Origin of the sequence: Kitasatospora cystarginea (assembly GCF_039533515.1) — a bacterium.
GTDB classification, from domain to species: domain Bacteria; phylum Actinomycetota; class Actinomycetes; order Streptomycetales; family Streptomycetaceae; genus Kitasatospora; species Kitasatospora cystarginea.
Genome location: NZ_BAAATR010000015.1, coordinates 1 through 56,634, shown reverse-complemented (window position 1 = coordinate 56,634; position 56,634 = coordinate 1). Strand labels below are relative to the sequence as shown.

The 56,634-nt window shown below is 73.1% G+C and carries 51 protein-coding genes (1 of these 51 only partly in view); 32 read left to right on the top strand and 19 right to left on the bottom strand.

The genetic code is table 11. From position 1 onward, the window contains the following. On the bottom strand, positions 1 to 21 hold the beginning of the coding sequence (locus tag ABD369_RS18290; RefSeq protein ID WP_344637497.1) for a plasmid stabilization protein. The gene continues 303 nt to the left of window position 1, outside the view; only the first 21 of its 324 coding nucleotides appear in the window; the start codon lies at positions 19 to 21; its stop codon lies off the left edge, out of view. A 192-nt stretch (positions 22 to 213) separates the two neighbouring features. Further along, positions 214 to 1,101, bottom strand: a complete 888-nt coding sequence (locus tag ABD369_RS18285) for an alpha/beta hydrolase (RefSeq protein ID WP_344637588.1) — start codon at positions 1,099 to 1,101, stop codon at positions 214 to 216. Between the two features lie 122 nt (positions 1,102 to 1,223). Here ABD369_RS18285 and ABD369_RS18280 point away from each other — a divergent pair, with 122 nt between their 5' ends. Then, entirely contained in the window at positions 1,224 to 1,937 is a 714-nt protein-coding gene (locus ABD369_RS18280; RefSeq protein ID WP_344637496.1) for a TetR/AcrR family transcriptional regulator, read from the top strand. 91 nt (positions 1,938 to 2,028) lie between these two features. On the opposite strand, the gene ABD369_RS18275 is transcribed toward ABD369_RS18280, so the two are convergent. Continuing rightward, the gene (locus ABD369_RS18275; protein ID WP_344637495.1) at positions 2,029 to 4,464 is read right to left on the bottom strand and encodes a SpoIIE family protein phosphatase; all 2,436 of its coding nucleotides are present in this window, start codon (positions 4,462 to 4,464) and stop codon (positions 2,029 to 2,031) included. A gap of 279 nt (positions 4,465 to 4,743) precedes the next feature. Between ABD369_RS18275 and ABD369_RS18270 the strand changes: the two genes are divergently transcribed. Together ABD369_RS18270 and ABD369_RS18265 are read left to right on the top strand one after the other, a co-directional pair. After that, positions 4,744 to 5,019 (top strand): isoamylase early set domain-containing protein, encoded by a 276-nt coding sequence (locus ABD369_RS18270; RefSeq protein ID WP_344637494.1) that lies wholly within the window; start codon positions 4,744 to 4,746, stop codon positions 5,017 to 5,019. A gap of 256 nt (positions 5,020 to 5,275) precedes the next feature. Continuing rightward, positions 5,276 to 5,860 (top strand): TetR/AcrR family transcriptional regulator, encoded by a 585-nt coding sequence (locus ABD369_RS18265; RefSeq protein ID WP_344637493.1) that lies wholly within the window; start codon positions 5,276 to 5,278, stop codon positions 5,858 to 5,860. A gap of 263 nt (positions 5,861 to 6,123) precedes the next feature. Here ABD369_RS18265 and moaA read toward each other — a convergent pair whose 3' ends face one another. Next, positions 6,124 to 7,131 carry a GTP 3',8-cyclase MoaA gene (gene moaA / locus ABD369_RS18260; RefSeq protein WP_344637492.1) on the bottom strand — a complete coding sequence of 336 codons (1,008 nt, stop codon included), beginning with the start codon at positions 7,129 to 7,131 and terminating at the stop codon, positions 6,124 to 6,126. A gap of 78 nt (positions 7,132 to 7,209) precedes the next feature. Next, positions 7,210 to 8,277, bottom strand: coding sequence for a YeiH family protein (locus tag ABD369_RS18255; protein ID WP_344637491.1), 1,068 nt, complete (start codon positions 8,275 to 8,277; stop codon positions 7,210 to 7,212). Positions 8,278 to 8,646: 369 nt separating this feature from the next. Here ABD369_RS18255 and ABD369_RS18250 point away from each other — a divergent pair, with 369 nt between their 5' ends. Beyond that, entirely contained in the window at positions 8,647 to 8,955 is a 309-nt protein-coding gene (locus ABD369_RS18250; protein ID WP_344637490.1) for a hypothetical protein, read from the top strand. A 270-nt stretch (positions 8,956 to 9,225) separates the two neighbouring features. Here ABD369_RS18250 and ABD369_RS18245 read toward each other — a convergent pair whose 3' ends face one another. Continuing rightward, the gene (locus ABD369_RS18245) at positions 9,226 to 9,684 is read right to left on the bottom strand and encodes an SRPBCC family protein (protein WP_344637489.1); all 459 of its coding nucleotides are present in this window, start codon (positions 9,682 to 9,684) and stop codon (positions 9,226 to 9,228) included. Positions 9,685 to 9,858: 174 nt separating this feature from the next. On the opposite strand from ABD369_RS18245, the gene ABD369_RS18240 reads away from it, so the two are divergent. The 8 genes from ABD369_RS18240 (at position 9,859) to ABD369_RS18205 (ending at position 21,875) form a co-directional block, all read left to right on the top strand. Further along, positions 9,859 to 10,017: a hydrophobic protein gene (locus ABD369_RS18240; protein ID WP_344637488.1), complete on the top strand. Its 159-nt coding sequence runs from the start codon at positions 9,859 to 9,861 to the stop codon at positions 10,015 to 10,017. 438 nt (positions 10,018 to 10,455) lie between these two features. Then, positions 10,456 to 11,409 (top strand): SigB/SigF/SigG family RNA polymerase sigma factor, encoded by a 954-nt coding sequence (locus ABD369_RS18235; RefSeq protein WP_425557655.1) that lies wholly within the window; start codon positions 10,456 to 10,458, stop codon positions 11,407 to 11,409. A gap of 73 nt (positions 11,410 to 11,482) precedes the next feature. Then, the gene (locus ABD369_RS18230; protein ID WP_344637486.1) at positions 11,483 to 11,875 is read left to right on the top strand and encodes an ATP-binding protein; all 393 of its coding nucleotides are present in this window, start codon (positions 11,483 to 11,485) and stop codon (positions 11,873 to 11,875) included. Positions 11,876 to 12,010: 135 nt separating this feature from the next. Then, the gene (locus ABD369_RS18225) at positions 12,011 to 14,422 is read left to right on the top strand and encodes a SpoIIE family protein phosphatase (RefSeq protein WP_344637485.1); all 2,412 of its coding nucleotides are present in this window, start codon (positions 12,011 to 12,013) and stop codon (positions 14,420 to 14,422) included. A gap of 89 nt (positions 14,423 to 14,511) precedes the next feature. Next, positions 14,512 to 14,883 (top strand): STAS domain-containing protein, encoded by a 372-nt coding sequence (locus tag ABD369_RS18220; protein WP_344637484.1) that lies wholly within the window; start codon positions 14,512 to 14,514, stop codon positions 14,881 to 14,883. A 13-nt stretch (positions 14,884 to 14,896) separates the two neighbouring features. Beyond that, positions 14,897 to 15,343 (top strand): ATP-binding protein, encoded by a 447-nt coding sequence (locus ABD369_RS18215; protein WP_344637483.1) that lies wholly within the window; start codon positions 14,897 to 14,899, stop codon positions 15,341 to 15,343. 127 nt (positions 15,344 to 15,470) lie between these two features. Continuing rightward, the gene (locus ABD369_RS18210; RefSeq protein WP_344637482.1) at positions 15,471 to 19,409 is read left to right on the top strand and encodes a HAMP domain-containing protein; all 3,939 of its coding nucleotides are present in this window, start codon (positions 15,471 to 15,473) and stop codon (positions 19,407 to 19,409) included. A 9-nt stretch (positions 19,410 to 19,418) separates the two neighbouring features. After that, positions 19,419 to 21,875, top strand: a complete 2,457-nt coding sequence (locus ABD369_RS18205) for a SpoIIE family protein phosphatase (protein ID WP_344637481.1) — start codon at positions 19,419 to 19,421, stop codon at positions 21,873 to 21,875. Positions 21,876 to 21,997: 122 nt separating this feature from the next. On the opposite strand, the gene ABD369_RS18200 is transcribed toward ABD369_RS18205, so the two are convergent. Then, positions 21,998 to 22,927 (bottom strand): NAD(P)H-binding protein, encoded by a 930-nt coding sequence (locus ABD369_RS18200; protein ID WP_344637480.1) that lies wholly within the window; start codon positions 22,925 to 22,927, stop codon positions 21,998 to 22,000. A gap of 610 nt (positions 22,928 to 23,537) precedes the next feature. On the opposite strand from ABD369_RS18200, the gene ABD369_RS18195 reads away from it, so the two are divergent. From ABD369_RS18195 to ABD369_RS18180, 4 genes are read left to right on the top strand one after another with little or no spacing between them, the layout of a single operon-like run. Further along, positions 23,538 to 25,043, top strand: coding sequence for a type I 3-dehydroquinate dehydratase (locus ABD369_RS18195; RefSeq protein ID WP_344637479.1), 1,506 nt, complete (start codon positions 23,538 to 23,540; stop codon positions 25,041 to 25,043). Between the two features lie 14 nt (positions 25,044 to 25,057). Next, a complete protein-coding gene (locus tag ABD369_RS18190; RefSeq protein ID WP_344637478.1) occupies positions 25,058 to 25,945 on the top strand; it encodes a hypothetical protein in 888 nt (295 codons plus the stop codon). Further along, positions 25,942 to 27,135 carry an acyl-CoA dehydrogenase family protein gene (locus ABD369_RS18185; protein WP_344637477.1) on the top strand — a complete coding sequence of 398 codons (1,194 nt, stop codon included), beginning with the start codon at positions 25,942 to 25,944 and terminating at the stop codon, positions 27,133 to 27,135. The genes ABD369_RS18190 and ABD369_RS18185 overlap by 4 nt, the downstream gene beginning before the upstream one ends. A gap of 12 nt (positions 27,136 to 27,147) precedes the next feature. Next, entirely contained in the window at positions 27,148 to 28,335 is a 1,188-nt protein-coding gene (locus ABD369_RS18180; protein WP_344637476.1) for a cytochrome P450, read from the top strand. Between the two features lie 99 nt (positions 28,336 to 28,434). On the opposite strand, the gene ABD369_RS18175 is transcribed toward ABD369_RS18180, so the two are convergent. Both ABD369_RS18175 and ABD369_RS18170 read right to left on the bottom strand, forming a co-directional pair. After that, positions 28,435 to 28,908, bottom strand: a complete 474-nt coding sequence (locus ABD369_RS18175; RefSeq protein ID WP_344637475.1) for a hypothetical protein — start codon at positions 28,906 to 28,908, stop codon at positions 28,435 to 28,437. After that, entirely contained in the window at positions 28,905 to 29,348 is a 444-nt protein-coding gene (locus tag ABD369_RS18170; RefSeq protein ID WP_344637474.1) for a MarR family winged helix-turn-helix transcriptional regulator, read from the bottom strand. Before ABD369_RS18170 ends, ABD369_RS18175 begins: the two co-directional genes overlap by 4 nt. A gap of 202 nt (positions 29,349 to 29,550) precedes the next feature. Between ABD369_RS18170 and ABD369_RS18165 the strand changes: the two genes are divergently transcribed. Further along, a complete protein-coding gene (locus ABD369_RS18165; RefSeq protein ID WP_425557654.1) occupies positions 29,551 to 30,093 on the top strand; it encodes a hypothetical protein in 543 nt (180 codons plus the stop codon). A gap of 703 nt (positions 30,094 to 30,796) precedes the next feature. Here ABD369_RS18165 and ABD369_RS18160 read toward each other — a convergent pair. Continuing rightward, a complete protein-coding gene (locus ABD369_RS18160) occupies positions 30,797 to 31,696 on the bottom strand; it encodes a universal stress protein (RefSeq protein WP_344637473.1) in 900 nt (299 codons plus the stop codon). 346 nt (positions 31,697 to 32,042) lie between these two features. On the opposite strand from ABD369_RS18160, the gene ABD369_RS18155 reads away from it, so the two are divergent. From ABD369_RS18155 to ABD369_RS18140, 4 genes are all read left to right on the top strand, one after another. Then, positions 32,043 to 32,570, top strand: coding sequence for a hydrogenase maturation protease (locus tag ABD369_RS18155; RefSeq protein WP_344637472.1), 528 nt, complete (start codon positions 32,043 to 32,045; stop codon positions 32,568 to 32,570). 141 nt (positions 32,571 to 32,711) lie between these two features. Then, a complete protein-coding gene (locus ABD369_RS18150; RefSeq protein WP_344637471.1) occupies positions 32,712 to 33,014 on the top strand; it encodes an SHOCT domain-containing protein in 303 nt (100 codons plus the stop codon). Between the two features lie 23 nt (positions 33,015 to 33,037). Continuing rightward, positions 33,038 to 34,024 (top strand): Acg family FMN-binding oxidoreductase, encoded by a 987-nt coding sequence (locus ABD369_RS18145; RefSeq protein WP_344637470.1) that lies wholly within the window; start codon positions 33,038 to 33,040, stop codon positions 34,022 to 34,024. 174 nt (positions 34,025 to 34,198) lie between these two features. Next, positions 34,199 to 34,879, top strand: a complete 681-nt coding sequence (locus ABD369_RS18140) for a pyridoxamine 5'-phosphate oxidase family protein (protein ID WP_344637469.1) — start codon at positions 34,199 to 34,201, stop codon at positions 34,877 to 34,879. 77 nt (positions 34,880 to 34,956) lie between these two features. On the opposite strand, the gene ABD369_RS18135 is transcribed toward ABD369_RS18140, so the two are convergent. After that, on the bottom strand, positions 34,957 to 35,595 hold the full coding sequence (locus ABD369_RS18135; RefSeq protein WP_344637468.1) for a TetR/AcrR family transcriptional regulator: 639 nt from the start codon (positions 35,593 to 35,595) through the stop codon (positions 34,957 to 34,959). Positions 35,596 to 35,724: 129 nt separating this feature from the next. Here ABD369_RS18135 and ABD369_RS18130 point away from each other — a divergent pair, with 129 nt between their 5' ends. Both ABD369_RS18130 and ABD369_RS18125 read left to right on the top strand, forming a co-directional pair. Further along, positions 35,725 to 37,983 (top strand): MMPL family transporter, encoded by a 2,259-nt coding sequence (locus tag ABD369_RS18130; protein ID WP_344637467.1) that lies wholly within the window; start codon positions 35,725 to 35,727, stop codon positions 37,981 to 37,983. A gap of 131 nt (positions 37,984 to 38,114) precedes the next feature. Next, the gene (locus ABD369_RS18125) at positions 38,115 to 39,392 is read left to right on the top strand and encodes a PP2C family protein-serine/threonine phosphatase (protein ID WP_425557653.1); all 1,278 of its coding nucleotides are present in this window, start codon (positions 38,115 to 38,117) and stop codon (positions 39,390 to 39,392) included. Positions 39,393 to 39,584: 192 nt separating this feature from the next. Here the strand turns inward: ABD369_RS18125 and ABD369_RS18120 are convergent, their stop codons facing one another. The 4 genes from ABD369_RS18120 to ABD369_RS18105 all read right to left on the bottom strand — a co-directional run bounded on the left by ABD369_RS18120 (position 39,585) and on the right by ABD369_RS18105 (position 43,318). Then, positions 39,585 to 41,927: an FdhF/YdeP family oxidoreductase gene (locus ABD369_RS18120; RefSeq protein ID WP_344637465.1), complete on the bottom strand. Its 2,343-nt coding sequence runs from the start codon at positions 41,925 to 41,927 to the stop codon at positions 39,585 to 39,587. 134 nt (positions 41,928 to 42,061) lie between these two features. Next, a complete protein-coding gene (locus tag ABD369_RS18115) occupies positions 42,062 to 42,886 on the bottom strand; it encodes an SGNH/GDSL hydrolase family protein (protein WP_344637464.1) in 825 nt (274 codons plus the stop codon). Then, entirely contained in the window at positions 42,858 to 43,106 is a 249-nt protein-coding gene (locus ABD369_RS18110) for a hypothetical protein (protein ID WP_425557651.1), read from the bottom strand. The genes ABD369_RS18115 and ABD369_RS18110 overlap by 29 nt, the downstream gene beginning before the upstream one ends. Then, on the bottom strand, positions 43,103 to 43,318 hold the full coding sequence (locus ABD369_RS18105; protein WP_344637463.1) for a hypothetical protein: 216 nt from the start codon (positions 43,316 to 43,318) through the stop codon (positions 43,103 to 43,105). The genes ABD369_RS18110 and ABD369_RS18105 overlap by 4 nt, the downstream gene beginning before the upstream one ends. A gap of 642 nt (positions 43,319 to 43,960) precedes the next feature. Here ABD369_RS18105 and ABD369_RS18100 point away from each other — a divergent pair. The 3 genes from ABD369_RS18100 to ABD369_RS18090 all read left to right on the top strand — a co-directional run bounded on the left by ABD369_RS18100 (position 43,961) and on the right by ABD369_RS18090 (position 46,588). Continuing rightward, on the top strand, positions 43,961 to 45,604 hold the full coding sequence (locus tag ABD369_RS18100; RefSeq protein WP_344637462.1) for a helix-turn-helix domain-containing protein: 1,644 nt from the start codon (positions 43,961 to 43,963) through the stop codon (positions 45,602 to 45,604). A 225-nt stretch (positions 45,605 to 45,829) separates the two neighbouring features. Next, a complete protein-coding gene (locus ABD369_RS18095; protein ID WP_344637461.1) occupies positions 45,830 to 46,210 on the top strand; it encodes a peptidase M23 in 381 nt (126 codons plus the stop codon). Positions 46,211 to 46,222: 12 nt separating this feature from the next. Continuing rightward, a complete protein-coding gene (locus ABD369_RS18090; protein WP_344637460.1) occupies positions 46,223 to 46,588 on the top strand; it encodes a peptidoglycan-binding domain-containing protein in 366 nt (121 codons plus the stop codon). Positions 46,589 to 46,802: 214 nt separating this feature from the next. On the opposite strand, the gene ABD369_RS18085 is transcribed toward ABD369_RS18090, so the two are convergent. Then, positions 46,803 to 48,446 carry an MFS transporter gene (locus ABD369_RS18085; protein WP_344637459.1) on the bottom strand — a complete coding sequence of 548 codons (1,644 nt, stop codon included), beginning with the start codon at positions 48,444 to 48,446 and terminating at the stop codon, positions 46,803 to 46,805. Between ABD369_RS18085 and ABD369_RS18080 the strand changes: the two genes are divergently transcribed. After that, entirely contained in the window at positions 48,376 to 49,467 is a 1,092-nt protein-coding gene (locus ABD369_RS18080; protein WP_344637458.1) for a PP2C family protein-serine/threonine phosphatase, read from the top strand. The two genes, ABD369_RS18085 and ABD369_RS18080, sit on opposite strands and share 71 nt — an antisense overlap. 147 nt (positions 49,468 to 49,614) lie before the next feature. Here the strand turns inward: ABD369_RS18080 and ABD369_RS18075 are convergent, their stop codons facing one another. Beyond that, on the bottom strand, positions 49,615 to 50,115 hold the full coding sequence (locus ABD369_RS18075; RefSeq protein ID WP_344637457.1) for a DUF6328 family protein: 501 nt from the start codon (positions 50,113 to 50,115) through the stop codon (positions 49,615 to 49,617). 292 nt (positions 50,116 to 50,407) lie between these two features. Between ABD369_RS18075 and ABD369_RS18070 the strand changes: the two genes are divergently transcribed. Together ABD369_RS18070 and ABD369_RS18065 are read left to right on the top strand one after the other, a co-directional pair. Then, complete coding sequence (locus ABD369_RS18070) at positions 50,408 to 51,088, top strand: hypothetical protein (protein ID WP_344637456.1); 681 nt, start codon at positions 50,408 to 50,410, stop codon at positions 51,086 to 51,088. Positions 51,089 to 51,483: 395 nt separating this feature from the next. Next, positions 51,484 to 51,942: a DUF5709 domain-containing protein gene (locus ABD369_RS18065; protein WP_344637455.1), complete on the top strand. Its 459-nt coding sequence runs from the start codon at positions 51,484 to 51,486 to the stop codon at positions 51,940 to 51,942. 77 nt (positions 51,943 to 52,019) lie between these two features. On the opposite strand, the gene ABD369_RS18060 is transcribed toward ABD369_RS18065, so the two are convergent. Both ABD369_RS18060 and ABD369_RS18055 read right to left on the bottom strand, forming a co-directional pair. Then, positions 52,020 to 52,244 (bottom strand): DUF397 domain-containing protein, encoded by a 225-nt coding sequence (locus tag ABD369_RS18060; protein WP_344637454.1) that lies wholly within the window; start codon positions 52,242 to 52,244, stop codon positions 52,020 to 52,022. Then, positions 52,241 to 53,065 carry a helix-turn-helix domain-containing protein gene (locus ABD369_RS18055; RefSeq protein WP_344637453.1) on the bottom strand — a complete coding sequence of 275 codons (825 nt, stop codon included), beginning with the start codon at positions 53,063 to 53,065 and terminating at the stop codon, positions 52,241 to 52,243. The genes ABD369_RS18060 and ABD369_RS18055 overlap by 4 nt, the downstream gene beginning before the upstream one ends. Before the next feature lie 195 nt (positions 53,066 to 53,260). Here ABD369_RS18055 and ABD369_RS18050 point away from each other — a divergent pair, with 195 nt between their 5' ends. The 3 genes from ABD369_RS18050 to ABD369_RS18040 all read left to right on the top strand — a co-directional run bounded on the left by ABD369_RS18050 (position 53,261) and on the right by ABD369_RS18040 (position 56,455). Then, positions 53,261 to 53,794 (top strand): ATP-binding protein, encoded by a 534-nt coding sequence (locus ABD369_RS18050; RefSeq protein WP_344637452.1) that lies wholly within the window; start codon positions 53,261 to 53,263, stop codon positions 53,792 to 53,794. After that, positions 53,791 to 54,105 carry a hypothetical protein gene (locus tag ABD369_RS18045; RefSeq protein WP_344637451.1) on the top strand — a complete coding sequence of 105 codons (315 nt, stop codon included), beginning with the start codon at positions 53,791 to 53,793 and terminating at the stop codon, positions 54,103 to 54,105. The genes ABD369_RS18050 and ABD369_RS18045 overlap by 4 nt, the downstream gene beginning before the upstream one ends. Before the next feature lie 214 nt (positions 54,106 to 54,319). Continuing rightward, positions 54,320 to 56,455 carry a GAF domain-containing SpoIIE family protein phosphatase gene (locus ABD369_RS18040; RefSeq protein ID WP_344637450.1) on the top strand — a complete coding sequence of 712 codons (2,136 nt, stop codon included), beginning with the start codon at positions 54,320 to 54,322 and terminating at the stop codon, positions 56,453 to 56,455. The last annotated feature ends 179 nt before the right edge of the window (positions 56,456 to 56,634 follow it).

The window sequence follows — 56,634 nt, the reverse complement described above, 5'->3', positions numbered from 1 at the left end:
GGGGCTTGATCCTCGGGGCATGTCTCACGCTCCTCTCCTGCTGCCGCACGGCGCGCCTACCCCGCATTCCCGCTCGCAATCCGCCAGGCCCCACCGCCCGTTCCCGCCGCCCGTTCCCCCACCGCTGGGGAAGGTCATCAGGCGGGCCCCGGCGACAGCGCGGGCGGTGGCGACGCGCAAGAGTGGCAACAGCCCGTCGTCGGAGGGGGGTTGTCACTCCGACGCGGCCAGATCGCCCACCTCGCGGGCGACGGCCCGCCAGAGGGCCGCGGGCAGGTCGTGACCGACGCCGGGGAAGGTCACCAGACGGGCCCCGGCGATGGCGCGGGCGGTGGCGCGGGCCGCGGCGACCCGCAGGAGCGGATCCTGTTCCCCGTGCAGGACGAGGGTGGGCCGGCGCAGCTCGCGCAGCGGCGGACCGTGCCACTGCGCGCCGATCTGGCGGCTCTGTGCCCTGGTGTCGCGCGGGCCGCTGTCCACCTGGGCCTCGACCCAGGCCCGGGCGGCCGCCTCGTCGAAGGGGTAGCCGGGGGAGGCGATACCGCGCCAGACCGCCAGGGACGCTTCGATGTCGCCCTCGCGCCCCTCGGGGAACCTGGCGCGCGCGAGCCTGGCGGGCAGGCCGAACCGCAGGTAGCGCAGCACCCTCAAACCGGAGACGTCGCTGGGTAGCGCCGCCGAGGACGTCACGCTGAGCACCCGGTCGGGGTGGCGAAGGGCGAGTCGCTGGGCGATCACTCCGCCCAGGGAGTGGCCGAAGACGTGCGCCCGGTCCCAGCCGAGCGCATCCAGCACCGCGACGGCGTCGTCGGTCATGTCCTCGGAGGTGTAGGCGTCGCCGCGCCTGCCGAACAGCGCCTTGAACGGGTTGGCGGTGGCGGTGTCGGGCATCCGGGTGGATTCGCCCGCGTCGCGCTGGTCGTAGCGGGCCACGGCGAACCCGGCGTCGGCGAACGCCTCGCACAGGCCGTCCGGCCACCAGAACCGGGCGGTGGCCAGCCCCATCACCAGCAGCAGGGGCGCGCCGCGCGAACCCCCCAACGCGTCGTAGGCGACATCCACGGATCCGTTGTGTGCGTACCGGGTCCCGGACCATGTCAACCCCGGTCGTGCCTCGACCATGACGGCCTCCCCTTCCGTACGGCGACTTACTGCGATCGATGTTCGCAGTTCTGATGTCCACTAAGGTACTGCATACGACGTTCGCGGAAAAGGAGGGGCCCGTGACCGACCAGCCCACCACCAGCATCTGGCTGCGCCCCGAACGCTCCGGGCGGGGACCGGCACCGACCTTCGACCGCGACCGCCTCGCCGCGGCCGGCGTCGCCCTGGCCGACACCCACGGCCTCGCGGCCGTCACCATGCGGGCGGTGGCGCAGTCCCTGGGATCGGCTCCCGCCTCCCTGTACCGCTATGTGACCACCCGTGACGAGCTGCTCGAGTTGATGATCGATCAGGTCAACGGCGAGATGTGCTACGACGGCCTCGGAACCGGGCGCTGGCTCGGCGACCTGCTCGCCCTCGCCCGCCAGGGCAGAGGCACCTATCTGCGCCACCCGTGGCTGCTGGACGCGCTCGCCTCGAGAAGCCCGCTAGGGCCCGAGGCGGTCGGCTACCTCGAACACGCCCTGGCCGCGCTCGCCGACCACCCGGCCACCTGGCGGACCAGGCTCGAAGCCGTCAGCGTCATGAACTCCGTGGTCGCCTCGCTCAGCCGGGCCGAGATCACCCGGCAGCTCCCCGGGCAGACCGCGCCGCAGTGGCAGCAGGCGCAGCAGGAGTACCTGGCCGACGTGGTCGCCTCCGGCCGCCACCCCTACCTGACCGCCGCCCTGGCCCAGGCGGCCCCGGCCGCCGGGCCCGAACCCGCTGACCGGATCTTCGACCGCATCATCACCCGCGTACTGACCGGGCTGCTGGGGGCCGACGGCGTCTGACCAGCCCCCCGAGGAGCAGCCGCGGCAACGCCCGCTCACGGCCGCCGCACCGCGTCGACCCGGTGAGGACCGGTGTCCGGCCCCGCGCTGCTCAGGAGTGGAGCAGCTGCTCGGTCCAGACGGTCTTGCCCTCGTGCGTGTAGCGGGCGCCCCACCGTTGCGTGAGCTGCGCGACCAGGAAGAGACCGCGGCCTCCCTCGTCGGTGATCCGGGCCCGGCGCAGGTGGGGCGCGGTGGTACTGCCGTCGGAGACCTCGCACATCAGGGTGCGGTCGAGGATGAGCCGCAGCTCGATCGGGCCGTTGCTGTAGCGGTAGGCGTTGGTGACGAGTTCAGTGGCGATCAGCTCCGTGGTGAACGCCATTTCGTCCAGCCCCCAGGAGTTCAGCTGCTTGATGACCAGTGATCTGGCCAGGGCGGCCGCCTGGGGCTCCGGCGCCAGCTGCCAGACCGCGACCTGGTCGTCGGCGAGTGCTCGGGTCCGCGCGATCAGCAGGGTGGTGTCGTCGACGAGGGGCGGGGCCAGCAGGGCGGTGACGACGGCCGTGGCGGTCTCCTGGAGCGAGCCGTGCGGGGCGCTCAGCGTCCGGCACAGCCGGTCGAGGGTCTCGTCGAGATCCTGGTCGGCCGCCTCGATGAGGCCGTTGGTGTACAGGGCGATCGTGGAGCCCTCGGCCAGGACCAGCTCCGCCGTCTCGAAGGGCAGCCCGCCGAGGCCGAGCGGAGGGCCGGTGGGAAGGTCCACCAGGCTGGCGGTGCCGGACGGCGTCACCACGACGGGCGGCGGATGACCGGCCCGGGCGAGGGTGCAGCGCTTGGTCACCGGGTCGTAGACGGCGTAGAGGCAGGTGGCGCCGATCAGGTTCTCGTGCGGGGAGCCCGGGGCTGAGGCCTCCTCCTGTTCGCTGGCCAGGCGGTCGACGAGGTCGTCCAGGTGCGTGAGCGCCTCGTCCGGTTCGAGGTCGAGATCGGCGAGGGTCTGGACCGCGGTACGGAGGCGGCCCATGGTGGCTGCGGCGTGGATGCCGTGGCCGACCACGTCACCGACGATCAGGGCGACCCGGGCACCGGAGAGCGGAATGACGTCGAACCAGTCGCCGCCCACCCCGGTGACCGAGTCGGCGGAGAGGTAGCGGTGCGCGACCTCGACCGCGGGATGGCCGGGCAGCACGCTCGGCAGCATCCTGTGCTGCAGCGCGAGGGCCGCCTCGTGCTGCTGGGTGAACCGGCGTGCGTTGTCGATGCAGACGGCGGCGCGGGCCGCGAACTCACTGGCCAGCACGAGGTCGTCCGCCTCGAACGGCTCGACCTGCTGGGTGCGGCTGAGGCTGATCACGCCCAGCACCAGGCCCCGGGCCACCAGCGGCACCGCCATCAGCGAGCGGATCCCCAGGTTGCGCGCACGTTCGACCCAGTGCGTGCCGATGAGGGGCGCGGAGAGGAAGAGGTCGACGTCCCGTTCGAGGACCGGTTGGAGCTCGGCCAGGCACCGGCCCTGAGGGGTGTCCGGGGTGAACCGGATCGACTCGCCGATCGGGACGAGGAACCGCTCGCTCTGCGGGACGACGGTCTTGATGGCCACCCGCAGCACCGGTCCGAGGGCGAACGGCGCCGGCTCGCCGCCGCGGGCCACGGATTCCAGCAGGTCCACGGTGATGCAGTCGGCGAGGCTGGGGACGGCGACCTCGGACAGCTCCCTGGCCGTCGTGGTGACGTCCAGGGTGGTGCCGATGCGGACACTGGCCTCGTTCAGCAGAGCCAGCCGGCGCTGCGCCCGGTGCCGAGCGGTGACGTCCTCCACCAGCTGCGCGACCCCGAGAACGGCCCCGGTGGAGTCCTCCATGCGGAACGCCGAGACGGACACGTACCGCTCCTGGGTGGGTTCTCCGCGTAGCCTGCACGATTGCTCGGTGAAGATCATCGGCTTGCCGGTCTCCAGGACGCGCTTCAGACCCGCCTCCACGGTGCGGGCGTCCGCCGCGACGAGGAAGTCGGAGATGCGGTGCCCTTTGGCCGCCTCCGCGGTCGGCAGGCCGCCGACGTGGGCGAGAGCCCGGTTTATCCGCAGGACGCGCAAATCGGGGGCGTGGCTGGCGAACCCGATCGGAGACCGCTGGAACAGGCCGTCCAGGACCGCCCGGTCGGTCTCCCACCGGATCACCTCCTCCGCCGGTGCGCCGACCAGAAACCATTCGCAGCCCACTTCGGCACGCAGCACACACCGAGCGCGGATGCCCAGCATCACCCGGCTGCCGTCACGGTGACGAATGGGCAGCACCCCGAACCAGCCGGTCATCCGCTCGCAGGAGAGCGCCGCCTGCGTGATCCACTTCTGGTCGTCCGGGCCGACGAGCAGCTCGGCCGCGGCCCGGCCGATGACCTCCTGCGGCCGGTAGCCCAGCAGCTGCTGCGCCCGCTTGCTCCAGCCGGAGACCTTGCCAGTCCGGTCCAGCGCCGCAGTGGCGCCGTGGTGCAGCGCGAACGGGTCATCGGGGCTCTCCCCGAACGCCGTCACCGTTTCGTCCATCACGGCCATCCCTCTCCGGGTTTCCGGCCCGCAGGCGAGCATCCGACCGTCATGTCCAGCGTGACGCGCTTAGCGCCGCTCCGCCGCCCCAACGGGGGTCCGGGCCGCGGAGAGCACGCAGCGGACCCCGAGCGCACGATCACCCGGGCCTCGCCCGATCGGGTGACGGTCCGGTGCGGGCGGCGTATCGCGGCGCGCTGCCGACGAGTGTGCGGGGCGAGGATCGGCGCAATCGCACCATTCCCATTCACACGCCATCCCTGAAGGAGTAGATGTCCCATGCTGGAGCGTGTTCGGAGCAAGAATCTGGCTGAGGTGACCTTCGTACTGCCCGCCGACCATCCCGCCGGGGAAACGAGCGTGGTTGGCGATTTCAACGACTGGACGCCAGGCATCCACACCTTCGGTATGCGTCCGGACGGCACCCGGGCGGTCACCGTCGCGATGTCGCCGGGTGAGCGGCACGCCTTCCGCTACCTCGCGCACGGGGACTACTGGTTCGACGACCAGGGGGCGGACGGCCACGACGGCCGGAACAACATCCTGCAGACCTGACGCGCTCCGGGCGCCCCTCCCGTGAACGGAGGATCGCGGGAGCGGCACCGGCCGTGGCGCCGGGTTCGCCGCCGCCGGCCGGAGGTCCTCAACGCCGCAGCTCCATCCTGCTGGTTGACGGACCGCGCTGATCAGGTGGGGGAGCGTCGGGCCGGGCGGGGCAGCTCGCTGGACGGGGCTTGGCCGGCCCGGCCGGCTGCGGCGATCGCCGTGGGAGGACTGTGCTCGATCAGCCGTCCCGAAGGAGGACCACGGATTGAACGCCAAGTTGTCACCCCCGATGAGAGCCGACGCCCGGCGCAACCGGGCACGGGTGCTGGAGGCGGCGCAGGCCGCCTTCGCCTCCGAGGGCCTGTCGGTCCCGCTGGACGAGATCGCCTGCCGGGCCGGGGTCGGCGCCGGGACGGTGTACCGGCACTTCCCGACGAAGGAGGCGTTGTTCGACGCGGTGATCCTCCATCGCCTCCAGGGCCTGGTCGACCGGGCACGGGAGCTGGCCACGGCCGAAGATCCCGGCGGGGCGTTCTTCGACTTCGTGGCCATGCTGACCCGGGAGGGCTCCGCGAAGAAGGACCTGATCGACGCGCTGGCCGGGGCCGGTGTCGACGTCACCGCGAACCTGGTCGAGGTGAACCGCGAACTACGGGAAGCGATCGCCGAGTTGCTGGTCCGTGCGCAGAACGCCGGCGCGGTCCGCCCGGATCTCGGTATCACCGATCTGATGGCCCTGCTGCGGGCCGTGTTCCTGGCCACCTATCGGGCGGAGGGGGACGAGGGCATGGCCGGCCGGGTGATGTCCGTGCTGTGTGACGGGATCGGGGCGCGGGGCCAGGCCGGCTGACCGCGCCGGGACCGCGCGTGCCCGCGCGGCGCGCCGAAACGCGCGGCCGGCCGCCGGAGCCGGCCTGACCTGTGCGGCGCGTCGCGGCGGATCGGGTCACGCCCCTCGCGCCGATCTGCGTGGACCGCTCGGGGGCGATGTGTGGCGGGTCTGCCCGGCCGCGCATGGAGGGCTGCCGCCTCAGTCGCCTTCAGGTGCCCGCGATGCCGTTCGGCATGTCGAGGACGTCGAGCCGGCCGCCCGGCCAGGGCAGGGCGCCCGCCTCAGCCGCCGATGGCGGACATCGGCCGTTCCGGCTGGTGGAAGTCCGGATCACCGATCCCGCCGCCGGCCTTCTTGCCCCACATGGCCGCCCGCCACAGCTCGGCGATCCGCGCGTCCGTGCGCGGGTCGTCGCCGCCCTCGCGCAGGGCGGTGCGCAAGTCCGTCTCCCCGGTGGCGAACAGGCAGTTGCGGACCTGGCCGTCCGCAGTGAGCCGGGTACGGTCGCAGGCACGGCAGAACGGCTGGGTGACGCTGGCGATCACACCGACCCGGGCCGGCCCGCCGTCGACGATCCACCTCTCGGCCGGTGCGGAGCCGCGCCTCCCCGCCGGCTCCGGGGTGACCGTGAACCGCGTGCTCAGCCGGTCGAGGATCTCCGCCGCGGTGACCATCGTGCTGCGGTCCCAGCCGTGCTGCGGGTCCAGCGGCATCTGCTCGATGAAGCGCAGCTCGTAGCCCCGCTCAAGGCACCAGGCGAGCAGGTCGGGTGCCTCGTGGTCGTTGATTCCGCGCATCAGTACGGTGTTCACCTTGATGGGTGAGAGGCCTGCCGCCCGGGCGGCCGTCAAGCCGGCGAGCACGTCGTGGTGGCGGTCCCGCCGGGAGAGCCGCTGGAAGGTCCGCGGGTCGAGGGTGTCCAGCGAGACGTTGACCCGGTCCAGGCCCGCCCCGCGCAGTGCCGCGGCGGTACGGGCGAGGCCGATGCCGTTGGTGGTGAGCGAAAGCTCCGGCCGAGGCTGGAGGCGGGCACACGCGGTGAGGATGCCGACCAGACCGGGCCGCAGCAGCGGCTCGCCGCCCGTGAACCGCACCTCCCGTACACCACCCAGCAGGGTGACGGCGATCCGGACCAGCCGGACCACCTCCTCGTCGGTCAGCAGCGTGGGCTTCGCCAGCCAGGTCATGCCCTGCTCGGGCATGCAGTAGGTGCACCTCAGGTCGCAGCGGTCGGTCAGCGACACGCGCAGATCGACGGCCTGCCGCCCGAAGGTGTCCAGCGACCCCACCTCCTGACCGGGACCTCCGCCACTACCTGCCCCTCACCAGTGTCCGTCGTCCGCAGCGGTCGGAGGTACCGCAGTCCCTCATCCGGTGCCGGTCACGGCCTGCAGAGCGAGGCTGGTCAGCGAGACGGTCACCCACAGGCAGCCGCCCAGCAGGAGCGGACGCGGACCGGCCCGGCGCAGCCCGGGCAGGTCGGTGGACAGTCCGATCGCGGACAGCGCCATGGTGATGAGGAAGACCGAGATCTGGCTGAGGGCGTGGTGCGCGTGGGACGGAACCAGGCCGGCGGTGTTGGCGGCGGCCACCAGCAGGAAGCCGACGAGGAACCACGGCACCAGTCTCCACGGGCGGACCCGCGAACCCGGGGTGGCCCCGCGCCGCCCGCGAGCGGCCAGCGCGGCGAGTCCGAGGCAGATCGGGATGATCAGCAGGGTCCGGGTCAGCTTGACGACGACGGCGTAGTCGGTGGCCGCCGGGCCGTACGTGGTGGCGGCGGCGACCACCGAGGACATGTCGTTGACGGCGGTTCCGGCGAACAGGCCGAAGGCGTGCTGGCTGAGTCCCAGCAGGTGGCCCAGCGCAGGGAAGGTGAGGACGGCGGCGATGTTGAACAGGAAGATGGTGGAGACCGCGTAGGCGACCTCGGCGCCGGCGGCGCCGATCACCGGCGTGACGGCGGCGATGGCGGAGGCGCCGCAGATGCCGGTGCCCACGCCGATCAGGGTGCGGAGGTCGCCCACGACGCCCAGCCGGCGGCCGATGAAGTACGCGGCCGTGAGACAGGCCGCCAGCGACCCGACCATCACCGGCAGTGACCCCAGCCCGACACGGAGGATCTGGGCCAGAGACAGCTGGGCGCCGAGGAGGACGACCGACAGTTGCAGCACGAACTTGCTCGCGGTGGTGATCCCCGGGCGCAGCCTCGCGCCGGGCCTGATGACGGCGGCGACCGCGATGCCGATGAGGATCCCGCTCACCGGCCCACCGACCAGCGGCACCAGCCCTCCCGCGAAGGTGGCGACCGCGGCGATGCCCACTGCGAGGGCCAGACCGGGGACTCGGGAGAACGGGCCGGCCGATCGGGGCACCGGCGACGGGTGGGACGGGGCCGCTTCGGCGTCCGGAGCGTCCACGATGTGAGCTGTCATGCCTCCACACTGGCTTCGGCGATCCAGTCGTGGTAGAAGCCGATCGCTGATGGATGCATAGGGTGACTCTATGGCTTGATCGAGGCGGACCGGCGAGGTGACCGCCTGTGGTCCACCACCGTGCCGGCTCGCCGCCACAGCGGACGCCGCCGGGCGCATGTCCCTGGAGCATCCGCGCAGCCGCCACTGACAGAGAAGCAGCCGCCCGGCGAACAGGCCCGCCCGCTCCTGGCACGACGAGCCGTCACCGTGCACGGAGCGGCCGCCAGACGGCGATGCACCAGGCCGGACGGAACGCCGCCGCGTCCGCACCGCCACTCCTCGCACCCCGGGCACTGCAGTGGCGATCCGGACCGGGAGGGAGCCGTCGTGGAGATCCTGCTCACCGGCGCCGCGGGACGGATCGACGCCCTGCTGCGCACCCCCGACCTCGGGTTCGAGATCGTGTACGGCATCTCGGCCAACTCCCGGGCCTGGTGGGACCTCGGCGCGGCCCGCCGCCTCGACTACCGGCTGCAGGGCGACGCCGAGCGGTACGCGGACGCCGTGCTGGCGGCCCACGGACCGCTCGACCCCGCAGACCCCGACGCCCGCTACGGCGGCGGCCGTTTCACCGTGTGGTCCGACAGCGGAGACGGCGTCCGCAGGGCAGGCCGAGCCGGGCTGGAAGGGCCCTGAACGGACCGCCTCCGGCCGCCCGCGGCGCCGGACTCCCGGCAGCCGCCGCCGACATGCGCTCGCTGCCGTTCAGGTCATCCGTCTTCGACGTCGTCCTCGACGGGGCGGAGCAGGAACCAGGAACGACGGGGCGGAGCAGGAACCAGGAACAGGGACGGACGGGCGTACCCGCCAAGGGTCCTGACCGCCCGTCTCCCGGCAGCTCGTCCGGCCCTGCCCGGGTCGGCTGCCGTAGCCCCCTGGGGTCGGGAAGCGGCTCGGCCGCCTGCCTCAGCCGGGCGAGACCCGGCCGCGCCAGGCGCCGGTCTCCTCGCCGCGGGACTCGACGAAGCCCTTGAAGCGGCGCAGATCGCCCCTGACCCGGCGGTCGAGCATGCCGAGCATGTCGGCGGCCTTCTCGACCATGCCCTCCGGTTCGACGTTCATGGCGAGCCTGACCCGGGTGTGACCCTCGTCCAGCGGCTGGAACGTCACCACGCCCATCTGCTTGACATCGCCCCCGACCGTCCGCCACGCCACCCGCTCGTCGGGCAGCTGGTCGACGATCTCGGTGTCGAACTCCCGGTCGACCCCGGCGATGGAGGTCCGCCAGTGGTTGTGGCGGTCGTCCAGCTGTCGTACCTCCTTGACGCCCTCCATGAAGCGGGGGAACTCCTCGAACTGAGTCCACTGGTTGTACGCCGTGTGCAGCGGGACGTCGACGTCGATCGACTCCTGCACCTTGCTCATGGCCTTCCTCCTTCGCGCGACTCATGCGGACGGCCCGGTGCTGTGGACCATGGGGCGCGTCTGCCCCGGTTCCGCCGGTCGAATCCCGCAGGCGGCGGTGGGCCGTCGGGAGGGCGGTCCCGCAGGAATGGCCGCGCGGATTCGGGGCAGGCGCGGGCGCGGAGGTTGATAGCCATGGTTCTGCTGATCGTCGTTCTGCTGCTGGCCGTGATCCTGGCCGGTGCCGGGTTCGCCCTCCACCTGCTGTGGTGGATCGCGCTCGCCGTCTTCATCCTGTGGCTGCTCGGGTTCGTCGTCGCGGGCGGTGAGCGCCGGCGCTGGTACCGCTGGTGACCGGACGGTGCGAGCATTGGGCCGGCGAGGTCGCTGCTCCTCGCCGGCCCGGCTCGACGCCGCGCGGAACCGGGCCGCGCGGTGAGGGCACCGGGCGGCCCGACAACGGCAGGAGCCGTACGCCCTACCCGGCGGCGGGCAGTATGCCGAGCCGGTGTCGAAACCGAGCTCCGCAAAGGCTCCGCCTCGGCGCGGGAGGGTTCGCCGAGCCTGGTGCGGGTAGGAAGTTGACACGGAGGGATCCGGGCCCGTGGCCCGCCTCCGTTCCGGCGACTCCTCGCCGTCGATCCAGCGGCACGCCCGCCGTGCCGGGACACCGTGGCCTCAAGCAGCCGGGCCGAGCGGTCTCCCACCCCCGCACCTCGTGCGAAGACGTACCGTCGGCATGTACCTCGTCGCGACGACACGCGCACCGGTGTGGGCCCGACGACCCGGGAGATGACCCCGTTGTCCACTCCTACCGCCCTGCGTACCGTCATGGCCCCGCCCGCCCCGGCGACGGCCGGTGCCGCCGTGCACACCGCGGCCCCCGTCCCGGAGGAGGCCGCGCCCGTCCTCGATGCCGAACAGCGGCCCACACCGGAGCAGATACGCCGCCTGGGCAAGAGCGAGGCGCGCGAGCTCAGCGACGCGCTGTTCCGCCGTCTCGCCGTGCTGGAGCCCGAGACGCACGCCTACGGCTACGTCCGCGGCACCATCATCGAGCTCAACATGCCGCTGGTCCGTTTCGTCGCGGCGGGCTTCCGCCATCGCGCCGCCGAGATGGACGACATCCTCCAGGTCGGTACCATCGGCCTGATCAAGGCCGTGGACGGCTACGACCCGGACCGCGGCGTCGAGTTCGTCACGTACGCCCTGCCCACCATCACCGGCGAGATCAAACGGTTCTTCCGCGACACGTCCTGGCCGCTGCGCGTTCCCCGCAGCGTCCAGGAGCTCTACCTGATGACCGCCCGCGGCTCCGACCGGCTGGAGCAGCGACTCGGCAGGCTGCCCACGCCCGAGGAGCTCGCCGACGACCTCGGCCTCACCCGCGAGCAGGTCGCCGCCGGCCTGGACGCCGGACGTGTCTACCGCTGCGACTCGCTGGACGCCCTGCACGACGACGGCACCGACGACTCCGGCAGCGCCCTGCTCAACCGGCTCGGCGACTGCGACCGGAACCTGGACCTGGTGGTCTTCCGGGAGGCTGTCCGCCCGCTGCTCCGCCAGCTCACCGACCGCGAGCGCACCGTCCTGCTGCTGCGCTTCTGGGGCGATCACACGCAGTCGGAGATCGCCGAGCGGATCGGGGTCTCCCAAATGCAGGTCTCCCGGGTGCTGAGCGCCACCCTCGCCCGGCTCAGGGAGCGGGTCGAGAACGGCGAAACCGGCCGCCGAGCAGACGGTTGACCGGCCGCGGCCGGGGTAGGCGCGGACACCGTCAGGAGACCAGGCAGAGCCGGGGTGAGGTGGTGTGTGTCAGATGCCCGTGCTCGCGCTCGACCTGGACGGGCGCGTCGGATCGGTCCGCAGGGCCCGCCACGCGACCGAGCAGTTCTTCGCGGAGCTCGCGGCCGGAGCGGGACCCCGCTTCCGGGACGAGACCCGGGGCGACGTTCTACTCGTGATCGCCGAACTGGTCTCCAACGCCTGCCGGCACGCGCCCGGGCCGTGCCGGCTGACGGTCGCACCCGCCGCTGACGGCACCGTGGAGGTGGCCGTCGAGGACACCAGCCGGGAGCTGCTGGCCACCGCCTCGCCTCCGGCGGGATACGGGCTGGTCGTGGTGACCGGGCTCTGCCGGGGCGTGCACGTCCTCCGGATGCCCCAGGGCAAGATCGTCCAGGCCACCGTGGTCGAGCGGCGACTCTGGTGAGCGCCCTGCTGGCCGCGCCCGACCGGCCCGGTGACTGACCGCCCGCACCGGCGCTGGTCTCCGCAGAGTGATCCGGCCTACTCTGGTGCCGCACTTGCAGGGCGTTTTGCGGCGTTTTGCACCCGGAGGCTTCCGATGAGTGACGATTCGGTCGATCGCGCCGTTCTGCAGGCCACGGTGGACCGGTTGCGAGCCGAGGTGGACGGCCTGCGCGCCGCGATGCGCACCAGAGGGGTCATCGAACAAGCCAAGGGCCTGCTCACCCAACGGCTCTCCTGCACCCCTGACCAGGCCTTCGAGGAACTGGTACGGCGCTCACGAGACAGCAACCGCAAGGTGGTCGAGCTGGCCGCCGAACTGCTGGGCGTCGCCGCCCCGCCCGAAGCCGCCAGCACGGAAGCCGAGCCCGAGTCCCCGCCAGGTCCGGAACCGGTACCCCCGCCCGCGACCGGTGCCGCGCGACCGCAACCGCCGAGCGACGGACCCCCGCCCGCCGAGGGCTTCGCCGCCCGCTACCACCTCGCTGCCTCCGCCCTCGCCTCCGCCGACGGCCCCGACGACCTCGCCCGACTGCTCCACCAGTACGCGCTCAGCCCGCTCGGCGCAGCCGCGGTCGTCCTCGCACTGCTCGAACCGGACGGCGCGCTGCGCCTGGTGGGCAGCCACGGCGTGCCCGCCCACCAGGTGAGCCAGTGGCAGCGGATCCCGCCGCGCACCGCCGTACCGCTCACCGAGGCGGCCCGGCTCGGCACCACCGTCTGGGTGCACAGCCGGGAGGAGTTCGCCGTCCGCTACCCCGACCTCACCGGCGAGGACCTGATCCCCGGACGTACCGTCTGCGCGGTGCCGCTGCGCTCCGGCCAGCGGCTGATCGGCGCGATGAAGCTCGGCTGGCCCGAGGACTTCCGGCCCGATGCGGCCGCAACCCGCTACCTCTCCGCGCTCGCCCGGCTGACCGCCGCGCAGCTGGTGCGGGTGGTAAGCGCGGACGCCGAGGGATTCGGTCCGCTGGAGCCCGCCACCGAGCCCTGGTTCCGTGCGGTGCTGGACGCGCTGCTCGACCCCGTGCTGATCCTCGCCGCCGTCCGCGAGCCCACCGGCAAGGTGGTCGACCTGCGGGTCGAACACGCCAACGCGGCCACCGTCGACATGGCCGACCGCACCGGCGAGGACATCGTCGGCCACCGGGTCACCGAGCTCTACCCGGGCATGGTGGCCTCCGGCACCTTCCAGCAGCTGCTGGACGTGGCCGCCACCGGCACGCCCTACGAGGGCCAGATCGAGCAGTTCATCGAGGTGGTCGGCGGGAGGGTGCACGCCTCGTGCATGAAGCTGAACGCCACGCCCTTCCTCGACGGTGTCCTGGTCAGCTGGCGCACCCACGACGAGCAGGAGCGGCGGGAGACCCAACTCGCCCAGGCCCAGCGGCTCGCCCGGCTGGGCACCTGGAGCTGGCAGGCCGGTGCCGGCAGGATCGCCTGCTCGCCCGAGCTGCGGCGGCTGCTGCGGCTGCCCGAGGGCTCCGAGGGGCTCGAACCGGGCATCGTGCTCGCCGCGATCGCCCCCGAGGACCGGGACGAGGTCCGTGCGGCCGCCGCACGGGTGCTCGCCGGACAGAGTCCCGCGACCGCCGAGTTCCGGCTCGCCGGGCTCGGCAGCGGGGCCGGTGACACCCGTCGCAGCCTGCGGGCGATGGCCGAGACGGTGCCCGACACGGCTTCCGGTGGGGTGGTGGCCGTCCGCGGCGTGGTCCAGGACGTCACGGCCTGGCGCCGCACCGAGCAGGCCCTCACCAGCACCCGCAGCCAACTCGCCGAACAGCGAAGGAAGACCGCGATCGAACACCGCGCCGTCCAGGCACTCCAGCACGCCCTGATGGACGTACCGCGCGGCCCGCACGAACCCGGCCTCGAAGTCGCCGTCCGTTACCTGCCCGCCGAACGCGAGGGCAAGGTCGGCGGCGACTGGTACGACGTCCTCACCCTCCCGAACGGCGCTGTCCTGGTCGTCGTCGGTGACGTCTCGGGCCACGGACTGCGCGCCGCCGCCGGAATGGCCCAACTACGCCACGCACTGCGCGGCATGGCCTACACCGGGCTCCCGCCCCAGGAGATGCTGCGCCGGCTCAACGGCATGCTCTGCCATGAACGCAGCGAGTACATCGCCACCGTGGTCTGCGGACTGCTCGACCCCGCCGTCCGCACGCTCACCTGGGCCCGCGCCGGACACCTGCCGCCGGTGGTGGCGCTGGACGGGTCCGTCCGCCTGCTCGGCCTGCCCGACGGGCTGGTGCTCGGCGCGGCGCCCGCCGCGCGGTACCAGACCGCCGAACTGCCGCTGCCGCCCGGCAGGACCGTCCTGCTCTACACCGACGGGCTGGTCGAACGGCGCGGAGACGACCTCGGCAGCGGCCTGGACCGGCTGCTCAGAGCCGTCGAGGAGTACCGAGCCGCGGAACTGGAGGGCTGCCTCGACCACGTACTGCGCCGCCTCGGTGCCCCCAACCCCCAGGACGACACCTGCCTGGTCGGCCTCCGGCTGCACTGAGCGCGCCGCCGAGCGGCCTCTGCGGGATCCCGGGACGGTGATCTATGGTGAGAATGCGTGGCCCCGGGGGCACGGGAGGAGCGCAGTCGATGGATGCACACCCGACGGAAACCGGTGAATTGACCGTCTCCGCCCGGCCGTGGGTGTACGGGATCGTGCTCACCCTGGAGGGCGAACTCGACCACGACAGCGCCGGGCCGCTGCGCGAGGCGCTGGACGAAGCACTCCGGCAGTCCCCGGAGCAGCTGGTGGTGGACTGCTCGGGCCTCGCCTTCTGCGACTCCACCGGCCTCAACCTGCTGCTCAGGGCCAGGCTGACCGCCGAGGCGGCCGGCGGACGGATCGTCCTCACCGGACCCTCGCCGATCGTCGCCCGGATGCTGGAGATCACCGGCGCGCAGGACGTGTTCCAGGTCTTCGCCACGGTCGAGCAGGTAACCGCGGCGCCGGACGGGGACTGACGGCGGGTATCTGATGGCGGACGCCGCGGGGCAGGCACCGGGCTCGCAGAGCCGAAGGCTGGTACTGGCCGACCCCCGGGGGGCCGTCCACCGCTGCCGTGAGTTCACCCGGGAGGTCCTGCACGACTGGGGCTGGCTGCCGGCCGTCGGAGCCGAGCAGCGGATGGCGGCCGAGGACGTGCTGATGATGACCAGTGAGCTGGTGACCAACGCCTGCCGGCACGCCGGAGGGCCGAACGAGCTGGTGCTGCGCCGTACCGGCCCGGTGCTGCGGGTCGAGGTCTCGGACAGCAGCCCCCGCCCGCCGGTGCTGCTCCTGGCCGGCCGGCCCTCCCAGCCCGGCGGCCACGGACTGAGGGTGGTCGACCGGCTGGCCCGGGCCTGGGGCAGTGAGCCGGCGGGCCCGGGGAAGCGGGTCTGGCTGGAGGTCCGCTCCCCGCAGCCGTGTCGACCGGACTGACCCGGCGCCTCCCGTGGCCACCGGCACGCCGGGCCGCGAACGGTGGGACAGTGGAACCGGCGCAGGTCCACGGCACGGTCGCGGTCCGGCGCGAGCACCACCAGCCGAGGCCAGCCGAGGTCCGAGAATGAACGAGCCTGCCCGGCGTACGAATGAACCCGCCCGGCCACCCGCCGAACACTGGCGGCGGACCGGCACGCCGACCGGGGAGCGGGACACCGCGGCGGCCCCGACCGACGATGGCCTGCGCCGGCTGCTGGCCGGACTGACCGCCGTCCGTGACGGCGACTTCGGGATCCGCCTGCCTCCCGACCCCGGACTGCTGGGCGAGATCGCCGCCGTCTTCAACGACATGGCCGACCAGCTCTCCCGGGTGAACTCCGAGGTGACCCGGGTGGCCCGTGAGGTCGGCACCGAAGGCAGGCTCGGCGGCCAGGCCCAGGTGCCGCAGGCGGTCGGCACCTGGCGGGACCTGACCGACTCGGTCAACGCGATGGCGGGCAACCTGACCGCCCAGGTCCGCAATATCGCCCAGGTCACCACGGCGGTGGCCCGGGGCGACCTGACCCGCAAGATCGACGTGGCCGCCCAGGGCGAGATCCTGGAGCTCAAGACCACCATCAACACCATGGTGGACCAGCTGTCCGCGTTCGCCGGCGAGGTGACCCGGGTGGCCCGCGAGGTCGGCAGCGAGGGCAGGCTCGGCGGCCAGGCGGACGTCCGGGACGTCTCCGGCACCTGGCGGGACCTCACCGACTCGGTGAACTCGATGGCGGGCAATCTGACCGCCCAGGTGCGCTCGCTCGCCCAGGTCGCGACGGCGGTGGCCAAGGGCGATCTGACGCAGAAGATCGACGTGGACGCGCGGGGCGAGATCCTCACCCTGAAGAGCACCATCAACACGATGGTCGACCAGCTCTCGGCCTTCGCCGGCGAGGTGACCCGGGTCGCCAGGGCGGTCGGCACCGAGGGCGACCTCGGCGGCCAGGCCACCGTCCAGGGCGTCTCGGGCACCTGGAAGGACCTCACCGACAACGTCAACGTGATGGCGTCCAACCTGACGGGTCAGGTCCGCTCGATCTCCCAGGTGGCGACGGCCGTCGCCCGGGGTGACCTCTCGCAGCGGATCACCGTGGAAGCCAAGGGCGAGGTGGCCGCGCTGGCCGGCGCGATCAACACCATGGTGGACACCCTGTCGGCGTTCGCGGACGAGGTGACCCGGGTGGCCCGCGAGGTCGGCACCGAGGGCATCCTCGGCGGCCAGGCGCGGGTCCCCAACGTGGCCGGGACGTGGAAGGACCTGACCGACAACGTCAACTTCATGGCCCACAACCTGACCAGCCAGGTCCGGAACATCGCCCAGGTCACCACGGCGGTGGCCCGCGGCGACCTCACCCGCAGGATCGACGTGGACGCGCGCGGCGAGATCCTGGAGCTCAAGACCACCATCAACACCATGGTCGACCAGCTGTCCGCCTTCGCCGCCGAGGTGACCCGGGTGGCCCGCGAGGTCGGCAGCGAGGGCAGGCTCGGCGGCCAGGCGGAGGTGGCCGGCGTCTCCGGCACCTGGAAGCGGCTCACCGAGAACGTCAACGGCCTGGCCGGGAACCTGACCCGGCAGGTGCGGGCCATCGCCGAGGTCACCAGTGCGGTGGCCGAGGGTGACCTGACCCGCTCGATCACCGTGGACGCCTCCGGCGAGGTCGCCGACCTCAAGGACAACATCAACGCCATGGTCGAGTCGTTGCGCGTCACCACCAGGGCCAACCAGGAGCAGGACTGGCTCAAGACCAACCTGGCCCGCCTCACCGGCCTGGTCCAGGGGCACCGGGAGATCGCCGCGGTGGCCGAGCTGATCATGGACGAGCTCACCCCGCTGCTCTCCGCCCAGTACGGAGCGTTCTACCTCGCCGAGGAGGCGGTCCACGCCGGGCAGGGCACCGGACTCGTCCTGATCAGCTCCTACGGGCTCCAGGACGGCACCAGTACCGCTCCCGAGCGGATCCCGCTCGGACACCGCCTGGTCGGCCAGGCCGCCCGCAGCCACCGGACCATCACCGTCACCGACCTGCCGCCCGGCTACGCCGCCATCTCCTCCAGTCTCGGCCGGGCCGCGCCGCGCGAGTTGGTCGTGCTGCCGATCGTGGTCGAGGAACAGCTGCTCGGCGTGGTCGAGGTCGCCTCCCTGCACCCCTTCACCCGGCTGCACCGCGACTTCCTGGAGCGCTTCGGTGAGGCGGTCGGCGCCAACCTCAGCACCCTGCTGGCCAACGCCCGCACCGACGAACTGCTGGAGGAGTCCCGGCGGCTGACCACCGAACTCCAGGCGCGCTCCGAAGAGTTGCAGCGAGGCCAGGAGGAGCTGCGCCGCTCCAACGCCGAACTCGAGGACAAGGCCGACCTGTTGGCCGACCAGAACCGCGACATCGAAGCGAAGAACCTGGAGATCGAACAGGCCCGCCGCGAACTGGAGGACCGAGCCAGGCAGTTGACCCGCACCTCGATGTACAAGTCCGAGTTCCTCGCCAACATGAGCCACGAACTGCGCACCCCGCTCAACAGCCTGCTCATCCTCGCGCAGCTGCTCGCCCGGAACCCGGCCGGCAATCTGACCCCCAAACAAGTCGAGTACGCCGAGGTGATCCGCTCGGCCGGCTCCGACCTGCTGCAACTGATCAACGACATCCTCGACCTGTCCAAGGTCGAGGCGGGCAAGATGGACATCAGCGCCGAGCGCTTCCCGCTGCGCGAACTGCTGGAGTACGTCGAGTCCACCTTCCGCCCGCTCGCCGGACAGAAGAACCTGGACTTCGCGGTGGTCACCGCCCCCGAGGCCCCGGAGGAACTGGTCACCGACCAGGCCAGGTTGCGCCAGGTGCTTCGCAACCTGCTGTCCAACGCGGTCAAGTTCACCGACCAGGGCCGGGTGGAACTGCGCATCGAGCCCAGCAGCGCGGACGAACTCCCCGAGGAACTGCGCCACTCGGGGGGCTGCCTGGCCTTCCGGGTCAAGGACACCGGAATCGGCATCCCCGAACAGCACCTGGAGTCCATCTTCGGAGCCTTCCAGCAGGCAGACGGCACCACCGGCCGCAAGTACGGTGGCACCGGCCTCGGCCTGTCCATCAGCCGTGAGCTGGCCCATCTGCTCGGCGGCGCCATCACCACCAGCAGCACCCTCGGCGCGGGCAGCTGCTTCACCCTGCACCTGCCCGCCGTCGCGCCCCGGGACGTCTCGACCCCCGCCGAGCAGCAAGCCGAGCCACCCGGACTCCTGGTCGTCGAGGCCGACCCGCCGGGTCTGCTGACCCTGCTCGCCGAGAGCACCGCGGCCGGCCGGGACCCGGCGATCACCGTCAGCAGCGCCGGTACCCCGGCCGAGGCGCTGACGGCGCTGGCGGCCGGGCCCTGCCGCTGCGTGGTACTCGACCTCGCCCTGCCCGAGGACGGCGCCCGGCGGTTGCTGGCCGCGCTGGCGGAGGGCGGGCACGCCGTCCCCGTACTCGGCTGCCTGGGCGGGCCCACGGAGCAGGGGCAGACTCCGCAGGCCGAGCTCCTGTACGTGGTCGCGGGCCTGGACGAACTGCGCGAGCGGATCGTCCGCGCGATCGAGGGCGGGAGCGTCGTCCCTCCCGGCGTGCCCGTCGCCGCGCCCGGAGCGGCCGGGCAGCCCGCCGAGGCCGAGGACCCGCTGTCCGGGCGGACCGTACTGGTCGTCGACGACGACACCCGCAACGTCTTCGCGATCACCGGGATCCTGGAGCAGCACGGCGTCCGGGTGCTGCACGCCGCGAACGGGCGGGCCGGGCTCGACCTGCTGTACGCCAACCCCGACACCTGCCTGGTCCTGATGGACATCATGATGCCCGGAATGGACGGCTACGCTGCGATCGAGGCGATCCGGGACACCGCCGAGTTCGCGGCCGTCCCGATCATCGCGGTGACCGCCAAGGCGATGCCGGGGGACCGCGCCAAGAGCCTCGCCGCCGGTGCCGACGACCATGTCACCAAGCCCGTGGACGCGGACGACCTGATCGGCCGGATCCGGCGCCGGCTGGAGCGCTGACGAGACCCGATGACCGGCACCGAACCCACCGCCACCCCGCGACCGGGATCCCCGCGGCCGGGATCTTCGGCACCGGACCGACCCGGGCCGGGCACCCCCGGAGCCGAGGCGTGCGGACCCGGCGGACGCGAGCCCGGTACCGGCGAACCGGGTGCTCGGGAACTGGCCGCGGCCGTCTGCCGGCTCCAGGGCGAACTGGCCCGGTTGCGAGCCGAGTCGGCCGCCAGGCCGGTCGTCGAACTGGCCATCGGCATCCTGGCGGAACGACTCGGCTGCCCGCCCGCCGACGCCGCCGAGCAGCTCGCGGTACTCGCCGACCGGGCCCACGTCCGGGTGGCGGAACTCGCCGCCGAGATCGTCGGCGAGCGCGTCGGCATCGGCACCGCGCCCGGCGCCGGGGCCGGGTCGCCCGAACCGGATTCGCCGTCCACCGCAGGTCCGGCGCCGCCCGCGACCGCCCGCACCGACCCGCAGGCCGCCGCCGAAGCGGTGCTCGAACACGTCGGACTCCTGACCGGCGCCACCGGCGTGCTGGTCTGGGCCGCGGAGAGCGGCGGAGGGCTGGCGCTCGCCGGAGCAGCCGGCTTCCCGGCGGCGGCGGTCAGCGGATGGCGGCACATCCCGCCCGGAGTGGACTGCCCGGCGCAGCTCGCCGCCGCGACCGGACGTGAACTCGGCCCGGACGAGCCCGAGGTGACCTGCGCCCCCACCCCCGGCCGGAAGGAGGCCCCCTACCGGGCCGCACTGCCGATCCGCCGCCGCGCCCGCCTGCTCGGTGCGCTGGAACTGGCCTGGCCCACCCGACCGGCCGAGCCGACCGGGGCGGTCCGCCGCCAGCTCCGGGCGCTCGCCGACATCTGCGCGCTCACCCTGCCCGCGGCCCTCCCACCGCCCGGCCCGGCCCCGGACCGGCCGGCGGCCGACACAGGACCGGACTCCGTCTTCGAGACGGCATCCGAGTCGGCCCTCGATGCGGTGCTGACCCCCGCGCTGCTGCTCGTCCCGGTCCTCGGCGAGGACGACGAACTCACCGACTTCCGGATCCTGCGCGTCAACGCGCACTTCACCGACCCGGCCGGCCGCTCCGCCCACACCCTGGAGGGCGGCTCCCTGGTCGAGGCGTATCCGCTCGCCTGCGCCGACGGGCTGCTGGAGCGGCTCCGGCGGGTGTACGCCACCGGCGAGGCGATCCGGGGTGAGGAGCTGCGCCTGGGCTTCCTGATCGGTGAACTGTCGCTGCCGACCGGCCTGGAGATCGCCGCGGCCCGCCTCGACGACCACCTGCTGCTCAGCTGGCGCTTCGCTGAGGACGACGCCAGACAGAACGCGCTGGTGCGCAACGCCCAGCGGCTGGCCCGTCTCGGCGGCTTCGAGGAGGACCTGACCACCGGCACCATCCGCTGGAACGCGAGTCTGTACGAGCTGCACGGACTGCCGCCGTCGGCCGTCCCGGTGCCGTTCGCCGCGCTCCCCGCCCACGTCCACCCCGAGGACGAGCAGACCGTCCGGCGGCTGGTGCGCAGCGTGCAGCGACAGCGCAAGGCGTCCTCCGCGGTCTTCCGGCTGGTCAGGCCCAACGGGCTGACCCGCTACACCCGGGTGGTCGCCGAACCGGTGCTCGACACCACCGGGCGCCTGGTCGCCCTCCACGGCGCCTACCAGGACGTGTCGGCGCAGCACTGGATCGAGATCGCCCTCGCTGCCACCCGCGAACGGCTCGCCGACAGCGAGCAGCAGGCCGCCGAGCGACACCGCCTCGCGCTCCGGCTCCAGCAGGCCATCCTGCCGCCCGAGCCGCCGTCGCTGGACGCCGCCGGGCTGCGCGCCGCCGTCCGCTACCGCCCCGCCGCCCAGCAGGAACGGGTCGGCGGCGACTGGTACGACGCGGTGCTGCTGCCCGACGGCGCCGCCCTGCTGGTGGTCGGGGACGTGGCCGGGCACGGCGTCGAGGCCGCCACCGGGATGGTCGCGCTGCGCAACGCCCTGCGCGGCCTCGCGGTCACCGGGGCGGGACCCGCCCGGCTGCTCGACTGGCTCAACACCGCGGCCGTCTCGTTCACCGAGCCGGCCACCGCCACCGCCGTCTGCGCCCGCTACGACCCCGCCCGCCGGCAGCTGTGCTGGGCCAGGGCCGGGCACCTGCCGCCGATCCTGCTCCGGGCGGGCCGGGCCCGGCCGCTGCCCATGCCGTCCGGCGTCCTGCTCGGCGCGGACCACGGGGCGGTGTACGAGGAGCAGGCCCTGCGACTGGAAGCGGGTGACATCCTGCTGCTCTACACGGACGGACTGATCGAGCACCGGGACCGCTCCGTCGAGGACTCGCTGCGCGAACTGGTGGACGACGTCGGCAGGTCGGAGGAGGACCTGGACGACCTGCTGGACCGGCTGCTGGACCGGAGCACCGCCGACACCGACGACGACATCTGCCTGATCGCCGTCCAGGTGGCCGCCGAACCCCGGGACTGACCGGACCGCCCGGGCGCCCGGGCCGGGCGCGGGATGCGCCCCGCGCCCGGCTCAGAGGTCGGATGCATCACCGCCTGCGGCGTCCGGTCGGCCGAACCTCCGCCAGGCGCTGTAGTCGCCCGTCACCCGGCGGCCCGGCCCGGCGGGCCGGCAAGGCCGGGGGTGTCCCTCACGAAGGTGTCGAAGCCGGCCGGGGGGCGGCCGAGGAGCTCGGCGACACCGTCGGTGGCGCGGTCGTACCGGTTCTGCCGGTGGAGCCGGGCCATCGTGGCGATGTGGTTGCGCAGGTGGGGCGAGAGGTCCAGTGCTCCGAGGTCCTTCTCGAGCCACTCGTCGTAGGGCACGTCGACGTAGCTGACCGTCCTGCCCAGGGCGGCGGAGAGCTCGGCGGCGATGGCGGTCATGCCGCGGGACGAGGCACCGGTCAGCTCGTAGACCCGGCCGGCCTGCGGCGAGGGGTCGGTCAGCACCCGGGCGACCGCGTCGGCGACGTCGCTGATGGCCACCGGTGAGGTGCGGGCGGAGCCGAACGGCAGCCTGATCGTGCCGTCCCGACGGATCGAGGCGACGGCGAGCATCGCGAAGAGCGGGTTCTCCATGAACACCGTCGGCCGGATGTGCGTGACGGGCAGGCCCGACCAGTCCAGGACCTGTTCGGTCAGCCAGTGCAGTCGTTGCTGCGTGGACTCGGTCGTGCTCGTGACGTCCATCTGCGAGACCGTCATCTGCGACATGTTCACCAGCAACTCCACGGAGCCGTTGTGGCGGGCGGCGACCGCCACCGTGGCGGCGGCCTCCAGGTAGTCCGGTGAGACGCTCATCCCGAAGTAGAGCCGCCGGCAGCCGTCGAGGGCCGCCACCACGTCGGGGGCCCGGGTGAGCTCGCCGACCACCACCTGCACGCCGTCGAGCGCCCGCAGCGACTCGGCCCGCTCGTCGTCGTGGTGCACCAGGGCCCGGACGGGTACCTGCCGGGCCCGCAGCTGCTCGACCACTCGCCGTCCCACTCCGCCGACGGCTCCGGTCACCAGGATCGGATGGGGATCCGACATGGCCATCTCCTGTCGTTCCGGCCCCGGGCGGTCCGGGGCGTGTCACCCGGGCGCGGTACCGGGGGCCTCCCGGCCGAGGCCCTTGACGAGCACCGTCGGGATGCCCCGGCCGCCGCTCCGCGACAGGTGCCGCGGAGCAGGGCGGGGTTTTCGCGCCGCAGCGGTTTCCCACCACCAGGGGCAGTGTGCCGATCGGAGGCCGGTTGCCGCAGTCCGTGCGCCGGAGCGGGGGAGCGTACGCGGCGCGATCGGGTGTGCCGGGCGCCGGCCTACGGGCTTCGGGCGCACCCCGGGCGCCGGGTGGCCGATGCCCCGGGCGGCGGAGGGGGCCGGGCCGAGCGCTCGCCGGAAGGAACCCCGGAGCTTACGCTGGCACGGCGGTGTGAAGCACCGGCATCCCCGATTCGGGCTTCGGCGCATCCCGCGGACGGGGAGCAGCACCGCGGGAGTGCTCCTGCTGGCCCGTCGGTGCGGTCTCGGTGGGGCGCCCGGCGGGGCATCCGGACCCGGCGCGGCCCGGACCTGACCCTCTTCCCTCCGATGTGAATCACCGATCCGCGGGCCCGCCCCGAGGAGGACGCACGGTGGCACTCAACGCACGGTGGCACTCATGAGCGAGCCGGGCACGGGTGGGGCCGGCGCTGGGCGGCGGGCCGCGCTGGTGGCCGTCGTCGCGGCGGCCGACGAGCTCGGCCACGCCAGCCTGAGCGGACTCGACCCGGTCGCGGACGGACTGGAGGTGCGCGCCGACCTGGTGGGCGACCCCGAACCGCGCAGGCTGCGGCGGCTGTTCGGCGGCCGGCTGATCTACACCCTGCGCACCCGCCGCCAGGGCGGGAACCACGGTGGGGCTCCGGCGGAGCGGCGGGAGCGGCTGCTGCGTGCCGCCGCCGAGTACGACCTGGTCGACCTGGAGTGGCCCGACGACCTGGTACCGGAGCTGACCAGCCGCATCCCGCCGTGGCAGCGCCGGGTCTCCTGGCACGGTCCGGAGCGCGAGCACGGAGGTATGCGCTCCCTGTTCGGCGCCATGGCGGGCGTACCGGCGGCGCTCTACCTGCTGGTGCCCAAGAGCAGCCCGGCAGCGGCGCCGGGCCTGCTCGCCGCCCTCGGCCGGTCCGATGTGACGGCCTTCGGCATCGGCGAGTCCGGCCTGTGGACCCGGGTGCTGGCCCCCTGGCTGGGCGCCCCGGTGGCCTTCGGCCGGGTGGGTGAGGCCGGAGCGGACGGGATGCCGAGCGTACGCCGACTCGCCCTGGACTACGGGCTGCCCGCGCTCCCGCGGCTGGACGCCCTCTACGGCATCGCCGGCCCCGCCCCCGAGCACTCGCTCGCACCCCGGCTGTACAACGCGGCCCTGCGCGAACTGGGCCTGCCCGCCCTCTACCTGCCGTTCGCGACCGACTCGCTGGCCTGCCTGCTGCGCAGCGCGGCCGTCCTCGGCGGGCGGACCGGACTGGCGCTGCGAGGGCTGACGGTGACCGCACCGCACAAGGAGGACGCGATGGGCCTCGCCGACCAGGTGACCCCGTCGGCGCGCGGAGCCGGGGCCGCCAACGTCCTGTGGCACCGGGACGGCCGCTGGCACGCCGACACCACCGACGCCGCCGCAGCCCTGGACGCGCTGGCCAGGGCCGGCGTCGACCCGGCCGGGCGGCGCGCCGCCGTCATCGGCTGCGGCGGCGCGGGCCGGGCCGCCGCCCTCGCCCTGCACCTGGCCGGCGCCTCGGTGACCCTGGTGAACCGCGGCCGGGCCCGGGGCCGGCAGGCCGCCGCGCTGACCGGCCTGCCCTTCGTGCCACTGGCCCGGTTCTCCGCCCGGGGCTACTCGCTGCTGGTCCACGCCACGCCGCTGGCCGACAGCGCGCCGTTCCGGCTGGCGGCCGCCGATCCCGGCGCGGCGGTCCTGGACCTGGTGTACCGGGACGGTCCCACCGCCCTGGCGGCCGCCGCCCGGTCGCACGGCCTGCCGGTGATCGACGGCCGGGAGGTGCTGCTCGTGGAGATGCGGGAGCAGTTCCGCCTGCTGACCGGGCGGCGGATGCCGCTCGGCCCGGCGCTCTTGGCCCTCGGCCTGCGCCGCCGCACCGAAGTCCGCCCGGCCGGCAACCAGTGAGACGAGGAGCCCCCATGACGGCCGATACCGGAATCCGGAACCCCGAACCGATCACCCCGCTGCTGGGCGACTGGCTCAGCACCGAGGGCCACGCCTCGCCGGGGATCGCCAGGCTGGAGGTGAGGCAGCGCGGCGGCGCCGCCTGGCTACGGGCCTTCGGCGGCGGCTCCCGGGACTGGGGGGAGACCCCCGCCGTGCTGTACCGGACACTGGGCGTGCCGGCCTCCGCGCTCACCGCGGTCTTCGACCTCGGCTTCCTGCGCACCGTGGTCTCGGCCCACCACAAGGGCGGGATCCTGGTCGTCACCACGTCCAACGTCTTCCGGGACGGCAGCTCGCGCGCCGACTACTGGACCCGCGAGTTCTTCCACCTGATCGGGCGGGCCGATGGACGTGCCGGTGCGGGCGGCGACGGGCCCGTGGCGAGCGGCGGCGACACCGGGCCGGACACCCCTGGCCGCCGGCGCGGCGAAGCGGTGGCCGTACCGGAGATCAGCCGGGAGCAGGACCGCCCGACCGGCACCGGACCGACCGGGCCGCTCGACGTCCGCCCGCTGCTCGGCCGGTGGGCCAACTTCGACCGCTCCACCACCGGCGTCCGGCGCGCGGAGACCCAACAGCAGGGCAGCCGGTTACTGCTGAGGCTGTGGGAGGCCGACGGCGCCGACTGCGGTCCGCTGCCCGTCCAGCCGCTCGCCGCCGACGTCGGCAGCGGGCAGGCCATAGGCTTCGGTGCCGAGGCGGAGCTCGCCCCGGGGCTCGGCTCCCGGAAGGTCTACCACTGCGGCTACCTCAACCGCGGCCTGCTCACCATCGACGTCCACGCCGCCGTACCCGGCGAGCCGGCGGCGAACGTGATGTACCGCGCCCACTTCCACCGCACCGAGGGGGATGGCACATGACCCCGGCCGCGCACACCGACTCCGTGGCGGCGCTGCGGCAGGCGGCCCGACTGGCCCGCGACAGCTTCGCCGCCCGCGCCGACGGCTACGACCGCAGCGCCGCCTTCCCGGCCGACGACTTCGACGACCTCTTCGCGGCCGGCCTGCTGGCCGCTGCCGTACCGACCGCCTACGGCGGCCTGGGCCTGGGCCCGCAGCAGCGCGACACGCTGCCGCTGTGGCAGCTGACGACGCTGCTGGCGAGTGCCGACCTGTCGCTGGCGCGCTGCTGGGAGGGCCACACCAACTCCCTCGTGATGATCGACGCCCTGGGAACCGCCGAGCAGAAGCGGCGCTGGTTCGCCGGGGTGGTGGAGCGCGGCGAGATCTGGGCCGCCTGGAGCGGCGAACCGCAGTCTCCCAAGCCGGGCGAGGACCGTCGCTTCGGCACCACGGTGGCCGCCGCCGACGGCGGCTGGGTGCTCCACGGCACCAAGGCCTTCGCCACCAGCGCCACTGGCGCCCGCTGGGCGATCCTGCTGGTGGACCCGGCCGGGCCGGGCGGTGCCCGGCACGCCCGGGGAACGGCGGACGGACTGCTGCTGCTCGCCTGCGATCTGAACGACCCGACCGTGACCGTCGACACCTCCTGGTGGGATCCGGTCGGCATGCGGGCCACCGCCAGCCACGCGGTGCTCTTCGACGGCACGTTCTTCCCGTACGACCGGGTGATCGGCGAACCGGGCAGCTACCTGGCCGGGCAGTGGCAGACCGCGTTCGTCCCGCACTACGCCGCCAGTTTCCTCGGCGCCGCCGAAGCCGCCTACGACTACGCGCTGGCCTACCTCAAGCACCAGGGCAAGAGCCAGGACCCGTACGTCCAGCAGCGGGTGGGACGGATGGCCGTCAACATCGACACCGGGCGCCTGTGGCTGCGCCACGTCGCCGGGCTGTGGGACGAGGGACGGCTGGAGGAGGCGCGGATCGCCGGAAGCCGGGCGCGGCACCTGATCGAGCATCTGGCCGAGGAGACGGTGCACCACTGCATCCGCGCGTGCGGTGCCCGCAGCCTGGTCCGGCCCTCACCGGTGGAGCGGATCCTGCGGGACCTGACCTTCTACCAGCGGCACGACAACGACGACCACATCCTGGCCACCATCGGTCGGGCGGCGCTCGGCGAGAGCTTCGACCCCTCGTTCCACAAGCCCTGAACGGAGCGCCGGATGCCCGCTCGGCCCTTCCCCTTCGGTTACACCGACCCGTCCGAGACGCACGCCGAACTCGCCCGGCTGCGGGAGCGCGAACCGATCAGCCGGGTGGTGCTGGCGAGCGGTCATGAGGCCTGGCTGGTGACCAGGTACGAGGACGTCCTGCTGGTCCTCGGCGATCCCAGGTTCAGCGCCGCCGAGGCCGCCGTGCCCGGCGGGCCCAGCCTCGACCGGGTGCCCATGACGCTGCCGGGCGTCGTCCAGCTGCGGGAGACCGACCAGGAGGACCACAACCGGCTGCGCAGGCTGGTGGCACCGGCCTTCAGCGCCCACCAGGCGGAGCGGCTGGCGCCACTGGTCGAGCGGACGGCCGACGGACTGCTGGAGGCGATGGCGGAGGCGGGCCCGCCGACAGACCTCGTCTCCGCGCTCACCGCGGTGCTGCCGATCAGGGTGGTGTGCGCCTGGCTGGACCTCCCGACGGCGGACGTGCCCCGCATCCTGACCTGGAACTCCGAGCTCACCGGTGCCAGGCCGGCCGACGAGGTGATGGCGGCCCAGCGGAAGATGCGCGACTACATGGTCCGGACGCTGGCCGCCCGCCGGACCGCGCCCGGCGACGACCTGCTCAGCTCACTGGTCGCCGTGCACGACGAGGAGGGCACGCTGGACGAGCCGGAACTGGTGGGCCTGGGCCTGGCCATCGTCTTCGTCGGACACACCTCGGCGTCCCACCTGATCACGGCCTCGGTGGACGGGCTGCTGCGCCGTCCCGAGCAGTGGTCGCTGCTGCGCCGCCACCCCGAGCTGCTGCCCGAGGCGGTGGAGGAGATGCTGCGCTGGCACCTGGTGCTGACGGACGGCCGCCTGCGGGTGGCCACCGAGGACGTCCGGCTGGCCGGCGTGCTCATCCGCGCGGGCGATCCCGTGGTCGCCTCGATCAACGCCGCCAACCGGGACGCCGCCGTCTACCCCAACCCCGACCGCTTCGATCCGCGACGCTCCGGAAGGCCGAACCTGGCCTTCGGACACGGCATCCACCGCTGCCTGGCCGCGTACCTGGTGCGAGTGGAACTGCGCGTCTGCCTCGCCCGGTTGCTCGACCGCTTCCCGGAACTGCGGTCCGCCGCCCCCGGGTCGGGCCCCCGCTGGAAGGACCAACCGCGCATGCAGGGCATGACGGAGCTGCCGGTCACCTGGTGAGCGGCAGTCCGTGCGGTCCCGGGACCGTCCACAACCAGCCGAGCGCGTACGGCCTTCGGCGCCGCACGGACTCGGCCGGTGTGATGCGGCCCGGAGGCGTCACCGGTCGGAGAGCTGCCAGGGGAAGGGGGAGAGGTCGGGTTCGACCCAGGCGGTCCTGGCCCGTTCGCTCTCCAGCGTCGAGGGCCGGTAGTAGCGGGAGAGCAGCTGCTTGTCGAGGAGTTCGGCGTGCCGGTCGGCGAACGTGTCGAAGTCGCCGAGGCCCGTCAGGTCCGCGTGGTGGCCCACCAGCTCGACCCAGGCCCGGCTGACGGTGACGTGGAACTTATGTGGTGCCCCCGCGTTGGTGGCGACCTGCCGGATGCCGTCGCTGACCAGGCTGACCGCGTCGGCGGTGCCGTGCCGCCGTACCGCGAGCCAGGTCAGCTGGACGTGCTGGCGATGGCCGAAGCGGACCGCGCTCGCCATGACCTCTCGCATCAGTGCCTGGAAGGGGGTTTCCTCGCCCGCGTCCGGGGCGTGCCGGGGTGCCGGGGCGTGCTGGGGTGCTGGGGCGTGCTGGGGTGCGTTCAAGAGGACACCTTGGTCAAGGCCTGCAGGACGGTGTGGAAGCCGGCCACCTCCGCGGGGGAGAGTCCGACGAGCGCGCGGCGTTCCAGGTCGGTGAGGGTCTGCCGGATCAGGTCGGCCGCCAGGTGGCCGGAGGGGGTCAGCTCGATGAGGACGGAGCGGCGGTCACCGGCGCGGGTGCCGCGGGTGATGTGGCCGCGGCGTTCGAGCCGGTCCAGTACGCCGGTCAGCGTGGTGGGACGGGTGCCTGCCGCGGCGCCCAGTTCGGACACGGTGCGGCCGTGCCCGTCGGCGAGGTTGGCCAGAGCGTTGATCTCGGAAGGGGTCAGGTCGAGGTCGACCAGCTCGGTGGCGAGGATGTGCAGAGTGGCATGGGTCGCGCGCTGCAGCGCGAGCAGCGCTGACTGCGCCGGCTGCGCCGATGGTGCGGATTCGGACTTCACGGTCCCGGATATTACGGTTTCGTAGTATCGGCATTCAAACTGGGCGGGCTGCTCGGGCGAGGGCGTGACGCGGGCGGCGGACCCGCGCGTGCGGGTGCCGCCCGGACCGGTGATGCGGGCCGGCCCTGCCGAGGGCGCCGAGGGCGGCCGACCGGCGGCGGTCGCTGTGCGGCTCCGCGCGTCCGGGCTGATCCTGGGGAGCGTGGGAGATCGAGCTGCCGCGGACGGCGGTGCGGACGGCGGTGCGGAGGGTGACGCGCCGAAGCCGTCCGCCGGAGGCCGGACCGACTACGCCGGGGCCGTCTACGGCTCGATCCTCGCGGCGTCGGTGGTGGCCACCGCGGGGACCCTCGGTCCGTTCCCGCGGATCAAGCTGGTGGCGCTGCTGCTCATCACCGGTCTGGTCTTCTGGGCGGCGCACGTCTACGCGCGCATCGTGGGGGAACGGCTGCTGCACCAGCCCCTGACCGGGGAGGACGTCCGCAGGGTGGCCGTCGCCGAATGGCCGATCGTCAAGGTGGCCGTCCCGCCGGCCGTCGCTGTGGCGATCGGCCCGCTCCTGGACCTGGGGGTGGAGGGGACCGCGTGGCTCGCGCTGGCTGTCGCCCTGGCCGAACAGGTCGGCTGGGCGACCGTCCCCGTCCTCCGGGCAGGCGCCTCGCGTCGCATCGTGCTGCTCAACGGTGGCGTCAACCTCCTGCTCGGAGTGGTCCTCGTGGTGGCGAAGGCGGCGCTCCACTACTGAACGCGCCGCCGTCACCCAAGCCTCCTCGCACCAGGCGGCCATGCACCGTGCTGCGCCCGAAAGGCCGTGCTACGCCCGCTAGTTGCCCTCGCCCGGCCCCTGGCCAGTACGCTGGTACGCCGGCAGGCCGCCCACCGGGAAGCCCCTCGGGGTCACGGCTGCCGGCGGCTGCGACCCGCCCGGGTCGCGATGGTGTGACCACCAGCTCACCAGCCGATCGAGTACGTCGGTCCGGGCGGATGACGGTTCGAGGAGGAGTGGCCGGCTCCAGGCGTGCGCCTGTCGGGCCAAGCCGTGGAGCGGTGAGACATCGTCATAGTTATCTGGCATATGCGAAGCTTTCCGCTGCAGCGTCACCACTGCGTAGTCGGTCCAGTTGCCAGCCGCAGCGTCGCCGGGAAGGCCGCGCCAGGCAGGGCCGAACGCCGGCGCCGGGCGACGTACCACGAGGGTGTCGTGCCGGGCCGGGTTCCGCCGGGAACACCGACCGCCCTACCGAGCCCCGCACAGTTCACGGCCGGGTGATTGTGATCAGCCTTCGCACCGTCGGCCACCTGCACATGGCCAACCACACCCTGCGCGCTCTGGGCCTGGGCGAGCTGACCGAGCTGTGAGGTCGCGCGACCCCGCGATGAGGAGCGGGAAGGCAGCGCGCGAAGTCCGTCAACCGCTGACGGCCTTCCCCTGCTCGGTGGACGCCCGGTCAGCCGAACGGGACGACCGCGACCGGGCAGCGGGCGTGGTGGATCACGGCGTGAGCGGCCGGGCCCAGATGCGATCCGATCGGCGCGCGCCGGGTACGGCGGCCGATCACCAGGAGCCCGGCCTGCGGTGTCTCCTCCAGCAGCGTGACGGCGGCGTTGCCGAGCGCCACCGTCGTCAGGACCTCCACCTGCGGGTACCGCTCGCGCCAGGGCGCAAGCCGCCGCTCGACCGTGTCGTGCTCGATCCTAGCCAGGTCCTTCTCCAGACCGCCGATGGAGCCGAAGGCCAAGTACTCGGTGCCGCTCGGCGGGCCCCAGGCGCGGACCACCCGCAGCGGCGCCGAACGGACCGAGGCGGCCTCGAAGGCGAAAGCCAGTACCTCGTCGCACGGATGCTTGGTGTCCAGGCCGAGGGCGACCTCGCGGTAGGGGGCGTCGGCCGGCGGCGCCGCCGCCTCCGGTGACGCCGGGTGCTCGTCCGCCGCGGTGATGCCCGCACGGACGAGCACCACCGGGCAGCCCGCCCGGGCCAGCACCTCCTGGCTCACCGAACCGACCAGGAACCCGCGCAACGCGCTGAGGCCGCGCGAGCCGAGCACGAGCATCGTGGCGTTCCGCCCGGCCGTCGCAAGCACCTCCGCGGGTACGCCACCGGGGATGTGGGCGGCGGTCACCTCCACACCGGAGAGCAGCGCGCCCAACTCGGCCTCCTTCCGCGCCAACTGCTGCTTTCCCCACCGCTTCGCCTCCTCGCTGCCCAGCGGCTGGCCGTGCTGCCAGGGCCAGGCCTGGAGCAGCTCAAGCGGCAGTCTGCGGCGCTGCGCCTCCCGCGCCGCCCAGTCGGTGGCGGCCGTGCTCTCCGGCGACCCGTCGAAGCCGACGACGATGGGTCCGTTCACGATCTCCTCCAGGGCTCCCGGGGCGGTCGGCCCGCCGGCCACTGACCGGCACAGCCCCGCGGCGCCGATCGGCCCGGCCGGGACCGGGTGCCTGCGGACCGGCGGAGACCGGAGCGCCGCCGCCGGATCGGCCCGACACCGGCCTCGGTGTCTCCACCGTGGTTCACCCATCCTGCGCGCTGGGCTTCGCCGCACACCACCGGAAGGGCACGGACCCGGGTCGCCCGGGGTGGAACGGACCGGACGAGCTGGAGCGAACTCCCGGGACGGCAGCGAGGCCCGGCTCGGGCATCCGCGTTCGGCCGGTGCTGCGCCGCGCGCCTCGGGGCCTCACCATGGAATGGAGATGAGCGTCATGCCCGAGATGCCCGGTGAGTCGGCCGAGGACCGGATCGTCCTGATCGGCGTCGGCGACGAGTACCGCCACGACGACGGTGCGGCCGTAGCCGTCCTGGCCGAACTGGCCGCCGACCGGCTCCCCGCCGACCGGATCGCCCTGAGCGACGGCGAGCCGTCCCGCCTCATCGAACTCTGGGAGGGCGCCGGCCTGGCCGTGGTGGTCGACGCCGTGCACTCGCACCCCGCCGAGCCCGGCCGGCTCCACCAGGTGCGGGTGAGCCCGGACGACCCCGGCGGCGCGATGGCCGAGAGCCACGCCGCCGACTCCCACGGCCTCGGCCTCGGAGAGGCGGTCGGACTGGCCGCCGTCCTCGGCCGGCTGCCGCGCGAGCTGCTGATCGTCGCGGTCGAGGGCGCGGACTTCACCGAGGGCGAGGGCCTCAGCCAGGACGTGGCCGCGGCGGTGCCCCGCGCGGCGGACCTGGTCCGCCAAGCCGTCGCCGAGCACCTGGCGTGGCGGGACGGACCGGCCTGATCCTCCAAGCACCGCACCACCGCACCGAGCCGGCACGTCCCGGCGGCCGGAGTCGAACAGCCCGAGCCGTGCCCGCCGGATCGGCCGCACGATGGATGGTGAGGGCATCCGACCCACCGCGTACCACTGAGGAGGCCCGCGATGACGTACTGGTACGGCCACGGCGCGCATCTCCTGGGTTTCGGCCTGATGGCCGTCGGCATGCTGCTCGTCTGGGCGCTCATCGTCCTCGGCATCGTCGCCCTGGCAAGGCACCTCGGCCGCACGGCCCAGCAGCATCCCGCCGCCTGGACCCCGACCCCGCAGACACCGCCCGCCCAGCCCGAAGCCGAGCAGGTGCTCGCGGAGCGCTTCGCCAGGGGCGAGATCGACGCGGACGAGTACCGCCACCGTCTGGAGGTCCTGCGTTCCGGAGCAGGGCCGACCGGGCCCGCCCCCGGCTGACCGAAACCACCCAGGAGACCGCCATGGCCGCCATGGCTCCGGACGCCGCCGCGCTGGAGAAGCTCATCGCCGCCGCGGTGGCCGCTCCGTCCATCCACAACACCCAGCCCTGGCACTACCGCTTCCGGTCCGAGAGCGGCGTCCTCGAGGTCCGTGCCGCGCCCGAGCGGTCGCTGCCGGCCAGCGACCCCGAGGGGCGCGCCCTGCACATCTCGGTCGGCGCGGCACTGCTCAACCTGTGCACCGCGGCCCGCCGGCTCGGCTGGGCACCCGAGGTGAACCTGCTGCCGGACCCGGCCGAAACCGGCCTGCTGGCCGCCGTCCGCCTGGACGAACCGTCCCGGACGCAGTTGCCGCGGACGGCCGAGCTGTACGACGCGATCTGGCACCGGCACACCGTCCGCACCCCGTTCACCGGGCCACCGATCGCAGTCGAGATACGCAACGAACTCGTCGAGGCCGCGCACGGGGAGGACGCCGTGCTCTACTTCCCCGACCGGGAGGAGAGGACCAGACTGCTCCACCTCACGGCCGAGGCCGAGCGGCGCAACGTCACCGATCCGGAGCACCGCGCCGAGAGCCGCGACTGGGTCCAGGGGCCGGGTGGCGAGCCGTACGGCATCCCGGCCGCCGCCCTCGGCCCGCAGGACGCCGCCGGGCGCATGCCGATGCGGGACTTCTCCGCCATCCACCCCGCCGAGCACCAGGCCCCCGAGTCCTTCGAGGCCGAGCCGTGCATCGCGGTGCTCGCCACCGATCACGACCGGCCGGTGGACTGGCTGCGCGCCGGGCTGGCGCTGGAGCACGTCCTGCTGACGGCCACCGTCCACCGGGTGCGCGCCTCGTTGCTGCACCAGGCGATGGAGTGGCCCGACCTGCGCTGGGCGGCCCGCGATCCGCACCGGGGGCCGGGACACGTGCAGATCCTGATCCGCCTCGGTTACGGACCGGAGGGGGCGCGGACGCCCCGGCTGCCGGTCTCCGAAGTACTGGAGGCGGACGGCGGCTGAGCCTCACCCGCGTGGCACCGTACCCGCGCGTGCGTCCCGTCCCCGGAGCCGGTGTCCGTCCCGGGCCCCACACCGCGCTGTGGCACACCCGGGCTCCATGGAGAACCCTGGACACGACGGGGCGGAGCGGCCGGCCCGGACACCCTGACCGGAGGCCGGCGGAGAGGAACCACCGTGAACGAGAACACCCCGGCCACCGATCCGGCGGTGCGACCTGTTGCTCCGGGCGTCCTCGCGCGGCACATCGCCGAGCGATGTGCACAGCTCGGCTTGACCGAGGCAGAGCTGGCGAAGCTGGCGGCGATGTCGCCCGGCTACCTGCGGCATCTGGCGGAGGCGGGGCCCGAGCTCGACCCCAACGGTTTCCTCCGCGTCGCGGCGGCGCTGCGCCTCACCCGCCGCGAGCTGCTCGAAGGGCGGAGCGACGCCCCACCGGGACAGCCCGGGGCGGCCGCGCGGCCGGCCCTGTTCCGCCTCACCGAGCCCGAGTGCTGGGAGATGCTCGGCGACCACGGCATCGGCCGGATCGCGCTGGCGGCCGAACCCGGCCCGGTGGTCTTCCCGGTCAACTACCTGATCGACGCCCGGACGGTCGTCTACCGCACGGACCCGAACGGCGGTGCCGCCGTCGCCGCCGACACCTCGGTGTCCGTCCAGGTCGACCACATCGACGACCGTCTGAGACAGGGCTGGAGCGTGCTCGTCGTCGGTACGGCGCGGCACGTCGACGACCTCGAGGCCGTCGAACGGCTGGCGAGGCTGCCCGGTAGCCGGCCGTGGGCCGGCGGGCACCGTCCGCTGTGGGTGCGGATCCAGCCGGAACGGGTCACCGGGCGGCGCATCGGTAGCATCTGAGCCGTCCACGGCCGGGCCTCCGGTCCGGGGTGGACGTCGTCCACGGATCGCAGGCGGCTGGTACGCGGTGGCGGCGGTCACGGGTGGTCGGCTGCGGCCAGCAGCGCGTGCACCGTCGCCGCCATGGTGCGGCGGGCCGAGTCGACGTCCAGCCCGGCGACGCTGCGCCAGTGGTGCCAGGTGCTCCAGGTGGTGACCGCGTCCAGCCCGTTGAGCAGGTCGCTTCGACGGTCCTCGGGCAGCCGGTCGAGTTCGACGGCGAAGATCTCGGTCAGCCGCTGCCTGGCGAAGAGCAGCATCTGCTGGACGACCTGCTGGACGCGTTCGGACGGGTCCTCCAGTCGCATCACCGCCAGCCGGGTCGGGGTCAGCCAGTCCAGGATCCGTGCGCGCTGTTCGGCGAGCGCCGCCACCCGTTCGTCTCTCGGACCCTCGGTCGGCAACGGCCTGACCTGGGCGGCGAGTTGGTCCAGTCGGCGGTTGATGGCGGTCTCGGCGAGCTGGGCCATGTCCTCGAAGTGGTGGAACACCAGGCGCCGTGACACTCCGGCGCGTTCGGCGATGCGCTCCGCCACGAACCGCGACTCGCCCTCGTCCAGCAGGGACAGCATCGCATCGGCGATCTTCTCGCGGGTCTGTCGCCCGCGCTCCGTCCGGCCGTCCGTAGCACGGCCCTCCGGGGCACGGCCGGTCGCGGCCTGAGCCGACTGCTTCACCTCGGGTCCTCCGTCCTCTCGTTGACATTGTTGCACTGTGGATGCAACCGTAATGCTGCACGCCAAGTGCAATTAGTTCACTGACGGGGGCGCGGTGCGTCCACCGCCGCAGGAGAGGGCAATTCGCCGATGTTCATGACGGTGGGGCGCTGGTGCGCCCGCAGACCGAAGCGGACCGTGGCCGCGTGGCTGCTGCTGATCGCCACCGCGATCGCCGCCGTGACCTGGTACGGCCGGGTCACAGTTGAGGCGGTGTCCATCCCGGGCAGCGACAGCCAGGCCGCGCGGGACATCGGCGACGCGTTCTTCGCAGGCGCCCCGTCGGGCAAGCAGCCCGTCGTCCTGCACACCGGCGCCGGTGCCGCGCCGCTGACCGCGCCGGATCCGGCCGCGGCCGTCCAGCAGGCGGCCGGGGCCATCGCACGGGTGGACCACGTCGTCGCGGTCACCACGCCGTACGACCCGGCCGGCCGGACGGCCATGAGCTCGGACGGCCACACGGCCTATCTCTCGGTCGAACTAGACGTCACCGGGCGGGACGTCACGCCGGAGATCACCCGGCAGATCGTGGCCGCGGCCCGGCCCGCCGCCCAGGCCGGGATCGAGGTCACCCCCGGCGGCAACCTCGCCACCGCGGCGGACCGGCACTCCACCGAGTACAGCGAGGTCATCGGCCTGGCGACGGCGTTCGTCATCCTCGCCGTCTCCTTCGGCGGCCTGGTCGCGGCCGGGCTGCCGCTGGTCGCGGGGGTGATCGGGCTCGGCGTCTCGCTCTCCGTGCTCGGGCTGGTGGGGCACCTGATCGACATGCCCTCCTCGGGCACCACCATCGCGGCCATGATCGGCCTCGGCGTGGGAATCGACTACACCCTGTTCTGCCTCTCCCGGTTCCGCGAACTGCGCGCGGCCGGCGTGGGCATCGAGGACGCGGTGGCCCGGACCACGGCCGGATCGGGCAAGGCCGTGGCGTTCGCCGCGAGCGCGGTGGTCGCCGCACTCGCGGGCCTCGCGCTCGGCGGCCTGCCACTGCTCTACGCGCTGGCCCTGGCCCCGGGCATCGCGGTGCTGGTCGCCCTGGCGGTCAACCTCACCCTGCTCCCGGCCGTCCTGGCCCTGCTCGGGCGCAGTCTCACCCCGAAGGCGGCCCGCCCCGGCGGTACGGGGAGCCCGGCCGGCGAGGCGGAACGGGCAGCAGCACAGGCCGCCCCCCGGCCCCGCGGCTGGGCCCGGATCGCGGAGCACGTCGCCGCCCGGCCCTGGCGCGGCCTGCTGGCGGGCCTGGCCCTGATCGGCGTCCTGGCCGTTCCCGCGACCCAGTTGAGGTTCGGGCAGCTCGACGCCGGCTCGAACGCCGTCGGCACGAATGGCCGTACCGCGTACGACCGACTGGCCGCCGCCTTCGGTCCCGGCGTGAACGGCACCCTCCAGGTGGTCGACACGCTCCCCGCCCGCGCTGCCGGTTCCCAGGACAGCCGCGTCGCCGCCGTCACCCGGGCGCTGCAGGCCACCCCGGGCGTGGCGTCCGTCGGCCCGGCGCAGCTCGGCTCCGACGGTACGCACGTCCGCTGGGTGGTCACCCCTGCCACGGCACCCTCGGACCCCGGGACCGCCGCGCTCGTCCACCGGCTGCGCGACGACACCTTGCCGCACGCCACGGGCGGCACCGGCCAGGTCACCCACGTCGGAGGCACCCCGGCCGCCCAGGTGGACCTGAACGACCGGCTCGCCCGGCGGATGCCGCTGGTGGTCGCCTTCGTCCTCACGATCGCCGGACTGCTGCTCCTGCTGGCCTTCCGCTCACCGGTCGTCGCGGCGAAGGCGGCCGTGATGAACCTGCTCTCGGTCGCCGCCGCCTACGGCATCCTCACCGCGATCTTCCAGTGGGGCCGGGGAGCCACCCTGATCGGGCTGGACGGCCCGGTCCCGATCCCCGGCTACGTGCCGCTGCTGATGTTCGCCGTGCTCTTCGGCCTCTCGATGGACTACGAGGTCTTCCTGCTGACCGCCGTCCGCGAGGCCTACCTGCGCCACGGTGACAACCGCCGCTCGGTGGTCAGCGGCCTCGCCGGGACCGGGCGGATCATCACCTCCGCCGCCCTGATCATGGTCAGCGTCTTCCTCAGCTACCTGCTGTCGGACGACCCGGTGGTGAAGATGTTCGGCATCGGCCTGGCCACCGCCGTCGCGCTCGACGCCACGATCGTCCGCGGCGTCCTCGTCCCGTCCACGATGGTCCTGCTCGGAACCGGCAACTGGTGGCTGCCGGGCTGGCTCGACCGCCTGCTGCCCCATGTGGACATCGAGGGCGACGGCCACCACGACGGCCCCGCTCCGCAGCCTGGCGAGCCCGCTCCCGCGGCCCGGCCCGCCGGAGTCGGTGCGGCCTGATCCGCGTGGCGGGTTCGCCGGAGGAGGGCGCCGCGCGGGTCGGGGCCGGGCCGGGACCCGCAAGTCCCGGCCCGGCCGGAGGTCAAGGGCGCAGGGTGGAACACTGGATCGCCGCGAGGCAGGCTGGACGCATGCGGTCGATCTCCCGCTCAGCCCCTCGACCGGGAGCCGGTGGTCGCGGTCACGGCCGGCTCTTCGCCGTCGCACAGTGTGTGCCGTTCGCGATCGCGCTGGTCGTGGTGGGCATCGAGCTCTCGCCCGCGCACTTCGTGTACACCGGCCCGCTGCTCACCGCGACCCCGGCGCTGGCCGCGGTGACCATGGGCCCCAAGGGCACCGTCGCGGCGGCGGGTGTCGCGGTGGCCGTCAGTGTGACCACCGCCAGCTACAACCAGGCCTGGGGCGGCCAGCAGGTCTATACCAACCTGCTGGCCATCCTCCTGGTCTCCGCGGCCAGCGTCGCGGCCAGCAGCGCGATCAGTGCCCGGCGGCAGAGCGAGCTGGACCAGGTCCGCCGGATCGCCGCGGCGGCGCAGCGGGTGCTGCTGAGACCCGTGGCCACCCGGTTGGGCCCGGTGCGGGCGGCCAGCCTGTACCTCGCGGCCGAGGAGGGGGCGCAGATCGGCGGGGACCTGTACGAGGCGGTGCAGACCCGGTACGGGGTCCGGATGATCGTGGGGGACGTCCGGGGGAAGGGGTTGCCGGCCGTGCGGCTGGCCGCGGCCGTACTGGGTGCGTTCCGGGAGGCCGTGCACTACGAGGACGACCTGGTGGAGGTGGTGAACCACTGTGCGGCCGCGCTGCAACGGGAGTTCGCCATGCCGAGTGTGGCCGGCCTGGGCGACGCGGGCGATCAGACCGAGGACTTCGTCACCGCGATCGTCGCCCAGGTCTCCGACCGGCCCGTGGTCGAGGTGGTCAACCGCGGCCATCCGCCGCCCCTGATGCTGCGCGAGGGCAGGGTGCAGGCACTGATTCCCGGTTCACCGCTGCCGCCGCTCGGCCTGGAGGGCTTCATCACCGGTCCTCCCGCCGAGCCGGACAGCTATCGCTTCGCGCCCGGCGACCGGCTGCTGCTGCACACCGACGGCGTGATCGAAGCCCGTAACCGCGACAACGACTTCTTCGCCCTGCCGCAGGCCATGGAGGCGGAGGCAGCGATGCGGACGTGCACCCCGGCGGAGTTCCTGGAACGGCTGCACCAGGGCCTGATCAGCCACACCGAGGGCTGTCTGGCGGACGATGTGGCGATGATCGTCATGGACCGGCTGGACGAGGAGAGCGGGGAGCGCGCCGGCGCGGCCACGACCTCGGTGGGCGTGGGGCAGGACTGCCGCGCCGTGGACGGCGGAGTGCCCGAGACCGTCGCGTCCTGGTCGTCGGACCCGGTCCGGGCACGCCGGCGGTGAAGCGGGCCGGGCACGGATGCTTTGCCGATCCCGGGTTCTGCCGATCCCGCGTTCCGCCGGTCCCGGGTTCTGCCGATACCGGCCGGGGGCGGTGCCGTGGAAGTGCCCACCGCCGGTCCAACCCGCTGTTTCGGTCCCGCCGTTCGGGCTCGACCGCGTACGCGCTCCGCCGCGGCGGCGGCCCGGGCGCGGTCAGGTCCGACCGGGGGCCGGTCCGCCACCTGCGGGTTCGACGCGGATCACGATGGACTTCGTCGCCGGCGTGTTGCTGATCTCGGCCGTGGAGTCGAGCGGCACCAGCACGTTGACCTCCGGGTAGTAGGCCGCGGCGCAGCCGCGCGGGGCCGGGTACCGGACGGCGCGGAAACCGCTCGCGCGGCGTTCGCCGTCGGGGTAGACGCTGACCAGGTCGACCAGGTCGCCGTCGTGCAGGCCGAGGTCGCGGAGGTCGTCCTCGTTGAGGAGGACGACGCGCCGGCCGCCCTTGATGCCGCGGTAGCGGTCGTCGAGCCCGTAGACGGTGGTGTTGAACTGGTCGTGCGAGCGTACGGTCGTCAGCAGCAGGTGCCCTGGCGGGACTTCGACCGAGGTCGGCGGGTTGACGGTGAACCGGGCCCGGCCGGTGGGTGTGTTGAAGGTGCGGGAGTCGTGCGGGCCCCGGGGGAGCATGAATCCGCCGGGCTGCCCGGCCCGCTGCTCGAAGGCGTGGAAGCCGGGGACGACGTGCTCGATGTGGCGGCGGATCACGGCGTAGTCGTCGCGCATGGCCCGCCAGCCGAGTTCGTCGCCGAAGAGTTCGTGTCCGAGGTCGGCGATGATCGCGACCTCGCTGCGCAGGTGCGGTGATCCGGGCAGCAGGCGGCCGCGGGAGGCGTGCACCATGGCCATGGTGTCCTCGACCGTGACGAACTGCTCACCGGAGGCCTGCCGGTCGCGTTCGGTGCGGCCGAGGCAGGGCAGGATCAGCGCCTCGGTGCCGTGGCACAGGTGGGACCGGTTCGGTTTGGTCGACACGTGGACGGTCAGGCCGCAGTTGGCCATCGCGGCCTCGGTGACCGCCGTGTCGGGGGTGGCCGAGACGAAGTTGCCGCCGAGGGCGAAGAACACGTCGATCCTGCCGTCGCGCATGGCCCGGATCGAGTCGACGGTGTCCAGGCCGTGCGCGCGGGGCGGATCGAAGCCGAATTCGTCGCGGAGCCGGTCCAGGAAGGCGTCGGGCATCTTCTCCCAGATGCCCATGGTCCGGTCGCCCTGGACGTTGCTGTGCCCTCGGATCGGTGCGGGACCGGCACCGGGACGTCCGATGTTGCCGCGCAGCAGAAGGAAGTTGACGATTTCGCGGATGGTGGCGACCGCGTTGTGGTGCTGGGTGATCCCCATCGCCCAGCAGACGACGATGCTGTCGGCGTTCAGCACGTCGGCCGCGCAGTCCTCGATCCGGTGCCGGGACAGGCCGCTCATCGTTTCGAGCCGCCGCCAGTCCAGCGCGCGCCAGCCGGTCGCGGCCGCCTCGAAACCCTCGCAGTACCGGTCGATGAAGTCGTGGTCGAGGGTGCTGCCCGGCCGGGAGCCCTCCCGGTCGACCAGGACGCGGTTCAGCCCCGCGAACAGGGCGAGGTCGCCGTTGATCCGCACCGGGAGGTAGCGGTCGGCGAGCCTGGTGCCCGGCCCGGCCAGTCCGCGTACGGTCTGCGGGTTGTGGAAGCGGCCGAAGCCGGCCTCGGGGAGCGGGTTGGCGGCGATGATCCGCGCGCCGCGGCGCTTGGCCTGCTCCAGGGCGGTGAGCATCCGGGGGTGGCAGGTGCCGGGGTTCTGGCCCACCAGGATGATCAGATCGGCGTGGTCGGTGATGTCGGAGAGCGTCACCACGCCCTTCCCGATGCCGATGGTCTCCGCCAGGGCCGCGCCGCTCGACTCATGGCACATGTTGGAACAGTCCGGCAGGTTGTTGGTGCCGAGCCGGCGGGCCAGCAACTGGTAGAGGAAGGCGGCCTCGTTGCTGGTGCGGCCGCTGGTGTAGAAGACGGCACGGTTCGGGTCGGCCATGGCGCGCAGGCGGGCGGCGGTGAGCGCGAGCGCGCGCTCCCAGGAGACGGGTGCGTAGTGCGTCGCATCCGGGGCGAGGTACATGGGCTCGGTCAGCCGGCCCTGTGACTCGAGCCAGTGGCCGTCCCGCTCGCGCAGTTCCGCGATCGAGTGCGCGGCGAAGAACTCGGCGCCGACGCGCTTGCGGGTCGCCTCCCAGGCGACGGCCTTCGCGCCGGTCTCGCAGAACTCGGCCCTCTTCCGGTGCTCCGGAGCGGGATCGGCCCAGGCGCAGCTCGGACAGTCGAACCCGGTCTCCTGGTTCAGCGCGAGCAGGGTCCGCAGGCTCCGCCCGGGTCCCATCTCCGTCAGCGAGTACCGCGCCGTCTCGGCGATGCTGTGGATCCCGACGCTCGACTTCCCGGGGCCCGAGGACTTCGGGACCTCGCCGGACGGGGCGCCGCTCGCCGGGCCGGTCGGGACGGCCGGTTCGGCCGGTTGCTCAGCCATGGCTGCCTCTCCGTCCGTTACGGGCCCATCGTAGTCGGGGGGACGGCGGCGTGTGCCGCTCAGTCGGCCGTCCAGGGTGAGGAACCCCGCGGCGCGGGCGGGCGTCCGTGCCCCCGCGAGCCGGGCCCCGTGGCTCACCGCGGTAGACGCGCCAGGGCGAGGTTGGTGGCCCGGGAGGACTGGACGTCGAGGTGGGCGGTGGTACGGCGGAGGCGGTGGAAGGACTCGGCGGCGGCGAGCAGCAGCAGTCCCGGGAGCAGGTCGGTGCAGCGTGCGACGACCCACCGGGTGCCTCGGGTCGCCATCCACCACAGGTCCGCGGTGCGGCTCGGCGCCCGGGTGAACGGCTCGGCGAGCGGGGCCGGGCCGAGCTGGTGCCCGGCCGCGGCGAGCAGTGCGTGGAAGTCGCGGGCGATCAGCTGGTGGCCGCCCGCGCTGGGGTGCAGCCGGTCCACGCTCAGCAGGGCGCGCTCGGTCTGCCAGGGCAGCTCGGCCAGGTGCAGATGGACCGTCCGGTGGCGCTCGGAGAGCTCGTGCACCACCGTGTTGAGCGCCCGCATCCGCCGGGCCAGCGGGTCGGCCAGCGGCTGCGGGAGGCGCAGCAGCCGGCCGGGGTCGGGGAGGCAGGCGGTGAGCAGCTCGGCCGAGCCGGCCCGCAGCGCGCCCATCGCGGTGTCCAGGTGCCGCGCCGTCCGGCCGATGTCGAAACCGGCCCTGAGCGTGTCGTTGCCGCCGACCACGAGAGCGGCCAGATGCGGGCGGAGCTCCAATGCCGAAGGCAGTTGACGCCCCGTCAGGTCTTCGGCGAGCGCACCGCTCCGGGCGAGGTTGTGGAACTCCAGCGGACCGTCGGACAGTGCCGGGGCCAGTACCGCGGCCCAGCCTCGCCAGCCGTCCGGCACCGGATCGCCCACCCCCTCGGTGAGTGAGTCACCGAGGGCCGCGAACCGCACGGTCATCGGACGCGACCGGCCGGTCGCGGTGCGCCGGACCCGGCAGGGTGATGACCCGGCCGTGATCGGTCCACTCGTCGCTGTGCCGGGCGCCGGGCACGACCAGTACCGGTTGGTGCCCGGCCGCCAGATAGCCCGCGCCGAGGTGCTTCAGGGCGGTGCGCAACCCGCCGGAGACCGGGGTCACGAAGTTGGCGACCCGGACGATGCGCAGCGCGGACCTCATGCGGGCTGCTCCTCGGGGAAGGCCGGTGCCGGAGCCGTCGGCAGTGCCGGTGAGGCGACGGACAGCGCCGTGCCGTGGTGTGCCGCGAGGGCCAGCCGGTAGTGCTCCAGCAGCCGGTCGCCGACGCTCTCCCAGGTGCGGGCCGTCACGTCCGCCCGCCCGGCCCGGCCGTAGGCCGCCCTACGGGCCGGGTCCGCCGCGAGCTCGGTCACCGCCCCGGCTGGTGGCCGCGGCGGACCAGGTGCTCGGCGGTCTGCAGAACACTGTGGGCGACGCCGTTGACCTCGGGCGGGAACGACTCGGTGACGATGGCGACTCGCATGCCCCTGTTGTTTCCGGGCGGAGCGAGCAGCCAGCCAAAGGGATCTTTCGTATGTGCGAACGGAATCCAGCTATTCGACCGGAGTCCGCAGGGCGGGGAAGCCTGCTGGTCGACGGATGCCAGCCGGTCGACGGCGGCCGTCCGGCCAGACGCTGCCCGATCGATCGGTGACCTCCCGGTGCCGGTGTCCGAATCACCTGTTCAGGGACTTCAGGACCACGGGACCGGCTGCTTGGGTAGCAGTTGGTGGTCCGTGGCGACGCAAGGTGGCTGGAGGCTGTGGGTGTCCGATGAGGAAGTCCCGGAATCCGGATCTCCGGATTCTGGAGCAATCTCCGAGTCGCATGCGGACGGCATGGAGAAGTCGGCCGCGAGCAAGACGGAAGAGGACAGGAAGGGCGGAAAGCGAAAGTACCTGGACACCTCCAGTAAATGGGTGTCGCTGGTGGCCGCGATCTCGGCCCTGATCCTTTCTCTCTACAATTTCGTCGGGCTCCATTCGAGTCCGGATGTCAGCGTTACCATGCCGAACATGATCCGCCTGCTCAGCCTTGCGAACCAGGCGGTGATCATCGCACAGCCTGTCATCTCCGTCTCGAACGAGACCGAGAACACGGAGACCGTGACCGGGCTCGTCCTCCACCTGCGGCGAGAGGGATCCACCGCTCCGCAGGGCCAGGTCGACTTCCTCTGGTACGCGGACGGCCACTGGCAGAGCGACGTCGCGACGCAGAAGAGCTTCTGGGTCGAGGACGAGGACGCCGGTGCCTTTCTGCTGGCGAAGGACAAGCCGTGGACGAAAATCATGTCCTTCCGTGCGGACGGCTGGTCCTTCCTACCGGGAAGATACGATGCCACGCTGACGGTGAACCGGGCGACGACGTCGGTGCCTCTCGAGGTCCGTTGGTGCCTGCTGCTCACCTCCGGGGGTGCCGATCAGATCAATGTGCAGCACGCCTATTTTCCCATCCGGAAGGACTGGCCCGGGAGTTCAGGGCCGAAAGACCAGCAGTCCTGCTACCGGGGGGAGCCGACCGGCGCTTCCCGGGGCACGTCCTTGGGCGCCGCCGCGCAGAGCGGTGCGCCGACGGCCGCGGGCAGCAGCCGACCCGGTGCGACCGGGGCGGCGGCCGGCCCGGGGCCGCCGGGTTCCCGGTGGTGCCCGAGGGGCGGGGTGACGGTGGTGTGGCATGGCTCTCGGCGCAGGTCGGCGGGCTGCCGGCCGGGCGGTCGGCACCGGGAACCATCGCGGTGCGGATGGCGTGTACATCGCGTGACAGCTACCGACACCGACCCGCGTCCGCGTGCCTGTCCACTGGGTACGTGGGAGACCGCGTTCGCACTTCCCCACCCCCGGCTGAGGCCCGGGGTGATCGGATACCGGGGCTTGAGACTCGCCTTCGACCGTCCGCGCCGCCGACTGGAGGCGCCCGTAGGGGCGGCGACGCTGCTACTCGCCTTCGAGGACCACCCCATCACCCTGACCCGACTCGGGCGTCAGCGGCCGCCCGTGACCCTCGTCTCCGTACTGTCCGGGCTGTCCACGGGCCCGATGCTGGCCGTGCACGGCGGGCGGTTGTGCGGTGTCGAGGTCAACTTCGCGCCCTGGATGGCGTTCACGCTCCTCGGACTGGACCAGCACGAGCTCGCCGGGGGACCCGTCGACCCGTTCGCCCTGCCCGGAGACCGGATCCGCGCCCTGACCGACGCGCTCGCCGAAGCCCCGGACTGGGAGGCGCGGTTCGAGCTGCTCGACAGCACCCTCCAGCGGTGGGCCCGCCGCGGCCCGTCGCCGGCGCCGCAGACCGTACGGGCCTGGGCCGAGCTGACCCGGACCGCGGGGACGGTGCCGGTGCCACGACTGGCCGACGAAGTCGGCTGGAGCGTACGGAAGTTGGAGAATTGCTTCCGGGAGCAGATCGGGCAGCGGCCGAAGGCGGCCGCGCGCGTGCTGCGGATCCAGCGTGCGCGCCGACTGCTGGTCTCCGGCGAGCGGGCTTCGGTGGTCGCGGCGAGCTGCGGGTTCTACGACCAGGCCCATCTGTGCGGCGAGTTCAAGGCGATGACGGGCTGCACGGTGCGGACGTTCATGGCGGAGCGGGCCAGGGACCACGGCGGCCCGCCGATGGTGGACCGGCTGCCCGGTGAGGTCACGAGCCTGGTCCTGGCCGGCTGAGGCCGGTGCCGGCGCCGATGGGCGGCACCGAAGAGCGGTGCCCGGCGGTGCCGGGATGCGGCCGGCCCCAACAGGCGCCCGGCGCCGAGGCGATGCGACTCCTCGGATGCGATCAGTCCGCTTCCGTGCGTTTTCTTCCAAGACGGCGGAGCGGCCGGCCCGGCAGGCTGTTCTGCGGGGGATTCACCCAGCACAGCGTCGTCATGAACGGGGGAGAGAGACGACATGTCCGTACCCAAGCGCACCCTGATCGCGACGGGCGTCGCGGCCATCAGCGCGGCCGCGCTCCTGATGGCACCGACGGCGGCCCAGGCCGCCGAGCACCAGACGGCCCCGACGCACAAGACGGTGTACGTCACCGGCACCAACGTGCACCTGCGGGAGTACCCGCGGACCAACGCCACCATCCTCGCCACCGTCTCGCACCAGTACCTGTGGGACTGGTGCCAGACCAACCGGAACACCACGCCGGTGCAGAGCCCGAAGGGCGGCACCAACAGGTGGTGGAGCAAGGTCACGCTGGTCGGCGGCAGCGACATCGCGTACGTCAGCAACGTGTACCTGCAGAGCAGCGGTCAGAAGATCGCCGGCGTCCCGGACTGCTGAGGGAGGCCGACGATGTTCCGAACGGGTCGCACACTCGCCGTGGCGGCGGCCGCCGCCCTGCTGTCCGTGGTCGGCTTCGCCGGGGCGGCCGACGCGGCCACGCCGAGCGCCGCCGCAGCCGCCGCACCCGGGGCGGTGTCCCCGCGGGCCGCCTGTGCCTTCTACGACGGCCGCGCGCTGACCGTCTACGGGGACCACGGGCCTCGGGTCTCGCAGGTCCAGTGCCTGCTGGCGAACCGGAAGTACCTGCCGTGGAGCGGGGTCGACGGGAAGTTCGGCAGGACCACCCTCGCCGCCGTGAAGAAGTTCCAGGCGAAGAGCCATCTGGCCGCGACCGGCAGGGTCGACACCAGGACCTGGGCGGCGCTGTACCACTGACGCTCGCCGCCCGCACCCGCTGAACGGCGGTCGCGGGAGAGCACGTGACGGGCCGGACCCCGGACGGGGCCCGGCCCGCCAATGCTGGGCGATCGGCATCACGAGCCCCGTACCGTCGGAGAAGCAGATCCTGCCGCAGCCACTGACATCGCGATCGGGGGCCTGCCGGCGCGGCTTCGGTTCGGCGGCGGTCCGGGCCTGCCCAGGAGTGCCGTCAGCCGGCGGGCTGCTGGGGGGTGCCCGGGCGGACGGCGGCATCGGCGGCGGGGCCGGCCGGAACGGGTGCGCGGTGGCCGGCCGGGGCGTGGGGCAGCCGGCGGACGGTGCCGGAGAGCAGCGGGGCCACGGCCGCGACCAGGTAGACGAGTCCGGCGGTGGTGGTCACCCGGAAGCCGCCGAACCTGTGGGCGAGCGGACCGACGCAGAGCTGGCCGATCGGGATCGCGACGTAGGAGAGCAGGTCGTCGTAGGAGGAGACCCGGGACAGCGCGTGCGGGGGAACGTGTTCCTGCAGCGAGGTGTCCCAGCCGACGGCGGCCACGGCGGAGCCGAGACCCGCGACGAAGGCACCGGCGATCAGCCAGGGACTGTGCAGATGCGCGCCGAGCACCAGCAGCGGCAGGGCCCCGAGCGCGCTCATCAGCTGTCCGAGCCGCAGCAGGTGCCTGACCACCAGCCGGTACATCAGGGAGCTCATCACCAGCAGGCCGAGCCCGCGGGCGCTGAGCACGAATCCCCAGGTCGCCTCGCCGCTGAGTTCCCTGGTGAGCTCCGGCCCCAGGATCTGCCAGGTTCCGGTCTGCACCATGTTGATCAGGCAGAAGGTCAGGGAGACCACCCAGACCCAGCGGATGCGGCGGAACTCCGTCCAGCCGTCCCGGATGTCGGCCGCCATGGTGGTCTTCCGGGGCGCGTCCACCCGGCCGACGGGGGACAGACGGGTGAGGCACCCGGCGGCGACGAGGTAGGTCACCGCGTCGAAGGCGATGGCCGGGCCGCTGCCGACGACCACCACGAGCACCCCCGACAGGCTCGGCCCGAAGATCTTCGTGGCGTTGCGCATCGACCCCAGCAGTGCGTTCGCCTGCTGGAGCCGGTCCCGGTCGACGAGTTGGGGGACGATGCCGCGCAGCGCCGGTGTGGTGAACGCGGCCAGCACACCGTTCAGGAACTCCAGCGCGGCCACCAGGGGGAGGGAGTAGTGGCCGGTCAGCAGCAGTGCCGCGACGCCGCCCTGGGTGAGGGCCGAGCCCAGGTTCGCGGCCACCAGCACCGTGCGCCGCCCGAACCGGTCGGCCGTGGCGCCGCCCACCAGGAGGAACGCGAGCAGTGGCACCATGTGGGCGGCGAGCACGATGCCGAGGTCACCGGTACTGCCCGAGGCGTTGAGGACCGCGAAGGCGAGCGCGACCGGGGCCATCGACGTGCCGAGCAGGGACACCAGTTGGCCGGTGAAGAACCAGCGGAAGTCGGTCTGTCGCAGAAGGGAGAGGCGCACGGGCCGAAGTCTCCAGGGTTGCCGGGCGGGCCGCCATCGATTTCGGCGGGGGAGCCGGGCATGTCGCCCGCCGCAGGCGGATCCGCCGTCCTCGTCGGGGTAGCGGTCCCTCCCGGCTCCGCGCGGTACCCGATCCGCCCGGACTGCTTCGGCCGGGTCCCCGCGCGCGGCCCCGTACCCACCAGGCCGGATGTCCTCGCGGGAATCCTGTCGCGGAAGCGCGGCAGGCGATTGACTGTGGAGGGGGAACGGTTCGGCCGAGGGGCGAGCGGGACGGAAGGGCAGTCCGGTGTTTGATCTCCTGAAGGACGGGGCGCGGTTTCGGCCGCGGCTCCTGCCCAAGTGGTCGCGCAGGCTCACGGCCGGCGGCTACGCGCTGGTCGCGGCAGCCGTGGTGGCGGATGTTTTCACCGGGACCGGAGTCACCCTCGCCCCGATCCTCGCCGCCCTTCCGGTGCTGGCCGGAGTGGGTACCCGCCGGGTTTCGGACCCGCTGGTGGCCGGGGCGGGCGCCGTCGTCGCCGTCGCGGCCCTGGCGCTCTACGACGTCGATGTGCCGGACGTCGTGATGCTCACCGCGGCCGTCACGGTGGCCGTGATCACCTTCTTCAGCTGCGCCAACGTGATGGTGGTGACGGCGCAGGAACGGGAGCTGGCCAGGGTCCGCACGGTCGCCGAGGCCGCGCAGCGGGCACTGCTGCGACTGGTTCCCCGGCGGATGGGGCCGCTGGTGGTCGCGGTGCGCTACGTGGCGGCGGAGGCCGAGGCGCGGATCGGCGGGGACCTGTACGAGGTGATCCGGACGCCGTACGGCGTGCGGCTGCTCCTCGGCGACGTGTGCGGCAAGGGCCTGGCCGCGGTGGAGACCGCCGCCGACGTGCTCGGGGTGTTCCGCGAGGCCGCGCGGGCCGAGCCGGACCTGGCGGAGGTCGCCAAGCGGCTGGACTCGGCGCTGGCGCGCCGCCCGGTGAGCGAGGAGTTCGTCACGGCGGTGCTGGTCGGCATCCCCGACGCACCGGGCCCGGCCACCGTGGTCAACTGCGGGCACCCGCCACCGCTGCTGTGCCACGACGGCGAGGTCAGCGAGGTCGACCCGCCCGTCGCGGCACCGCCGCTCGCCCTGCTCGACCTGGTCGGCGGGGACTACTGCGCCCGGTCCTTCACCTTCGAACACGGCGACCTCCTGCTGCTGTACACGGACGGCGTGGCCGAGGCCCGGGACGCGGCCGACCGGTTCTACCCGCTGGCCCAGCGCCTGGCCGTCCTGCCGCACGGCGAGCCGGAGGCCCTGCTGGACGAACTGCTCGTGGACGTACGGGCGTACGTCGGTGCCGGACTGAGCGACGACGCGGCTCTGCTCGCCATCCGCCGGGAGCGGTGAGCCGGCCCCGGCGGCCGGCTCCCGCGCCCCGGCGGGGCCGGACCGATGCTGCCGTGCCGGCCGGTGCCGGCCTGCGGCGGAGTCGCGGACGGCCGTCGGGGCCTGAGCCGTGAGCGCCGCCCCGGTCCCGTTAGCGTTCGCGACGGGTCACGCGTCCGGGGTCCGTTCACGGCGCAGCGCCCAGGGGAGCAGGAACCACAGGACGGCGAACATCACCATGCTCACGCAGGTGATGGCGGCGGCGGCCGCGCGGCCGAGGACCACGTCCATCAGCAGCAGGACCGCGCCGTTGAGCGCCAGCGCGAGGAAGCCGAGGCCCACCTCGGTGAAACGGGTCGACAGGTCGACGATGCGGCGCTTGGCGCCCCGGTGGAACAGGCCGCGGTGCAGTGCCACGGGTGTGGACAGGACGGCGGCCGAGACGAGGGTCAGCAGGAACGTCACGACGTAGAGGGCCTGTTGGGTGCGGTCGAGCCGGGTGAAGCGCTCCGTGAACGCCATACCGAGCAGGAAGGCGAGGAGGATCTGCACACCGGTCTGCACCACGCGCAGTTCCTGCAGGAGTTCGATGAGGTTGCGGTCGGCTCGCTGCTCCGCTGTTTCGGGGCGTGGGCCGGCAGGCTCCGGCGGTGTGTGCGGTGTCGGCATCCCCTTACTGTCCATCCAGCGCCCGGCCGTGCGTTCGCGCCGCGCCGCACGGCCGTACCCGGGCCCCGAGCGCCGCGCGGGCAGCCCGGCGTTGCCGGTCGGCGGCCGTCCCGAGCGCCGATGCCGACGTGGCGGAGGACACCGGTGCGCAGACGAGGGCCTCTTGCGCTTCGTCGCCGGTTCGGTACCGTCGGTGGTGGTGTGCCGGGAAGTCTGGTCGGCGGCAGGGTCGCGGCTGCCTCGCCGAGCCTCGGCGGCAGCGGTCGACAAGGTTTCGACCAGTGGAGGCGCCATGGGCGTCATCGTCCCGATCGTGCTCTTCGGCTGCCTGGCCGCGCTGGTGCTGGGCGCCCCGCGGTTCGGTCCGTACCGTGAACGGCGCCGCGCCGGGGCGGTCTCCAACCTCCTGACAGGCAGTCATGCGTTCCGGCCCCGGCCGGAGTTCGGGCTGGAGCAGCTGCCGACGACGCCGCCGTTCCACTACGGGACGTCGCGGCGGCTCGCCGGTCAAGTCACCGGCGAGGTGGACGGGTTGCTGCTCACGTGGTTCTGCTACAGCTGCCGTGAGAACGGCTCGACCCACGTGTACGGAGTCGCGAGGGTGGAACTGTCGGTGCCGCTGGGCGAGGTGGAGGTGCGGCACGAACCCGCGTTCCACTCCGTGCGGGTGGTCGAGCCCGTCCCGGACTCTCCGGTGCCCACAGGGGTGGCCGCCTTCGACGGCCGCCACCGGACCTACGCGCGCGATCCGCACCACGTCAGGACGGTACTGCCGGCCGCCGCGGTCCGCGAACTGCTCGCCGCGCCCGAGCCGTTCAGCTGGCGGGTGGCCGACGGCGAGCTGCTGCTCTGGCGTTCCGGCGGGTGGTCGTCCGCGGCGGCGCTGCTCGGCTGCGTGCGGGCCGTGACCGCCGCTCTCCGCCCGCGGCGGGAGAGCGTCACCGCGTTCCACGCCGATCGGCCGGACCGGTAGCGTCCGCCCACCGCGGGGACCGGACCGCGAGCGGCAGGGCCGCCTCGTCGACCGCAGGCCGGTCTCGACCACGGTCCGGTGACGGGGCGGCCACCGGCCGGTCACCAGCCGTTGCCGCGTGGGCGGCCGGCGGGGGGAGCGGCGCGAGCCGGTACGAGCCTGCGGCGCGGGCCGTGGCATGGGACCCTGTAAGAGACGTCCGTTGTACGGGCGGTCACCCCGCCCGGCGGGTGCCCGCTGCCGATGGGCTGGGGCCGCGGTGTCGGTGCGGCAGCCCCCCGTCCGGCCGCGCTGCGGTGGGGCGGACCGACAGCTCGGACACCCGCCGGTCCGCACGGTCGGTGGTGGACACCACGGCCGGGCGGTGGGGGCCCTGGCCAGCGAAGGAGAGTCTCATGCCGGGCGACGAGTTGATGGGCGACGAGGTGTACCAGCCCAACGGCTCCGAAGTACAGGACGACATCGGGCCTCTGGAGCCGGAGGACACCCTGGTCGACCGGGGCCTGGAGTCGGCACTCGACGAAGGCTACGCCCCGCCGGAGCGCCCGCTCGCCGTGGAGCGCCACGGGACCACCGCCTCCGAACAGCACGACCGCGAGAGCCTCGAAAAGCGGCTGGCGGCGGAACTGCCGGAGGTCACGGCACCTGACAGCAACGGAATCGGCGACACCTCCGGCACTGATCCGGAGCCGATCGATCCGGAGGCGGGCGACCGGCGGAGCGGGAGGCTGGTCGCGGCCACGGACGCGCGCAGCGACATGATCGCGGAGGATGTCGGCATCTCCGGTGGCGCCGCGACGGCCGAGGAGGCCGCCATGCACACCACCGACGACCCGGAGGCACTCGACTGGTGAGCGTTCCGCTCCTGGCTCTGCCACAGCCCCGGTCGGATGGTCCCTGCCGGGGCTGTCTGGCGCTTTCGACTGGTCGGTCAGCCGGTCGGGAAGTCCCCCGCCTTGATCCCGGCGACGAACGCCGACCATGCGTCGGTCGGGAAGACCAGCACGGGGCCGTCTGGATTCTTGGAGTCGCGCACTGGCACAAGGCCCGACGTTGCCAAGGCCCGCGAGAACTCGACACATTGTCCGCCGTTCGAGCCGCTGTATGACGACTTCTCCCATGTGGCGCTGTCTATTGGGTTCCGAATTGCGATCATTGCAGATAGTCCTTACTGAGCTTCTCGATGAACTCTAGTGAGTCATCGGGGGCAAGTGCGTGCGACCGCAGGCGGTCATAGTTTTCGGAAAAGCTTCCCATTGTTTCCGATGATTGGTAGAGCTTTCCACCCTGCGGGTCTTCCACGTACAACACCGTAGGCGCGTTATCGAACGTGAGTAGTGTGAACGGGAGCATGTGAGCCGCCACTGCCCCTGCCGAGAACGGGATCACCTGAAAATCCACGCAGGGAGACTCCGCCGATTTCATGAGGTGCATCAACTGGGCAGCCATCACTGACCGGCCGCCCACCACGGTTCGCAGGCACGCTTCGTGAAGCACAACCCAGAGCATGGGCGGGTTCTGCCGCTCCAGGATCTCGCGGCGAGCGATGCGCGCCATCACCTTGGCCTGTACCGCTTCCAGCGAGTGGCGGGGGTGCCCGGCTCGGAAGATGGCGCGCGCGTAGTCTTCCGTCTGAAAAATCCCCATGATGCAGGTCGCCGAAAAATCAAGGATGCGCGACGCCTTCCGTTCGAGCTGGAGATACGGGATGAACCATGAGGGGTTGTCGCCGTTCTGGACCAGCTCTCGCAGGCGGGTGAAGAGACCACTCGTTTGGAAGACGGTGTCACATTTCTGGGCGAACGCCTCGGAGGGCATCATCACGCCCTTCTCGACCTTGCTGACGTACGCCTCCGAGTAGCCGGAGGCCAGCCCGAGGCCCTTTTGTGTGATCTTGCGACCGCGCCTGATCTCTCTGACCTCCACTCCGAACCGCTGCAACGGAGTCAAGTACTCGGATCGTTCTTCCTCCGCCACCCCTCTGACCTCCCCTTATGGCAGTACAGCTAGGTCCGGAACTTGCGGCAAATCTTGACTGATCACTCGTCAAGTTCTTTCAGGGTACCGCGGCCGTGGTCTAGTGATGCCACTCAGTAACCGGCCGGAACGATGGACCCCGGCGACCGTGCGACCGGTCCCGGGGCGTGGCCAACCTGGAGAAAGCAGGCAGACATGCATGACTCTAGCGACCTTCCGTGCGCGGAAGCGATCGAGGTGCCGGAGCGGCTTGATCGGCCGCTGACCGTGGCGACTGAGCGCTCGGCGTGGCTGCCGCGACACCGGAAGTCGGGAGGCGTGGCGCGGCGGTTGCTGCGCGGGTTCCTTGCGGACATGACCGATGGGGAACTGTACGTCGCCGTCGGCGAGTTGGTGTTGACCGAGCTGGTCAACAATGCCGTGCAGCACGGGCGTACGTCCCCCGGTCGCTTGATCTTCGTGCGGTTCGATCTGTCGCCGGGGGCGTTGCGGGTAGAGGTTCACGACGCGAGCAACGACCGGCCGACCGTGCACCGGGCGGGTGTGGATGACGAGTGCGGCCGGGGGCTGTGGCTGGTCGATCAGCTGTCGGTGCGCTGGGGCTGCCGTCCCCGTGCGGGCGGGGTCGGCAAGGCGGTGTGGTCGGTCGTCGGTCCGGCGGCCGCCGCCCGGCCCTCGACCGCGCCGGCACAGGAAAGCAGCGGTGTGTCGAGGATGGGTGAGTCATGACGGACACGGAGAGCGCCGGCACGACGCGGGAAGCGGGGACGGACTTTCCGTACCCGGTCATGGTCGAGATCAAGGGCCTGACGCGGACGGCCACGTTCACCCGGCTCGCCGACGCGGTCGCGGCGGTGCGGACCACCCTTGCCACGCTGTCGCTGGACGACGCCCACGCCGCCTACCTCGCCGAGCAGTTCGCGCCGGAAGCGGTCGACCGCATCGGCCGCCAGCTGGCCAAGGTCGGCATGGTGCGGTCCATCGCGTTCGTCGGGATCAACGCCCACCCGATCTACATCCGGCCGGCGGCGAAGCGGTGAGGCAGGCGAAGCGGTGAGGCAGGGGCAGGGGCGGCCGCGTTACCTCGGGGAGACTTCCGTCGCTCGTGGTGGCGATGGGCCGCCCGGGCGCGACCGCGCCGAGGGTGACGTCCTCGCCCGCCGTACGGGACATTCGAAGCCGTCGGCGCGAATATGGGAACAACGAGGCCGTCGCGGGCGCACCTCGTCGGCTGGAGGCAAGGTGATCGCGGTGGTGAGTACGTCGTCCGCACTCTCCCGGCCCGGGACCACCGGGGTGCAAACGCCTGCCGACGGCGACCTGGGTGCGCTGGCATCGGCCCTGCGGTCGGGTGCCACCCGGCTCGGCGCGCACATCGGCGGACTGTACCTGCTCTCGGACGACCTGCAGGTGCTCCAGCTGGAGCTCACGCTGGGCGCGGGACGGCAGTTCATCCGACCCTGGGTACGCATCGGCCTGGCCGCGCCGATCCCGGTGGCCGACGCGGCGCGCGACGGCCGCCTGGTCTGGGTCGGCGGCGCGGCGGAGATGGCGCGGCGCTATCCGCGGGTCGCGGTGAGCATGCCCTATGCCTTCTGCCTCGCGGCCATCCCGCTCACCGCGGGGCAGCGCGTTTACGGCGCGGTGTTCCTGATGTGGCCGGCCGGCCATCCCGCCGAACTGCCGGCCTGGGAGCACGACGGACTGATGGAGCTCGCCGAGGACCTGGTCGGCGTACTGGAACGGGCGGACCACGCCGGCCGGCCGGTCAGGCCCGGACCGCGGCCGATGGCGGTCAGCACCGAACGGAGCAGCGGGGTCACCGCGATGATCTCCCGGTTGCCCGACGGCATCTGCGCCATCGACCAGCGCGGTGTGCTGACCATCGTCACCGAGCGAGCCGTCGAGCTGCTGGGGGAGCCCGCCGACCGCCTGCTGGGCGCCCGGCCCTGGACGGTGCTGCCCTGGCTCCGCGACCCGGTGTACGAGACCCGGTACCTGGCGGCGGTGATGAGCGGGCAGCCCATGTCGTTCGTGGCGCTGCGGCCGCCGGACCGGTGGCTGTGCTTCCAGCTCTACCCGAACGTGTCCGGGCTCACCGTGCGCATCACCGACGCCGAGGTCGCCCAGCAGGACCTGCCGGACGCCGAGGTGGTCGTCGGACCCGCCGTACCCACCCGGGCCGGGGTGCTGTACCACATCCTGCACCTCGCCAGCGCGCTGACCGAGGCGGTCAGCGTGCAGGACGTGGTGAGCATGGTCTCCGAACAGATCGTGCCGGCCTTCGGCGCCCAGGCGGTGGCCGTGCTGATGACGGAGAGCGGCCGGCTGCGCATCGTCGGTCACCAGGGCTATCCGCCGGGCCTGGTCGACCAGTTCGACGCCACTCCGCTGACCGCCGCCACACCGGGAGTGCAGGCGCTGACCGACCCGGCGCCGGCCTTCTACGAGAACCGGGCGGAGCTGGAACGGCTCTACCCGGGCCGCCGGGAGACCCAGGACGCCATGGCCGCCTGGGCCTATCTGCCGCTGGTGGTCTCCGGCCGGCTGATCGGCACCTGCGTACTGGCGTTCGCCGAGCCGCACTCCTTCACCGTGGACGAACGCGCCGTGCTCACCGCGCTCGGCGGCCTGATCGCCCAGGCCCTGGACCGCGCCCGGCTCTACGACACCAAACTCCGGCTCGCCCAGGGACTCCAGGCGAGCCTCCTGCCGCACGCCCTGCCGGTCGTTCCGGGCCTGGAGAGCGCGGCCCGCTACCTCGCCTGCACCGACGGCATGGACATCGGCGGCGACTTCTACGACCTCATCCGCATCGACCGGGACACCGCGGCGATCGTCATCGGCGACGTGGAGGGCCACAACGTCAACGCCGCCGCCCTGATGGGGCAGATCCGGACCGCCATGCACGCCTTCGCGACGGCCGACGCCGATCCGCGCACCGTGCTCGCCCGCACCAACCGGCTGCTCTTCGAACTGGGGACCACACTGCTGGCCACCTGCGCCTACCTGAGGGTCGACCTGTCCCAACGGCAGGTCTGGCTGGCGAACGCCGGACATCCCCCGCCCCTGCTGCGCGCTCCGGACGGCCGGGCGCGGGTGCTGGATCCGCGGGGCGGTCTGGTGCTGAACGTGGAGCCCGACGCCGACTACCCGCTGACCCGGATCGGCCTGCCGGTGGGCACCACCCTGGCGCTGTTCACCGACGGCCTGGTGGAGAAGCCCGGTGCCGACATGGACCGGATGCTGAACGGCCTGACCGCGACCTTCGCCCGCTGCGGAGACGAACCGCTCGAACGGGTGGCCGACGAGCTGATCGGCCACGCCGGGCAGGCCGGCCACCGCACCGACGACGTGGCGCTGCTGCTGGTCCGGTCCGTCGCCCGTTGAACCGGCCCGTCGCCTGTCGTAGCGGAAGGGGGTACGCCGATGAGGGCCCGGTGCGTGTGCACCGGGCCCCCATCGGGTCACTGGAGCCTGTGGGTCGGCTTAGTACCAGTGGTGGGCGGCCCACCAGGACCAGGCGGCGTTCGGGCTGCCGTAGCGCTCGCACATGTACTTGTAGGCCC

Coding starts and splice junctions, on each gene's coding strand:
- ABD369_RS18275 (WP_344637495.1), bottom strand. CDS start 4,464: ATGGACGAAACGGTGACGGCGTTCGGGGAGAGCCCCGATGACCCGTTC.
- ABD369_RS18155 (WP_344637472.1), top strand. CDS start 32,043: ATGAGCGTCATGCCCGAGATGCCCGGTGAGTCGGCCGAGGACCGGATC.
- ABD369_RS18070 (WP_344637456.1), top strand. CDS start 50,408: ATGGGCGTCATCGTCCCGATCGTGCTCTTCGGCTGCCTGGCCGCGCTG.
- ABD369_RS18095 (WP_344637461.1), top strand. CDS start 45,830: ATGTCCGTACCCAAGCGCACCCTGATCGCGACGGGCGTCGCGGCCATC.
- ABD369_RS18240 (WP_344637488.1), top strand. CDS start 9,859: ATGGTTCTGCTGATCGTCGTTCTGCTGCTGGCCGTGATCCTGGCCGGT.
- ABD369_RS18270 (WP_344637494.1), top strand. CDS start 4,744: ATGCTGGAGCGTGTTCGGAGCAAGAATCTGGCTGAGGTGACCTTCGTA.
- ABD369_RS18195 (WP_344637479.1), top strand. CDS start 23,538: ATGAGCGAGCCGGGCACGGGTGGGGCCGGCGCTGGGCGGCGGGCCGCG.
- ABD369_RS18090 (WP_344637460.1), top strand. CDS start 46,223: ATGTTCCGAACGGGTCGCACACTCGCCGTGGCGGCGGCCGCCGCCCTG.
- ABD369_RS18150 (WP_344637471.1), top strand. CDS start 32,712: ATGACGTACTGGTACGGCCACGGCGCGCATCTCCTGGGTTTCGGCCTG.
- ABD369_RS18245 (WP_344637489.1), bottom strand. CDS start 9,684: ATGAGCAAGGTGCAGGAGTCGATCGACGTCGACGTCCCGCTGCACACG.
- ABD369_RS18230 (WP_344637486.1), top strand. CDS start 11,483: ATGCCCGTGCTCGCGCTCGACCTGGACGGGCGCGTCGGATCGGTCCGC.
- ABD369_RS18075 (WP_344637457.1), bottom strand. CDS start 50,115: ATGCCGACACCGCACACACCGCCGGAGCCTGCCGGCCCACGCCCCGAA.
- ABD369_RS18185 (WP_344637477.1), top strand. CDS start 25,942: ATGACCCCGGCCGCGCACACCGACTCCGTGGCGGCGCTGCGGCAGGCG.
- ABD369_RS18205 (WP_344637481.1), top strand. CDS start 19,419: ATGACCGGCACCGAACCCACCGCCACCCCGCGACCGGGATCCCCGCGG.
- ABD369_RS18120 (WP_344637465.1), bottom strand. CDS start 41,927: ATGGCTGAGCAACCGGCCGAACCGGCCGTCCCGACCGGCCCGGCGAGC.
- ABD369_RS18125 (WP_425557653.1), top strand. CDS start 38,115: ATGCGGTCGATCTCCCGCTCAGCCCCTCGACCGGGAGCCGGTGGTCGC.
- ABD369_RS18045 (WP_344637451.1), top strand. CDS start 53,791: ATGACGGACACGGAGAGCGCCGGCACGACGCGGGAAGCGGGGACGGAC.
- ABD369_RS18110 (WP_425557651.1), bottom strand. CDS start 43,106: ATGAGGTCCGCGCTGCGCATCGTCCGGGTCGCCAACTTCGTGACCCCG.
- ABD369_RS18130 (WP_344637467.1), top strand. CDS start 35,725: ATGTTCATGACGGTGGGGCGCTGGTGCGCCCGCAGACCGAAGCGGACC.
- ABD369_RS18235 (WP_425557655.1), top strand. CDS start 10,456: ATGACCCCGTTGTCCACTCCTACCGCCCTGCGTACCGTCATGGCCCCG.
- ABD369_RS18190 (WP_344637478.1), top strand. CDS start 25,058: ATGACGGCCGATACCGGAATCCGGAACCCCGAACCGATCACCCCGCTG.
- ABD369_RS18200 (WP_344637480.1), bottom strand. CDS start 22,927: ATGTCGGATCCCCATCCGATCCTGGTGACCGGAGCCGTCGGCGGAGTG.
- ABD369_RS18115 (WP_344637464.1), bottom strand. CDS start 42,886: ATGACCGTGCGGTTCGCGGCCCTCGGTGACTCACTCACCGAGGGGGTG.
- ABD369_RS18220 (WP_344637484.1), top strand. CDS start 14,512: ATGGATGCACACCCGACGGAAACCGGTGAATTGACCGTCTCCGCCCGG.
- ABD369_RS18255 (WP_344637491.1), bottom strand. CDS start 8,277: ATGACAGCTCACATCGTGGACGCTCCGGACGCCGAAGCGGCCCCGTCC.
- ABD369_RS18215 (WP_344637483.1), top strand. CDS start 14,897: ATGGCGGACGCCGCGGGGCAGGCACCGGGCTCGCAGAGCCGAAGGCTG.
- ABD369_RS18180 (WP_344637476.1), top strand. CDS start 27,148: ATGCCCGCTCGGCCCTTCCCCTTCGGTTACACCGACCCGTCCGAGACG.
- ABD369_RS18050 (WP_344637452.1), top strand. CDS start 53,261: ATGCATGACTCTAGCGACCTTCCGTGCGCGGAAGCGATCGAGGTGCCG.
- ABD369_RS18100 (WP_344637462.1), top strand. CDS start 43,961: ATGATCCGCCTGCTCAGCCTTGCGAACCAGGCGGTGATCATCGCACAG.
- ABD369_RS18210 (WP_344637482.1), top strand. CDS start 15,471: ATGAACGAGCCTGCCCGGCGTACGAATGAACCCGCCCGGCCACCCGCC.
- ABD369_RS18145 (WP_344637470.1), top strand. CDS start 33,038: ATGGCCGCCATGGCTCCGGACGCCGCCGCGCTGGAGAAGCTCATCGCC.
- ABD369_RS18225 (WP_344637485.1), top strand. CDS start 12,011: ATGAGTGACGATTCGGTCGATCGCGCCGTTCTGCAGGCCACGGTGGAC.
- ABD369_RS18060 (WP_344637454.1), bottom strand. CDS start 52,244: ATGATCGCAATTCGGAACCCAATAGACAGCGCCACATGGGAGAAGTCG.
- ABD369_RS18065 (WP_344637455.1), top strand. CDS start 51,484: ATGCCGGGCGACGAGTTGATGGGCGACGAGGTGTACCAGCCCAACGGC.